Source organism: Streptomyces sp. RK62 (assembly GCF_018070255.1).
In the GTDB taxonomy this organism is placed as follows: domain Bacteria; phylum Actinomycetota; class Actinomycetes; order Streptomycetales; family Streptomycetaceae; genus Streptomyces; species Streptomyces nigra.
Genome location: NZ_JAGPYD010000003.1, coordinates 1 through 54,524 on the forward strand (window position 1 = coordinate 1; position 54,524 = coordinate 54,524).

At 71.6% G+C, this 54,524-nt stretch carries 56 protein-coding genes and 3 pseudogenes (1 of these 59 running past the window's edge); 23 read left to right on the forward strand and 36 right to left on the reverse strand.

All coding sequences use genetic code 11. The annotated features are described in order from the left end of the window. Nucleotides 1-86: 86 nt before the first annotated feature. Together KBY32_RS06355 and KBY32_RS06360 are read right to left on the reverse strand one after the other, a co-directional pair. Nucleotides 87-2,045, reverse strand: a complete 1,959-nt coding sequence (locus KBY32_RS06355; RefSeq protein ID WP_210979172.1) for an FN3 domain-containing metallophosphoesterase family protein — start codon at nt 2,043-2,045, stop codon at nt 87-89. Between the two features lie 140 nt (nt 2,046-2,185). Then, a complete protein-coding gene (locus KBY32_RS06360; protein ID WP_210979173.1) occupies nt 2,186-3,391 on the reverse strand; it encodes a HupE/UreJ family protein in 1,206 nt (401 codons plus the stop codon). Between the two features lie 163 nt (nt 3,392-3,554). On the opposite strand from KBY32_RS06360, the gene KBY32_RS06365 reads away from it, so the two are divergent. Further along, on the forward strand, nt 3,555-4,229 hold the full coding sequence (locus tag KBY32_RS06365) for a hypothetical protein (protein WP_115506649.1): 675 nt from the start codon (nt 3,555-3,557) through the stop codon (nt 4,227-4,229). Nucleotides 4,230-4,361: 132 nt separating this feature from the next. Beyond that, entirely contained in the window at nt 4,362-5,054 is a 693-nt protein-coding gene (locus tag KBY32_RS06370) for an SDR family NAD(P)-dependent oxidoreductase (RefSeq protein ID WP_210979174.1), read from the forward strand. Nucleotides 5,055-5,098: 44 nt separating this feature from the next. On the opposite strand, the pseudogene KBY32_RS06375 reads toward KBY32_RS06370, so the two are convergent. Further along, nucleotides 5,099-5,200, reverse strand: a pseudogene (locus KBY32_RS06375) (oxidoreductase); the annotation flags it as partial. 146 nt (nt 5,201-5,346) lie between these two features. On the opposite strand from KBY32_RS06375, the gene KBY32_RS06380 reads away from it, so the two are divergent. Further along, nucleotides 5,347-8,634: a GH92 family glycosyl hydrolase gene (locus KBY32_RS06380; RefSeq protein ID WP_210979175.1), complete on the forward strand. Its 3,288-nt coding sequence runs from the start codon at nt 5,347-5,349 to the stop codon at nt 8,632-8,634. Between the two features lie 186 nt (nt 8,635-8,820). After that, entirely contained in the window at nt 8,821-9,177 is a 357-nt protein-coding gene (locus KBY32_RS06385) for a VOC family protein (protein ID WP_234350739.1), read from the forward strand. A 68-nt stretch (nt 9,178-9,245) separates the two neighbouring features. On the opposite strand, the gene KBY32_RS06390 is transcribed toward KBY32_RS06385, so the two are convergent. Both KBY32_RS06390 and KBY32_RS06395 read right to left on the reverse strand, forming a co-directional pair. After that, nucleotides 9,246-10,253, reverse strand: a complete 1,008-nt coding sequence (locus tag KBY32_RS06390) for a hypothetical protein (protein WP_055619892.1) — start codon at nt 10,251-10,253, stop codon at nt 9,246-9,248. 16 nt (nt 10,254-10,269) lie between these two features. After that, nucleotides 10,270-10,554 (reverse strand): hypothetical protein, encoded by a 285-nt coding sequence (locus KBY32_RS06395; RefSeq protein ID WP_159039035.1) that lies wholly within the window; start codon nt 10,552-10,554, stop codon nt 10,270-10,272. On the opposite strand from KBY32_RS06395, the pseudogene KBY32_RS35790 reads away from it, so the two are divergent. Next, nucleotides 10,522-10,614 (forward strand): annotated as a pseudogene (locus KBY32_RS35790) (DUF6233 domain-containing protein); the annotation flags it as partial. The gene KBY32_RS06395 and the pseudogene KBY32_RS35790 overlap by 33 nt on opposite strands. 98 nt (nt 10,615-10,712) lie before the next feature. Here the strand turns inward: KBY32_RS35790 and KBY32_RS06400 are convergent. Continuing rightward, nucleotides 10,713-11,522 (reverse strand): helix-turn-helix transcriptional regulator, encoded by an 810-nt coding sequence (locus tag KBY32_RS06400; protein ID WP_210979176.1) that lies wholly within the window; start codon nt 11,520-11,522, stop codon nt 10,713-10,715. An 86-nt stretch (nt 11,523-11,608) separates the two neighbouring features. Here KBY32_RS06400 and KBY32_RS06405 point away from each other — a divergent pair, with 86 nt between their 5' ends. Beyond that, on the forward strand, nt 11,609-12,322 hold the full coding sequence (locus KBY32_RS06405) for an SDR family oxidoreductase (RefSeq protein WP_210979177.1): 714 nt from the start codon (nt 11,609-11,611) through the stop codon (nt 12,320-12,322). A 33-nt stretch (nt 12,323-12,355) separates the two neighbouring features. Here KBY32_RS06405 and KBY32_RS06410 read toward each other — a convergent pair whose 3' ends face one another. After that, nucleotides 12,356-12,724: a VOC family protein gene (locus tag KBY32_RS06410; protein ID WP_210979178.1), complete on the reverse strand. Its 369-nt coding sequence runs from the start codon at nt 12,722-12,724 to the stop codon at nt 12,356-12,358. An 82-nt stretch (nt 12,725-12,806) separates the two neighbouring features. Continuing rightward, complete coding sequence (locus KBY32_RS06415; RefSeq protein WP_210979179.1) at nt 12,807-13,673, reverse strand: MBL fold metallo-hydrolase; 867 nt, start codon at nt 13,671-13,673, stop codon at nt 12,807-12,809. Nucleotides 13,674-13,781: 108 nt separating this feature from the next. Between KBY32_RS06415 and KBY32_RS06420 the strand changes: the two genes are divergently transcribed. The 3 genes from KBY32_RS06420 to KBY32_RS06435 all read left to right on the forward strand — a co-directional run bounded on the left by KBY32_RS06420 (nt 13,782) and on the right by KBY32_RS06435 (nt 17,744). Then, entirely contained in the window at nt 13,782-14,366 is a 585-nt protein-coding gene (locus KBY32_RS06420) for a TetR family transcriptional regulator (RefSeq protein ID WP_210979180.1), read from the forward strand. Between the two features lie 197 nt (nt 14,367-14,563). Continuing rightward, nucleotides 14,564-16,876, forward strand: coding sequence for an alpha/beta fold hydrolase (locus KBY32_RS35795; RefSeq protein ID WP_308293660.1), 2,313 nt, complete (start codon nt 14,564-14,566; stop codon nt 16,874-16,876). Nucleotides 16,877-16,898: 22 nt separating this feature from the next. Continuing rightward, nucleotides 16,899-17,744 carry a GNAT family N-acetyltransferase gene (locus KBY32_RS06435; protein ID WP_210979181.1) on the forward strand — a complete coding sequence of 282 codons (846 nt, stop codon included), beginning with the start codon at nt 16,899-16,901 and terminating at the stop codon, nt 17,742-17,744. A gap of 31 nt (nt 17,745-17,775) precedes the next feature. Here the strand turns inward: KBY32_RS06435 and KBY32_RS06440 are convergent, their stop codons facing one another. The 3 genes and pseudogenes from KBY32_RS06440 to KBY32_RS06450 form a co-directional block, all read right to left on the reverse strand. Further along, nucleotides 17,776-18,498, reverse strand: a complete 723-nt coding sequence (locus KBY32_RS06440; RefSeq protein ID WP_210979182.1) for a bifunctional 2-polyprenyl-6-hydroxyphenol methylase/3-demethylubiquinol 3-O-methyltransferase UbiG — start codon at nt 18,496-18,498, stop codon at nt 17,776-17,778. A gap of 93 nt (nt 18,499-18,591) precedes the next feature. Beyond that, complete coding sequence (locus KBY32_RS06445) at nt 18,592-18,957, reverse strand: DUF1801 domain-containing protein (RefSeq protein WP_210979183.1); 366 nt, start codon at nt 18,955-18,957, stop codon at nt 18,592-18,594. A gap of 45 nt (nt 18,958-19,002) precedes the next feature. Continuing rightward, a pseudogene (locus KBY32_RS06450) lies at nt 19,003-19,167 on the reverse strand (transcriptional regulator); the annotation flags it as partial. A 135-nt stretch (nt 19,168-19,302) separates the two neighbouring features. Here KBY32_RS06450 and arsM point away from each other — a divergent pair. Continuing rightward, the gene (arsM, locus tag KBY32_RS06455; RefSeq protein ID WP_210979184.1) at nt 19,303-20,211 is read left to right on the forward strand and encodes an arsenite methyltransferase; all 909 of its coding nucleotides are present in this window, start codon (nt 19,303-19,305) and stop codon (nt 20,209-20,211) included. Between the two features lie 24 nt (nt 20,212-20,235). On the opposite strand, the gene KBY32_RS06460 is transcribed toward arsM, so the two are convergent. Next, nucleotides 20,236-20,532: a hypothetical protein gene (locus tag KBY32_RS06460; protein WP_055619883.1), complete on the reverse strand. Its 297-nt coding sequence runs from the start codon at nt 20,530-20,532 to the stop codon at nt 20,236-20,238. Between the two features lie 422 nt (nt 20,533-20,954). On the opposite strand from KBY32_RS06460, the gene KBY32_RS06465 reads away from it, so the two are divergent. Next, on the forward strand, nt 20,955-21,542 hold the full coding sequence (locus tag KBY32_RS06465) for a lamin tail domain-containing protein (RefSeq protein ID WP_247689123.1): 588 nt from the start codon (nt 20,955-20,957) through the stop codon (nt 21,540-21,542). 229 nt (nt 21,543-21,771) lie between these two features. On the opposite strand, the gene KBY32_RS06470 is transcribed toward KBY32_RS06465, so the two are convergent. The 4 genes from KBY32_RS06470 to KBY32_RS06485 all read right to left on the reverse strand — a co-directional run bounded on the left by KBY32_RS06470 (nt 21,772) and on the right by KBY32_RS06485 (nt 24,846). Then, entirely contained in the window at nt 21,772-22,563 is a 792-nt protein-coding gene (locus tag KBY32_RS06470) for a hypothetical protein (RefSeq protein ID WP_199835354.1), read from the reverse strand. Between the two features lie 76 nt (nt 22,564-22,639). After that, nucleotides 22,640-23,485: an MBL fold metallo-hydrolase gene (locus KBY32_RS06475; RefSeq protein WP_055619880.1), complete on the reverse strand. Its 846-nt coding sequence runs from the start codon at nt 23,483-23,485 to the stop codon at nt 22,640-22,642. 8 nt (nt 23,486-23,493) lie between these two features. Further along, nucleotides 23,494-24,015: a helix-turn-helix domain-containing protein gene (locus tag KBY32_RS06480; RefSeq protein ID WP_210979185.1), complete on the reverse strand. Its 522-nt coding sequence runs from the start codon at nt 24,013-24,015 to the stop codon at nt 23,494-23,496. Between the two features lie 99 nt (nt 24,016-24,114). Beyond that, nucleotides 24,115-24,846, reverse strand: a complete 732-nt coding sequence (locus KBY32_RS06485; protein WP_308293661.1) for a 2-phosphosulfolactate phosphatase — start codon at nt 24,844-24,846, stop codon at nt 24,115-24,117. Between the two features lie 98 nt (nt 24,847-24,944). Here KBY32_RS06485 and KBY32_RS06490 point away from each other — a divergent pair, with 98 nt between their 5' ends. After that, nucleotides 24,945-25,475, forward strand: a complete 531-nt coding sequence (locus KBY32_RS06490; RefSeq protein WP_210979186.1) for a DUF2785 domain-containing protein — start codon at nt 24,945-24,947, stop codon at nt 25,473-25,475. 201 nt (nt 25,476-25,676) lie between these two features. Then, nucleotides 25,677-26,192 carry a hypothetical protein gene (locus tag KBY32_RS06495; protein WP_210979187.1) on the forward strand — a complete coding sequence of 172 codons (516 nt, stop codon included), beginning with the start codon at nt 25,677-25,679 and terminating at the stop codon, nt 26,190-26,192. A 98-nt stretch (nt 26,193-26,290) separates the two neighbouring features. Here KBY32_RS06495 and KBY32_RS06500 read toward each other — a convergent pair whose 3' ends face one another. From KBY32_RS06500 to KBY32_RS06510, 3 genes are all read right to left on the reverse strand, one after another. Next, nucleotides 26,291-26,842, reverse strand: coding sequence for a DUF1062 domain-containing protein (locus KBY32_RS06500; protein ID WP_210979188.1), 552 nt, complete (start codon nt 26,840-26,842; stop codon nt 26,291-26,293). A gap of 201 nt (nt 26,843-27,043) precedes the next feature. Further along, nucleotides 27,044-28,384: a ferric reductase-like transmembrane domain-containing protein gene (locus KBY32_RS06505; RefSeq protein WP_210979189.1), complete on the reverse strand. Its 1,341-nt coding sequence runs from the start codon at nt 28,382-28,384 to the stop codon at nt 27,044-27,046. Nucleotides 28,385-28,563: 179 nt separating this feature from the next. Next, nucleotides 28,564-29,178, reverse strand: a complete 615-nt coding sequence (locus KBY32_RS06510) for a TetR/AcrR family transcriptional regulator (protein ID WP_210979190.1) — start codon at nt 29,176-29,178, stop codon at nt 28,564-28,566. A gap of 335 nt (nt 29,179-29,513) precedes the next feature. On the opposite strand from KBY32_RS06510, the gene KBY32_RS06515 reads away from it, so the two are divergent. Next, entirely contained in the window at nt 29,514-30,821 is a 1,308-nt protein-coding gene (locus tag KBY32_RS06515; protein ID WP_247689139.1) for an alpha/beta fold hydrolase, read from the forward strand. 82 nt (nt 30,822-30,903) lie between these two features. Here KBY32_RS06515 and KBY32_RS06520 read toward each other — a convergent pair whose 3' ends face one another. Together KBY32_RS06520 and KBY32_RS06525 are read right to left on the reverse strand one after the other, a co-directional pair. Next, entirely contained in the window at nt 30,904-32,448 is a 1,545-nt protein-coding gene (locus tag KBY32_RS06520; protein WP_210979192.1) for a polysaccharide lyase family 1 protein, read from the reverse strand. A 262-nt stretch (nt 32,449-32,710) separates the two neighbouring features. Continuing rightward, complete coding sequence (locus KBY32_RS06525) at nt 32,711-32,926, reverse strand: hypothetical protein (protein ID WP_115506634.1); 216 nt, start codon at nt 32,924-32,926, stop codon at nt 32,711-32,713. 135 nt (nt 32,927-33,061) lie between these two features. Between KBY32_RS06525 and KBY32_RS06530 the strand changes: the two genes are divergently transcribed. Then, nucleotides 33,062-33,604, forward strand: a complete 543-nt coding sequence (locus tag KBY32_RS06530; protein ID WP_115506633.1) for a transcriptional regulator — start codon at nt 33,062-33,064, stop codon at nt 33,602-33,604. A gap of 17 nt (nt 33,605-33,621) precedes the next feature. Then, nucleotides 33,622-34,896: an MFS transporter gene (locus KBY32_RS06535; RefSeq protein ID WP_247689140.1), complete on the forward strand. Its 1,275-nt coding sequence runs from the start codon at nt 33,622-33,624 to the stop codon at nt 34,894-34,896. Between the two features lie 17 nt (nt 34,897-34,913). Here the strand turns inward: KBY32_RS06535 and KBY32_RS06540 are convergent, their stop codons facing one another. The 7 genes from KBY32_RS06540 to KBY32_RS06570 all read right to left on the reverse strand — a co-directional run bounded on the left by KBY32_RS06540 (nt 34,914) and on the right by KBY32_RS06570 (nt 41,101). Beyond that, nucleotides 34,914-35,885, reverse strand: coding sequence for a LysR family transcriptional regulator (locus KBY32_RS06540; RefSeq protein ID WP_210979193.1), 972 nt, complete (start codon nt 35,883-35,885; stop codon nt 34,914-34,916). Between the two features lie 91 nt (nt 35,886-35,976). Further along, nucleotides 35,977-36,834, reverse strand: coding sequence for an NAD-dependent epimerase/dehydratase family protein (locus KBY32_RS06545; protein WP_210979194.1), 858 nt, complete (start codon nt 36,832-36,834; stop codon nt 35,977-35,979). 112 nt (nt 36,835-36,946) lie between these two features. Beyond that, nucleotides 36,947-37,315: a VOC family protein gene (locus KBY32_RS06550; protein ID WP_210979195.1), complete on the reverse strand. Its 369-nt coding sequence runs from the start codon at nt 37,313-37,315 to the stop codon at nt 36,947-36,949. Between the two features lie 32 nt (nt 37,316-37,347). Next, complete coding sequence (locus KBY32_RS06555; protein ID WP_210979196.1) at nt 37,348-38,682, reverse strand: PP2C family protein-serine/threonine phosphatase; 1,335 nt, start codon at nt 38,680-38,682, stop codon at nt 37,348-37,350. Nucleotides 38,683-38,994: 312 nt separating this feature from the next. After that, a complete protein-coding gene (gene lexA, locus KBY32_RS06560; protein WP_055619867.1) occupies nt 38,995-39,666 on the reverse strand; it encodes a transcriptional repressor LexA in 672 nt (223 codons plus the stop codon). Between the two features lie 180 nt (nt 39,667-39,846). After that, a complete protein-coding gene (locus KBY32_RS06565; RefSeq protein WP_247689124.1) occupies nt 39,847-40,302 on the reverse strand; it encodes a DUF2267 domain-containing protein in 456 nt (151 codons plus the stop codon). Nucleotides 40,303-40,669: 367 nt separating this feature from the next. Then, nucleotides 40,670-41,101, reverse strand: coding sequence for an Hsp20/alpha crystallin family protein (locus tag KBY32_RS06570; RefSeq protein WP_055619865.1), 432 nt, complete (start codon nt 41,099-41,101; stop codon nt 40,670-40,672). Between the two features lie 168 nt (nt 41,102-41,269). Here KBY32_RS06570 and KBY32_RS06575 point away from each other — a divergent pair, with 168 nt between their 5' ends. Together KBY32_RS06575 and proP are read left to right on the forward strand one after the other, a co-directional pair. Next, nucleotides 41,270-41,938 (forward strand): type III effector protein, encoded by a 669-nt coding sequence (locus KBY32_RS06575; RefSeq protein ID WP_210979197.1) that lies wholly within the window; start codon nt 41,270-41,272, stop codon nt 41,936-41,938. Nucleotides 41,939-42,168: 230 nt separating this feature from the next. Continuing rightward, the gene (gene proP, locus KBY32_RS06580) at nt 42,169-43,677 is read left to right on the forward strand and encodes a glycine betaine/L-proline transporter ProP (protein ID WP_210979198.1); all 1,509 of its coding nucleotides are present in this window, start codon (nt 42,169-42,171) and stop codon (nt 43,675-43,677) included. A 97-nt stretch (nt 43,678-43,774) separates the two neighbouring features. Here the strand turns inward: proP and ykgO are convergent, their stop codons facing one another. The 4 genes from ykgO to KBY32_RS06600 form a co-directional block, all read right to left on the reverse strand. Beyond that, nucleotides 43,775-43,897, reverse strand: coding sequence for a type B 50S ribosomal protein L36 (gene ykgO / locus KBY32_RS06585; RefSeq protein WP_055619862.1), 123 nt, complete (start codon nt 43,895-43,897; stop codon nt 43,775-43,777). A 62-nt stretch (nt 43,898-43,959) separates the two neighbouring features. Beyond that, on the reverse strand, nt 43,960-44,217 hold the full coding sequence (locus tag KBY32_RS06590; protein ID WP_210979199.1) for a type B 50S ribosomal protein L31: 258 nt from the start codon (nt 44,215-44,217) through the stop codon (nt 43,960-43,962). A 47-nt stretch (nt 44,218-44,264) separates the two neighbouring features. Continuing rightward, nucleotides 44,265-44,429, reverse strand: a complete 165-nt coding sequence (gene rpmG / locus KBY32_RS06595; protein ID WP_055619860.1) for a 50S ribosomal protein L33 — start codon at nt 44,427-44,429, stop codon at nt 44,265-44,267. A 287-nt stretch (nt 44,430-44,716) separates the two neighbouring features. Beyond that, complete coding sequence (locus tag KBY32_RS06600; RefSeq protein WP_055619859.1) at nt 44,717-44,965, reverse strand: DUF5133 domain-containing protein; 249 nt, start codon at nt 44,963-44,965, stop codon at nt 44,717-44,719. Between the two features lie 338 nt (nt 44,966-45,303). Here KBY32_RS06600 and KBY32_RS06605 point away from each other — a divergent pair, with 338 nt between their 5' ends. Further along, a complete protein-coding gene (locus KBY32_RS06605; protein WP_308293663.1) occupies nt 45,304-46,548 on the forward strand; it encodes a PP2C family protein-serine/threonine phosphatase in 1,245 nt (414 codons plus the stop codon). A 235-nt stretch (nt 46,549-46,783) separates the two neighbouring features. Beyond that, nucleotides 46,784-47,824, forward strand: a complete 1,041-nt coding sequence (locus tag KBY32_RS06610; RefSeq protein ID WP_210979508.1) for a CdaR family transcriptional regulator — start codon at nt 46,784-46,786, stop codon at nt 47,822-47,824. Between the two features lie 20 nt (nt 47,825-47,844). Here the strand turns inward: KBY32_RS06610 and KBY32_RS06615 are convergent, their stop codons facing one another. Then, nucleotides 47,845-48,750 (reverse strand): hypothetical protein, encoded by a 906-nt coding sequence (locus KBY32_RS06615; RefSeq protein WP_210979201.1) that lies wholly within the window; start codon nt 48,748-48,750, stop codon nt 47,845-47,847. 123 nt (nt 48,751-48,873) lie between these two features. Beyond that, on the reverse strand, nt 48,874-49,680 hold the full coding sequence (locus tag KBY32_RS06620; RefSeq protein WP_210979202.1) for a hypothetical protein: 807 nt from the start codon (nt 49,678-49,680) through the stop codon (nt 48,874-48,876). Nucleotides 49,681-49,805: 125 nt separating this feature from the next. Here KBY32_RS06620 and KBY32_RS06625 point away from each other — a divergent pair, with 125 nt between their 5' ends. Continuing rightward, the gene (locus KBY32_RS06625; RefSeq protein ID WP_210979203.1) at nt 49,806-50,528 is read left to right on the forward strand and encodes a hypothetical protein; all 723 of its coding nucleotides are present in this window, start codon (nt 49,806-49,808) and stop codon (nt 50,526-50,528) included. A 17-nt stretch (nt 50,529-50,545) separates the two neighbouring features. Here KBY32_RS06625 and KBY32_RS06630 read toward each other — a convergent pair whose 3' ends face one another. Next, nucleotides 50,546-51,439: a YihY/virulence factor BrkB family protein gene (locus tag KBY32_RS06630; protein WP_210979204.1), complete on the reverse strand. Its 894-nt coding sequence runs from the start codon at nt 51,437-51,439 to the stop codon at nt 50,546-50,548. A gap of 153 nt (nt 51,440-51,592) precedes the next feature. Continuing rightward, complete coding sequence (locus tag KBY32_RS06635) at nt 51,593-52,039, reverse strand: hypothetical protein (protein ID WP_210979205.1); 447 nt, start codon at nt 52,037-52,039, stop codon at nt 51,593-51,595. Nucleotides 52,040-52,307: 268 nt separating this feature from the next. Here KBY32_RS06635 and KBY32_RS06640 point away from each other — a divergent pair, with 268 nt between their 5' ends. Next, nucleotides 52,308-53,951 carry a serine/threonine-protein kinase gene (locus tag KBY32_RS06640; RefSeq protein ID WP_210979206.1) on the forward strand — a complete coding sequence of 548 codons (1,644 nt, stop codon included), beginning with the start codon at nt 52,308-52,310 and terminating at the stop codon, nt 53,949-53,951. After that, on the forward strand, nt 53,948-54,524 hold the 5' portion of the coding sequence (locus KBY32_RS06645; RefSeq protein WP_247689125.1) for a hypothetical protein. It continues 89 nt past the right edge of the window; 577 of the gene's 666 nt are visible here — the first part of the coding sequence; the start codon lies at nt 53,948-53,950; the stop codon falls past the right edge of the window. Before KBY32_RS06640 ends, KBY32_RS06645 begins: the two co-directional genes overlap by 4 nt.

Consider the following 54,524-nt stretch of genomic DNA (forward strand, 5'->3'; position numbering starts at 1 on the left):
GCAGGGGTCCCGCAGGCACCCCTGCCACGCCGGTGGAACGGTCCTGCCGCCCCGCTCGGCGCGGCGGCAGGGTGAGGGTGGTCCGGTCAGCTGCTGAGCGCGGTGATCGTGAGGGTCGCGCGGTACGAGCCCTTCGCGACGCTGTCCGGGATCTTCAGATCGAGGTCGGCGCCCAGCCGGGCGTCGCCGCGCGGATGGCCCTGCCCGGCGGAGGCGAGGCCCCGCGAGACGGACAGGCCCGCGCCCTGGTCGTCGTAGCCGGAGACCACCGCCGAGGCGGCCGTGGCGCCCGCTCCGCCGTTGAGGACGTACGGCTTCCAGCCGAGGTAGGAGCCGGAGAACTTCTTTCCGGCGTCCTTGAACTCGCTCACGTCGGCCGAGATCGACCAGGGGGCGAGCGAGCGGCGGCTGTCGGTCACCCGGAGGGGGTTGATCTTGCCGGCGGCCTCGAAGTGGTTGCCGTCGGTCTCCTTGGCGGTGCCGAGGTCCACCAGGCCGTTGTAGCCGTCGATGGTCCAGCCGAACTCGCCGGGGGCGGCGTCCGGGACGTCGACCTGGAGAGACTGGCCGTCGCCGTTGTACGGGTGGACGGTGACCTTGTCGACGACGGAGCCGACCGGCTGACCGGGCGTCGCGCAGGGGACGTTGCCGTTGTCGACGGATGGGTTCGGCGTGGCGCAGGTGCCGGAGCGCAGGTTCTCCAGGACGAGCTTGTCGGACCTGACCTTGACGCGGACGTAGGAGCGGACGTGCTCCTGGTTCTCGACCGAGTTGAACCAGAAGTTGTCCGGGTTCAGCGGGTCGGGGCCGTTGCCCTGGACGCCGGTGCCGGAGTCGTCGGGCTTCTTGAGGTCGTAGTACTTCGACCCCGAGGCCGAGTTGGCCGTCACGTAGATGACGCCGCCGGGGCCCGGGTAGACCTCGGCCTGGCCGGGCTTCTCCTCCGGGTTCGCCTTCTGCCCGTTCTTGATGGCGTAGCTGCGGGAGTAGCTGTGGTCGTGGCCCTGGAGCACCATGTCGATGCCGAGGTCGGAGAAGGCCGTCGTGAAGTCCTTGCGGCGGTCCTTGTTGCCCTGGTCGTAGGAGTGGCTGGCGGGCGAGTAGATGGAGTGGTGGTAGACCAGCACCTTCCACTTGGCTTCCGAGCCGTGCTTCTTGATGACGTCGGTGATGTAGCCGACGTGCTGGGCGTCCTTGGTGTCGCTCTGGGCGTTGCTGTTGATGTCGATGAACAGCACGTCCTTGTGGATGAACCAGTAGTCGCCGCCGGACCGGGTCGCCGCGTCCTTGTCGTAGTACGCCTCGGACTTGTCGGTGTTGGGCGTGAAGTGGTGCTGCTCGTAGGACTTGCCGCCGACGTCGTGGTTGCCGATGGTGGCGGCGAGCGGGACCTGGCGGAGCTGGTCGGGGGCGAGGAACGACTGCCACTGCTTCTCGTCGTTGGCGCTCTCGACGTGGTCGCCGCCCGATACGAGCAGTTCGGCGTCGGGGTTGGCCTCGGTCGCCACCTTCAGGGTGTCGGCCCAGCCGGCGCCGTCCTTCTGCGCGTCGCCGCTGGAGCCGATCTGGGGGTCGCCGAGGAACAGGAAGTCGTAGTCGCCTTCGAAGTCCCGGGTCTTGAAGGTGTACGTCGGGGACCAGTCGCCCTCGCCGCCCACCCGGTAGGAGTAGGCCACGTTCTCCTTGAGGCCCGTGATCGTGGCGTGCCGGTTGTAGCCGCCGCTGGAGGCGATGTTGGCGCCGCCGGTGGCGGCGAACGTGGCCGCGTCGGCCGGGAACTGGCCATTGTTCAGGGTGGCGGTGGGGGCGACCTGGAGCTGCTGCGGGGTGTCGGCCGTGGAGTACCAGGTGACGATGCGCTGGGTCTCGTCGGCGCCGACGCCGAGGATGACGCCGGACACGCCGGGGGAGTCGGCCGCGGCGGCCGGGGCCACACCGCTGCCGCCGAGTGCCATGGTCAGCCCCAGCACGGCCGTGGCGGCACCGCCGGCGACACGGCGTCTGACGGGGCTGTCGCTCTGCGTCGTTCTACTGCTCGATCTCATGGGTTCTTTCGTTCCTTATGCATGCATGAATGCACGGATTGGAGATCTGTACGATCACTGGACGGCATGAATCGGAGGCAAACGATCCGGCCGAGTTGGTTGAACGTCCCACCAAACAGGGGCGTCCCGCCGACAGCCCCTCAGGCACCGGTGATCCGCTGTGCGAACCAGGTCAGCCCCATGACGGCCACACCCGCCGCGACCAGTCCCGTCGCCCGGCGTCCGGCGCGCGGGGCCCTGCGCCGGAGGACGGCCAGCGCGGGGAAGAGCAGCCCGACGATCGCCAACTGCACTGCCTCGATACCGAGGTTGAACACGAGCAGCGACCACAGCAGGGTCCAGGACCACGCCGCCTCGATGCCCAGCGCCCCGGCGAACCCCAGGCCGTGGACGAGCCCGAAGCAGAACACGACGCCCAGCCGGGTCCAGCCCGCCCGGTCCAACTGGAAGTGCCCCACCCGTCCCTCCGGTTCCCCGGCCGGGTCGCGATGCCGGGCGAGCCGCCACAGGTGCCAGCCCGCGACGACGGCGATGGACAGGGCGATGACGGGCTCCACGACGGAGGCCGGGACCTCCACGAGCCCGAGGGCCGCCAGCAGGAAGGTGACCGAGTGGGCCAGCGTGAACGTCGTGGCGGCGAGCACGACTTCGCGGGGCGTGCGCGAGCCGACGATGAGCGCCAGCAGGAAGAGGATGTGGTCGATGCCGGTGAGCAGATGCTCCGCGCCCAGCCGGAAGAACTCCCAGAACCGCTGGTACCAGCTCTGGTCGATCAGGAAGGACGGGTGCGCGGCGTCGAGTGCGGCGCTGCCCACGAGCCCGTCGACCGCGTAGGTGACGATGGTCTTGGTGCCCTTCACATACCGCTCCGCGTCGGGGAACAGCGTGCTGCGTACCTCCAGCGCGGCGTCGCCGTCCGCGCAGGTCCAGTCGAGCCCGAGGACGGCGTAGGGGGCGCCGTCGCGGCGGCTCATCGTGAACCCGCCGTGCCGGCGCGGGGTGCAGGGCCGGCCGCCGGAGGAGAGCGAGAAGCGGTCGGTGACATAGCCGGTCACGGCGTCGGCGTGCGCGTCGAGCACGGCGGCCCGGTCGCGGGCGTCACCGGTCTCGAAGGCAACGGTGCCCTGCCGGAAGAGGGCGTCGTCGTGGGCGGCGTCGGCCGCGGACACGACGAGGAGGTCGTACTCGAGCTCCACGGTGGTGTGCGGCCGGCCCGGGTCGTGGGCGGAGACGTCGGCGTGGACGGTGGAGGCGAAGCCGTGCGCGTGGCCCGGCCCGGCGGTGCCGACGACCGCGACGACGGCCGCGCACAGGGCGATGAGAATGCGGCGAACCCGCTGTGACATGGTGCTCCTTCAGGTTTCCGGAGCACCGTGCGTGCCGTGGATGAACAGCGCGGGTCGCCCCGGCGAAGCCTCGGACAACAAGCCCTCCTCGGCGTCCACGTGGGCGTCGGACAGCGCAGGATGAACGCCGCACCATCCGTCACTGCTCCGAGGGACGATCGTCTTGCGTTCACCGCTTCGGGCCGCCGCCGCGCTGGCGGCGGTCGCCGCACTGGTCACCGGTTGCAGCTCCGCCGACGCCTGGTCGGAGCCGCACGCCTCCCCCACGCCCGTCGGCGCCCTCGGCCCCGGCTTCGTCGACCCGTCCGCCTCCCCCACCCCGGAGGCGACCGTGACTCCGCGGCCGGGCTCCTGGAACGACGTCCACCCCCCGGCGGGCTACCGGGTGGTCCTGGTGACCGCCGGACACGACCGGCCGACGACCGCACTCGTGACCGCCGTACGGGACTGGGCGCGGGAGGAGGACGTCGACCTGCGCACGGTGACCGCGGACGATCCCAGCCGCCATATCGCCGCCCTCACACGGGCCATGGACATGGGCCCGGACCTCGTCGTCACGGCGGGCAACGACCTGGTGGACCCGCTCGCCGCGATCAGCCCCAGCCATCTCGCCCAGCATTTCCTCGTCGTAGGCGCGGAGTTGGCCGAGCCGACGGAGAACGTCACGGCCGCCGACTGGACCGGGGCGTCCTTCCGCGGCGAGGGGCTCGGCATGTCGTCGGCGTACGACGCCCGCTCGTTCACCGCCGCACGCTGCGCCGCCGCCGTCAGGGCGGGCGTGGCGGCCGTGCTCAGCGACCTGACCGGGATCGTGCTCTGGCTGGACGACGTGGCGTAGAGCCTCCGGCGGGCGGCGAGGGTGGTACGCGCTGTACCAGGAAAAGCCGTGGCTTCCTGCGGCGCTCCCGGAACCGCAGGATCGACTCCGTGACCCGGCACCACCGTGCCGGCCCGAAGCGGAGGAACCAGCATGCCCACGACGTTCATCACCGGAGCCAACAAGTCCCTCGGTCTGGAGACCGCCCGCCGTCTCGTCGAGGCGGGACACACGGTCCTCGTCGGCGCCCGCGACCCGGAGCGCGGCCGGGCCGCCGCCGCGTCGGTCGGCGCACGGTTCGTCCGGATCGACGTCACGGACGACACCTCGGTGGACGCCGCCGTCGCCGATGTCGCCGCGCACGAGGGCGGCATCGACATCCTGATCAACAACGCCGGGGTCCTCGGCCGGGTGGGCCCTGTCGAGGAGTTCACGGCGGCGGACATGAGGGAGGTGCTGGAGGTCAACGTCGTCGGGATCGTCCGGGTCACCCACGCGTTCCTGCCGTTGCTGCGCACCTCGCCGAACCCCGTCATCGTCAACGTGTCCAGCGGCATGGGCTCCTTCGGCCTGACGCAGGACCCGGACCGGGTCGAGTCGCGGTACGCCCTGCCGCTCTACAGCGCGTCGAAGGCCGCGGTCACCATGCTCACCACGCAGTACGCCAAGGAGCTCAAGGACATCAGGGTCAACGCGGCCGACCCCGGCCAGACCGCCACCGACTTCACCGGCGGTGTCGGGCACTCGGTGGCCGAGGGCGCCGAGTCCATCGTGGCCCTCGCTACGATCGGCGCGGACGGCCCGACGGGACGGTTCGTCGACCGGTCCGGCGAACTCCCCTGGTGAGCCCCCGGCCGACGTGATCAGGCTGGCGTGATGGGGCCGGGTGATCAGGCCTGCACGGTCGGCCGGACGACGATCTCGCCGACGTCGACGCCGTCGGGCCGCTCGATGGCGTATCCGATGGCCGACGCGACGGCCGACGGCATCATCTCTGCCAGAACCATTGACAACGATGTCAGGGGCGTGATCTAGTCCCCTCCGATCCAGTCGGGTGCCACTGATCGCCTGTCAAGCGCGCGCAACGACAGGTGACTTCGACGTGAAGGACGTGGCCGAGGAACAGGAGACCGCTTCCATGCACAGACCCCTGCACCATCGACTGCGTGAGCGCGCGTCGACCGTGCTCGCCGCGCTGCTCGTCACCGGCGCCGCCCTGAGCCCGGCGCCGGCCGTCGCCCAGGACCGTGCGGACACCGCCCCGTTGACTTCGCTGGTCAACCCGTTCATCGGCACCCAGAACTTCGGCAACACCTTCCCCGGCGCGAGCGCCCCGTTCGGCATGGTCCAGGTCAGCCCGGACACCGGCGGCCAGGGCGGCTACGACTACCAGCAGGACAAGATCTACGGCTTCAGCCAGACGCATCTCTCCGGCGTCGGCTGCTCCGTCATGGGCGAGCTGCCCCTGATGCCGACGACCGGGGCCGTGGACCGGGTCGACGCCGACGCCTACCGCTCGTCGTACTCGCACGACGACGAGGACGCCGAACCCGGCTACTACCGCGTCGGGTTGAAGACGTACGACATCGACGCCGAGCTGACCGCCACGGAGCGCACCGGATGGCAGCGGTACACCTTCCCGTCGACCGGCCGTGCCAACGTCCTGTTCAACACGGGCAAGGCCAACCAGCGGGTGTACGGCTCGGAGGTGCACGTCGTCGGTGACCGCACCGTCGAGGGCCGGGTCGAGGCGGGCAACTTCTGCGCGGGCAAGGACCGGCACACCGTCTACTTCACGGCGACCTTCGACCGGCCGTTCGCGTCGCACGGCACCTGGCGCGGCAGCACTCCGGCGCCCGGTGAGCGCGACGCCGCCGGTGAGGGCGGCAACGGCGCCTGGGTGACCTTCGACGCGGCCACCGACCGGGACGTCGTCGTCAAGGTGGGACTGTCGTACACGGGCCTCGAGGGCGCCCGCAAGAATCTGAAGGCGGAGACGGGCGACTCGTACGACTTCGACGCCACCCGGAAGGCCCTGCACTCCACGTGGGAGCGGCAGTTGGAGGCGGTCCGGGTCACCGGCGGCCCCGAGGAGCGGCAACGGGCCTTCTACAGCGCGCTGTACCACGCGCAGCTGCACCCGAACCTCGCCGGTGACGTCGACGGCCGGTACGCGGGCTTCGACGGCAAGACCCATACGGCGTCGGGCTTCACGCCGTACCAGAATCTGTCGCTGTGGGACACGCACCGTCCGCAGAACCAGCTGTTGCAGATGCTGCAGCCGAAGGTGGCCCGGGACGTGGCGCTGTCGGTCGTCGCGATCGGGCGGGACGGCGGCTGGCTGCCGCGCTGGTCGCTGGCCAACAGCGAGACCAACATCATGACCGGCGACCCGGTCACCCCGTTCCTGGTCGAGGCATGGTCCAAGGGCCTGCTGAAGGGGTACGAGAAGGAGGCGTACGCACTCCTGCGGAAGAACGCCACGAGCACCCCGCCGGACGACTCCCCCTACAACGGCCGCTCCGGCGTGGCCGCCTACCAGGAGCGCGGCTATGTCCCCAGCGGGCTGGAGCTCGGCAAGGACTGCGCGCACAAGGGCGGTGACAACGACTGCGTCCATCCCGCGTCGGCGACCCTGGAGTACGCGGCTGCGGACGCGTCGCTGGCCCTGATGGCCAAGGCCCTCGGACACACCGCGGACGCCCGGATGTTCGCGGCGCGCGGCCAGTGGTACAGCAACCTGTGGGACTCGAACATCGGGCAGTTCCGGCCGCGCACGAAGGACGGCACCTGGCTGACCCCGTACGACCCGGTCGAGGCCGGCCACCAGTTCCACGAGGGCGGCGCCTACCAGTACCAGTGGCTGGTGCCCCAGGACCCGGCCGGACTGGTGTCGCTGATGGGCGGCAGGAAGGCCACCGAGAAGCGGCTCGACTCCTTCTTCGCCTACGACAAGCTGCTCGCGGACCCGGCCAGGACCGCCCGCGAGGACTGGATCTCGGCGCCGTACGACTACTACGGCAAGCCGACGTACAACCCGAACAACGAGCCCGACCTGCACGCCCCGTACATGTATCTGTGGGCGGGTGCGCCCGGGAAGACGGCCACCGTGGTCCGCGCCGCGATGACCCTCTTCACCGACGGCCCGGACGGCATGACCGGCAACGACGACCTGGGCACGATGTCCGCCTGGTACGTCTTCTCCTCGCTGGGCCTCTACCCGGTGACGAACGGCGGCGACTACCTCGCCGTGTCCTCCCCGCAGTTCCCGTCGGCGGAGATCCGCATCGGCGCCTACGGGAAGCGGCAGGGCGGCACCCTGACCGTGAAGGCGCCCGGCGCGAGCGACACCCGGCGGTATGTGCAGCGGGCGCGGTTCGACGGGAAGGACCTGCGCGCCACCTGGCTGGACTGGGACGCGGTCGCCGAGGGCGGGCGGCTCACCTTCGACATGGGCGACAAGCCGTCGGCCTGGGGCACCGGCAAAGGCGCCGAGCCGCCGTCCGTGAACCGCGCGGCGGCCGACTCCCGCAGGCACCTCGACGCTTCGCTGCGCACCAGCGCGGACGTCGTCCCGACGGCGGACAGCACCCAGAGCGTCCGCCTCCAGTTCGACGTGCTGGGCCAGTCCCCCGGCACGCTGCGCGTGGACGTCGACGCGAAGGCCCCGAAGGGCTGGACCGTGAAGACGCCCCCGGCCTTCTCGCTCGCCTCGCACCGGCTTCCGGTCCAGCGCACGGCGACGGTGGAGGTGGGCGTGCCGGCCGGCACCGCGCCGGGTACGTACTCGGTGCGGATCACGGCGGCCGCGAAGGGCGTGAAGGCCGTGGAGCGCACGGCGACCGTCGAGGTCCGCGCGGCGGCGAAGTGTGCCACGGGCGTCGAGGACGTCTGCGCCGTCGACCTGTCGGATGAGGCGAACCACGACGGCACGGCGACCGTCGCCGCGCCCGACGAGGGCGACTTCGACGGCGGGGGCTGGAGCTACGACGCCGCCCTGCTGCCGAAGGCGGGTCCGGTCGTCTGGGACGGCGTCACCTACGACGCGCCCGACCCGTCGGGTACGGCCGCGAACTTCGTGGAGACCCGCGGCCAGGCCATGCTGCTCCCGGCCGGCTCGTACGGCAACCTGCGGCTGGTCGCCGCGTCCCACCACGGCCCGGTGTCCACGGCCCTGACCGTCCGCTACACCGACGGCAGCACCGCCGAGGTACCGGTGACCGTCGGCGACTGGGCCGGATCGACCCCGCAGGGCAGCACCGTCGTTCTGGAGATGCCCCACCGCATCAAGCACGGCCAGGGCGTCGACGGCCCGCCGGTACGCCTGTTCGGGACGTCGGCGAAGCTGGACGGCTCGAAGACGGTGCGTTCCGTGGGGCTGCCGAACGATGCGCGGGTGCAGATCTATGCGCTGACGCTCGGTTAGGCGGCCCGGTCCCTCCCCACGCCCACCCCGGCGGCGCCGTGACGGCCGCCGGGGTGGGCGTACGGCTGTCTCCCGGGCGGCGGACACGGCACACCCGGGCGAGCGGGAAAGGTGTGCGGCGGCGAGACGGTCTGTAGTACCCCTGGACGGTCCGGAGTTTTCGCCGCCGACCCTCAGGAGGCGCCCATGTCCTCGCCGTCCGTCCGCCGTGTCATGCCCATCATCCGGTCGGAGGCCCTGGAGGAGAGCCGGGACTTCTACGGCCTCTTGGGCTTCGAGGAGGTCATGAACCACGGCTGGATCATGACGCTGGCCTCCCCCTCCACTCCGGCGGCCCAGATCAGCGTCATGACGAGCGACAAGACGGCCCCGGTCACGCCCGACGCGAGCATCGAGGTCGACGACGTGGACGCGGCCTACGCCGCGATGCGCGAGAGCGGCGCGGAGATCGTCCACCCGCTGCAGGACGAGGAGTGGGGCGTACGGCGCTTCTTCGTCCGCGACCCGAACGGCCGGGTGATCAACGTACTGAGCCACCGCTGAAGCATTCGGCCGGACCGGTCACGACGGCCTCGCCCGCCTCGTGACCGAGGGGCCTCGTCGCTTCCGATTCAGGAAGCGCGGCGGAAGACCGCGGCCGGGCCTATGACGCCCGGGCCGAACTTGTCCCGGACGCGGTCGACGGCGTCCTCGGCGACCAGCCGTGCCTCGCGGGCCTCGTCCAGGCTGATCTGCTGGGCGACCTGGTCGGCGCCGACGAGATCCGTGCCCTTGAGGGTGAGGCCGGTGAGCCGGCCGCGCTGGAGGCCGGCGGCGTCCATCAGCTGGTAGGCCATCGCCCGCAGATCGTCGTCGTGCGCGGACGCCTCAGGGAGGCGGCGGGTCCGCTCCCAGCCGCCGCCTCCGGCGAACGACAGCTTCAGGGTGAGCGCGCGGGCGGCCTGGTCCCTGCGGCGCAGCAGCAGACCGAGCTGGACGACCAGGTCGAGGAGGGCGGCGCGGACGGTGGCGCCGTCCAGGGCGTGCCGGGGGAAGGTGTGCCGGACGGACGCCGTCGGGGGCAGGGCGCGGGGGACGACGGGGCGCGGGTCGACGCCGCGCGCCCTGTCGGTCGCCGTACGGCCCGCCCGGCCGCCCAGCAGGCGCTGCACCGTGGCGGGCGGCACGGTGGCGAGCAGGCCGACGTTGTGGATGCCGTACGCGCGCAGTGCCTCCGCCTGCCGGGGGCCGATGCCGTGCAGGGCGTCGACCGGCAGTGGGCCGAGCCAGTCGGTGACCTCGTCGGGGCCGACGGCCAGGACTCCGCCGGGTGCGGGGACCTGCGCGGAGGCGGTGGCCGCGACGGTGATCGACGGTCCGATGCCGACCCGGACGTCCACGCCCAGGCGGGAGAGGGTGCGCACCCGCAGGACCTCGCCGAGGCGCCGGGTGTCGGTGCCGTGGTAGCGCAGGGCGCCCTTCAGTTCGACCAGGGCCGCGGAGGGCGGCAGGGCCTGTACGACGGGTGACAGCTCGGACAGTTCCTCCAGTACCCGCCGGTATGTCTCCTCCCCCAGCCGGTCCGGGCACCGCACGTGCATCACCGTCGAGATCCTGCGCGCCGGTCCGTCCGTCGTCATGTCCCACCTCCCGCACTCACCCCTTCACGGTATCGAACAAATAATCGAACACGCGAGGGCGCGCCGGGTGGATCTTGAGCTTAGAATCAAAAATGTGTTCGACGACCTGCCGCCCGACCTGGACCGACTGCGCACGCTGCGCGTCTGGCACGCCCTGTGGGTCCAGCGCATCGATGCCAAGATCGCGGCGCTGCAGCGGCGCCAGGCCGAGGAGGAGAACGGCCGGCGGCGCCGCCCCCGGCCCCCGGAGTGGATCGTCGAGCTCGGCATCGGCGCCGACCGCTCCCCCGTCCAGGTCCATGCCGGCGACTGCCACATGGCGGGCGAACGGCGCCGGGCGGTGAGCCGGGACGAGGCGCGCCGGCTGCTCGCGACCGGCCTGGAGGGCTGCAGCCACTGCCGGCCGGCCGCCCGACTGCACATCATCGACTTAGAGCCACCCCACCGGCCGCGCTCGGATCACTGCCCCGCCAGTTCGCGCAGGGCGCGCGTGGTGGGCGACCCGGGATCGCCGGTGATGAGAACGACCTCCTGGTCGTCCTCGGGCACGAGCAGCACGTCGCAGTTCAGCCGGAGCCGACCGGCCTCGGGGTGTTCGAAGGTCTTCGTGCGGTGGCCGGGCGCGTGCACGGGACGCGTCCGCCAGATCCGCCGGAACTCCTCGCTCCCTGCGTGCAGTTCGGCGAGCAGGGCCGTCAGCGCCGGGTCGTCCGGGTAGCGGTCGGCGGCCCGGCGCAGCCGTGCCACGACGATGTGCCCGAACTCCTCGGCACCGGAGTCCGTGTACACCGCCCCCTCCCCCAGGAAGCGGCGCCGGGCCAGATTGGCCGGCCGGCGTTCGAGGTCGCCGCCGAGCAGCGCCCGGGCCAGCGGGTTCCAGGCGACGACGCCGTACGCCGCGTCGGTGACGACGGCCGCGGTGAGCGGCAGCCGGTCCAGCATCCGGGCCACGTGCGGCCGCACCCGTCGTACGGCGGTACGGGCGAGCGGTACGTCTGCCCCGGCCAGCCGGAACAGATGGCTGCGCTCGGCCGGGGTGAGGCGCAGGGCGTGGGCCAGCCCGTCGAGGATCCGGGGCGAGGGCCGTGGCCCCCGGGCCTGCTCCAGCCGTGTGTAGTAGTCGACGGACATATGGGCGAGCTCGGCCATCTCCTCGCGCCGCAGACCCGGCGTACGGCGGACGCCGCCCGTCGCCGTGAGCCCGACCTCGTGCGGGAGCAGTCCGGCCCGGCGGTCCCGCAGGAAGCGGGCGAGTTCCTGCCGCGCCATGCCACCTCCTGTGCGCTGCCCGGTACGGCGTGCCTGGTACAACCTGTCCCTGGCTGGGCACCCACCGCCAGGGCAGCGTGGCTGTCATGAACGATCGCACAGCTCTGGTCACCGGTGCCAACAAGGGCATCGGCAAGCACATCGCCCTGCTCCTCGCGGCCGAGGGTTTCACCGTGTACGTCGGCTCCCGCGACCCGGAACGCGGACGGCGGGCCGTCGAGGAGATCGGCGCCGCCGCCCGGCCGGTCGTCCTGGACGTGACGGACCCCGGCACCGTCGAACGGGCCGCGTCCCGGATCGACCGCCTGGACGTCCTGGTCAACAACGCTGGCATCTCACCGTCGCTCGCCCCGCCCACCGACACCGGCGCCGAGGAGTTCCGGCGCACCTACGAGACCAACGTCTACGGCGTGGTGACGGTGACCAACGCCTTCCTGCCCGCCCTGCGCCGCTCCCCGCAACCCCGGATCGTCAACGTCTCCAGCGGGACGGGGTCCCTGACGTGGAGCACGCACCCCAACCCGCAGTTCACGCCGGGCAACGGGGCCGGTGCCGCGTACCGCTCCTCGAAGGCCGCGCTCAACGCCCTCACCGTCCTCTACGCGCAGACGCTGGCCGAGGACGGCTTCAAGGTCAACGCGCTCGCCCCCGGCCTGCGGGCCACCGATCTCAACCCCAGAGCGGCGACAGGCGGCGACCCGGCCGAGGCCGCCCGGGGCGCCGTACACCTGGCCCTGCTCCCGCCCGACGGCCCGACGGGCGGCTTCTTCTCCTGGGACGGGACACCCGTGCCCTGGTAGGTGCTTTCCGCCGGCTGCCCCTGCCCCGCCCGATCAGCCGACGCTGATACAGAAGGGGTGCCCGACGGGATCCGTGAGGACCCGGGCCCTGTCCCCGTGCGGCTGATGATCGGGCTTACCCGCCCCGAACTCCCGCAGCCGTGCCTCGACTTCGCCCAGGTCCTCGTCGCCGATGCGGAAGCACAGGTGCAGTTGCTGCGGCTGGTCCTGGCCCGGCCAGCTCGGCGCCTGATAGTCGTCCACCCGCTGGAAGCCGATGACGAGCCCGTGCTCCCCTTCGAGACCCGCGAAGTCGGCGTCGGATCTCGGGTGCAACGCCAGCCCGGTGGCCCGCTGATAGAAGGCGGCCAGCGCCAGTGGGTCGGGGCAGTCGAGCGTGATCGCAACCAACTGCAGGGGCATGAAACCTCCGAGGTCGCCGGTGAACTCCCGTACGGGAGCCCGGGATCAGCCTAATGAGCGGTCCGGGCGACGGACCCGCACGTCACTTCGACAGCTTGAGCGTCTTCGCCGCGCCCCAGAGCGAGCCGGGGTTGGCGCGATGCGGGTGGCGGGCCAGCATCGTGCGGTAGAACTCCACCGCGTCGGCCGTGCTCGCCAGGGTCTTCTCGATGTCGGCGAGGTAGTCGATCGACTGCTGGACGATGACCGGGTCGTCGTCGTGGTCGGGGTGCTTGTGACCGGCGACGACGTGGTCCGCACCGAGGTCCTGGACCCTGCGCAGCGCGGCCACCCACTCGGCGCGCGAGGCGGCGTCGGTCTCGGCGAGGTACATGTGGGTGTTGTTGTAGACGACATCACCGGCGACGACGAGCCCGGCGTCGGGAACCCACAGCACGGTGCTGCCGGCCGTGTCGGTGTGACCGGTCTCGATCACCCTCAGCTCGTGCCCTTCCAGGAGGATGCGGTCGCCCTCCAGCTCGTCCGGGACGACCGCGTCCGGGATCTGCCCGGGGAAGAGCCGGCCCCAGAACCCCTCGATGTACTCGTCCGCGGTCTGGAGACGCGCGCCGGCGACGGTCCCGGCCGTCGCGACGGCCCGCACTCCGGGGAACGCCGCGGTCACCTGCCCGATGCCGAACAGATGGTCGCCGTGGCCGTGGGTGACGTAGATGTGCGTGAGGTTCCGTCCATGACCCCTGATCCACTCGATCAGCTGCTCGTTCTGCTCGATCGTCGTGAACGTGTCGACGAGCACGGCATCGCGTTCACCCTGGATCAAAGTCGCCGAGTTCATCACCCAGCGCAGATCAGAGCCCTCGTCGCCGCTCTCCGGAAGGTCACGGACCACCCCCTCACGGCGCGCCAGCAGTGTGTCGTACGTCAGTTCCGTCATGGGTTCCGTCGTCATGGGCGTCTCTCCGAATCGGTCCATCCAGCACAGGCGATATTAGATTGTATACAACATCTAATCAGTGGATACGATGGATGGCAACCGACATCTACCGGGAGGTACCCGATGGGCCGCGCCTCGAAGGCTCAGGCACAGGAGAACCGACAGCGGGTCGTGGAGACCGCCTCCCGACTGTTCCGCGAACAGGGCACGCAGGTCAGCGTCGCCGACCTGATGAAGGCCGTCGGCCTCACCCACGGCGGCTTCTACAAGCAGTTCGCCTCCAAAGAGACCCTCGTCGACGAGGCCACGGCCCACGCTTTCGAACAGTTCACGCGGCAGTACTTGCCCGCGTCCGGCTCCGACTCTGACCCCCACTCCGGAGACACCGCCACTCAAGAAGGCCTCACCCAGGAGGAGTTGATAGACGTCTACCTCTCCGCCGAGCACCGGGACAACGCGGCGGACGGCTGCCCGCTCGCCGGGTTCGCCCCCGATCGGGCGCGCGCCACCGGCGACTCGGAGGCGCATCGCGTGTACGCGCAGGGCGCGCGCGACTTCGCCGAGGCGCTCGCGACCGAGGATCAGGACGGCCTCGCCCGGCTGTCCACCCTGGTCGGCGCCCTCACCCTCGCCCGGGCCACCAAGGGCACGCCCATCTCCGACGAGATCCTCGACGCCGCCCGCGCGGCACTGACGGAAAGCGACTGATCCCGGAGCCCTGAGCGCCCGCCGCCCCGCCAGGCTGCCGCACCTGTACATGCACTCGTGCACCCAAAATAGATTACTAGTGACATCTATCACGTGGACGTGCCCTCGCTCAGCGACACACAATGAGCCGGCCGCCCCACCGGCGCCCGCCGTACGTAGGGGGCGCCAGGGCGATCCCTAGCCCCCTGGAGATTTCTGTGCGTACAGAGACGACGGCCGGCCTGCTGGCACCCGGCCCTCACGAAGTCGTCGTGGACGGCCTGACCCAGCGCTACCACGTCCACGGCTCGGGCCCTGTCTGCCTGGCCATACCCGGCGGACCGGGTGTCGCCTGGGACTCCCTGCGGGCCCCGGCCCTCGAGGCGTCGCTCACCATGGTGTACGTGGAACCGCTGGGCACCGGCGGCTCCCGGCGTCTCGCGTCACACCCGCACGGCTACACCCGCGAGCGCTACACCCGAAGCCTGCTGGGCCTGCTCGACCGGCTGGCCCTCCCCCAGGTCTTCCTGCTCGGCCACTCGCACGGCGGCTTCGTCTCACAGCACTTCGCCCTGCACCACCCGGACCGGCTCCACGGTCTGGTCCTGTACGACAGCGCTCCGGTGACGGGCCCTGAGCACGGCGCCGAAGCCGCGGCCCGGGTGGGCGAGTTCGTCCAGCGCCATCAGGGACAGGCCGAACTTCCCGCGGCGCTCGCCGCCCTCCAGGATGTCGGCGCCTGCACGGACGACGAGACGATCACAGCGGCCCTTCGCGGCCTCGTGCCGCTCTACTTCGCACGGTACTGGGACCGCGAGGACGAGTTCCGCCACTTCCGCGAGACGCTCACATGCACCTACGTGTCGTCCCTGGACGAGAACGGAGAACCCGACCTCGTCGACGACCGGGCGCATCTCCCGGAGTTGACGGTGCCGACCCTGGTCGTGGTCGGCCGGCACGACATCATCTGCGGCCCACGGTGGGCACGGGAACTGCACGCCCTCATACCCGGGTCCCAGCTCGTCGTCCTGGAGGACAGCGGGCATCTGGGCCACGTCGAGGAGCCCGAGGCGTTCGCGAGCGCGGTGCGCACGTTCGTGGCGTCGGCACAGACGTCGGCACAGGCATCGACGCGGGCTGGAGCGGAGCTCCGTACTGTGGACGCCGTCCCTGAGGACCTGCGCGACGTCGTCGGCCCCGTGCTGCTCCCCGGCATGGACGGCTATGCGGCCGAATGCGCCACCTTCAATCTGAACCATGCGTTCCAGCCCGCCATTGTGGTGGCCGCGGCCTGCGAGGCCGACGTCCGCAAGGCGGTGCGGTTCGCCGCCGGACAGGGCATGCCGATCGCGGTGAAGTCCGCGGGGCATCAGTTCGTCGGGTCGGCGGAAGGCGCCCTGCTCATCACGACGGAGCGGATGAAGCGCATGTCGGTGGATCCCGAGGCGCGCACCGTCCGGGCCGAGGCCGGGCTGCGCTGGAGCGAGGTGCTGCCGCACACCGCGCGTGTGGGTCTCACCCCGATCGCGGGTTCCGCTCCCGAGGTCGGGGTCGTCGGCTACACCCTGGGGGGTGGGCACAGCCCGCTGCTCGGGCGCTCCCACGGATACGCGGCCGACCATGTGCGTCGTATGAACGTAGTGACAGCGGACGGGGAACTGCGCACGGTGACGCCGGACAACGAACCGGACCTGTTCTGGGCCCTGCTCGGCGGCAAGGGCAACTTCGGCGTGGTGACCGAGACCGAGTTCGACGTGTTCCCGGTGGCCCGCTTCTACGGCGGCGGGCTCTACTTCTCCGGCGAGGACCTGGCGCCGGTGCTGGAGACCTGGCGGTCGTGGGTGCCCACGGTTCCGGAGGAGATGACGTCGTCGCTGGCCGTCCAGCGGTTGCCGTACCTGCCGGCGTTGCCGCCGCCTCTGCGGGGAGCTTTCGTGGTGCACGTGCGGATCGGCTACCTGGGTTCGCAGGACGACGCTGAGAGGCTCATCGCCCCGCTGCGCGCGTCGGCTCCCGTCCTGCTGGACGCGGTCGGCGAGAAGCCCATCACCTCGCTCGGGGAGATCCACAGTGATCCGGTGGACCCGATGCCGTACGTCGAACGGAGCGTGAGCCTGCGGGAGTTCCCGCGGAAGGCGGCGGAGGTCTTGGTAGATCTCATCGGCCCCGGATCGGGTAGCGGGCTGGCGCATTTCGAGATCCGCTCGCTCGGCGGCGCCCTGGACCGGGAGCCGCGCGTCGCCAACGCGGTGTCCGTACGAGGTATCCCGTTCGTGGTCGTCGGATTCGCGGTCGGAGGAGCACACCAGGCGGATGAACTGCGGGAGCACCTGGCGGAGGTCGTGGACGGACTGGCGCCATGGACCGCGGACAGGAGCATGGTGAACTTCCTGTCAGCCGACGAGGCCAGGGACGAGGAGGGTGTGCGGGCGGCATTCGGGCCGGAGCGGTACCGCAGGCTGGCCGAGGTGAAGCGGCGCTACGACCCCGCCAACCTCTTCCGCTTCCAGCACAACATCCTCCCCGCCTGACGGCACCGGCACGAGGCGCACGATGACCTGGTCCCTTACAGCAGATCCCGCCGCCTTCCGGTCCGCAGCGGGTGCGTTCCTCACCAGCCGTCCCGATCTGCACACCATGCTGTTGACGGGGCTCGACTCGCTCGCATACCCGCAGAGGTCCGGCGGTGCGGCACCGGCCGGGGTGCTGGGGTGGTGGCGCGCCACGGACCGCGCTCCGACCACCGCCGCGTTCGTATGGACACCACCGGGCCTGATGGCCGTGAGCCCCCTGCCGGGACCGGCGGCCACCGATCTCGCCAGCTTGCTGTCGACGTGGGAGAGGACGCCTGCCGGACTCCTGACCGACGTCAGGTCGGCCAAGAGCTTCGCCGGTGACTGGGAATCGCTCACGGGCGCGGTCCCCGAGACCGGGGTCCACCTGCGGCTCTACCGTCTCGAAGGACCGGCGCCGCTCGAGGCGCCGGGGCCGGGGGCACCCCGCAGGGCAACCGCACACGACAGGGCTCTTCTCCACGACTGGGGCACGCGCTTCGTCTCGGAGGCCGGCTCACTCAGTGTCGACCTGGACCGCTTCATCGACGAGCGCATCGACCGAGACGGCTGGCGGCTGTGGATCGCCGACGCCGAACCGGTGGCCATGGCGGCCATGACCCCCGTCGTGGACGGCATGGCTCGCCTCACGCCCGTCTACGTCCCGCATGAGCACCGGCGTCGGGGCTACGGCGCCGCCGTCACGGCATCCGTCTCCCAGGCGTCGCGGGACGCCGGTGCCCGTCACGTCCTGCTGTTCACCGACCTGTCCAACCCGACGAGCAACAACCTCTACCAGCGCATCGGCTACCGCCCGGTGTCCGACTTCCGCATGCTGACGCCTTGACTACTCGGTCGCGCACTCGCCGACGCGCCCCTCAGCCGCTGTGAGGCAGCGGAGATCCTTCGCCTCCCGCGAGCCTTGAGCGCACCCATGTCCCGTCGTCCGTCAGGTACGTGTCCACCGTCAGGCCCGCCTCCGCCAGAGCGTTCTCGAACTGGCCCTTCGTCAGGGGGCGGGACAGGAACGTCTGGGTCCAGGTGGCGTCCGGGAACTCGTACTCCACGTGGACCGAGTTCGCCCCGTCACCTATCGGCTCCGCCGAGACGACTCGTACCGTGAAGCCGCTCGGGTCGATGCGCTCGCGCGGCAGATTCATGTGCCAGTCCTCGCCCTCGCGTTGGATCAGTACGCAGCCCCCCGGGGCCAGGTGCCGGGCGCATGTGCGGAGCAGCGCCTGCCGTACTTCGACGTCGGCGGCGTGCACGAGGAACGAACCGAGCATCACCACGTCGAAGGACTCGCCGAGGTCCAGGTCCTCGATCGGGCTGCATATCGTGCGCGCACCGCGGATGCGGTCCAGCATCTCCTGGGACTCGTCCACGGCCGTCACCGTGAAGCCCCGTTCCACGAGCGCGTGGGTCACGCGTCCCACCCCGGAGCCCAGCTCCAGGATGCTCGCCCCCGGCGGCACGGCCGCGGCGACGATGTCCGGCTCGGTCCCGACCGGCAGTCGCACGTACAGCTCGACCGCACAGCCGTCCGGCGTGATCGCGCCCGGTCCGGTCCCTTGGTATCCCGCCCGCTTCGTCATCCCCATGTCCGCCATGCCCGTGCAACGGGCCGTGCCGGGGCCGCAGTTCCCCCGCATCGCCTGTTCCACCGTTCGGGGGACAGCGAGGCCCCCCGCGGTTCAGCAGCTCTCGCCCGGGGTAGTCGCCACCGCCCTCAGCAGGTCCCGCACCAGGTCGAAGTCGATGTCGGCCGGCTTGCGGAACCGCAGGCATCCTTTGCCCATGTCCTGCTGGCTCAGCCGGTCCGCGAAGGCTTCCCGGACGTCGCCGCGCATGAGGTAGAAGGACACGTACTGCTTCTGGCTCGCGAAGGCGATCTCCGGGGAGCCCTCCCGCAGATAGGTGGGCATGCCGTACGCCATCACCTCGTCGTAGCCCGTGAGCTCGGCCCGGCACAGCTGCCGCAGCCTGGTCAGGGCGCCCCTGCGCTCCTCCGGCACCTCGGTCAGATACCCGTCGACGTCCGCCGCACTGCTCTGCACCATGGCGTGAGCCTAAGCGACGCCGCCGGCGCGGGCGGCGCTCGGCTCCCGCGAGGCGATCATCGACATCAGGCGCAGCCGGACCGGATCGCCCAGGGCTTTGAAGATCTTCGCCAGGTCGGCGGCCTGTGCCTCGTCAATGGGCGCGGTGGACAGAGGGGCGCAGCAGGCTGCGGAATTCTGGCCGATCACCTCGAGCTCTCGTTTCGCCATGCTTCTTATATTGACGTTTCTCAATGCAGCGCGCAAGCTTGAATCAACGAACATCGATACAGGCCGGTCAGTCGGTGGCAGTGCAGCGCCAGCCCCGACACATCAGCCCATCACCACATCACCTAGGAGCGAGTCATGAACGAGCAGTCCAGCGATCTGCGCGAAACCGTCCGCCAGCGGTATGCCGCGGCCGCCACCACCGTGACCGAGGGAGCCGCCGCCTGTTGCGGGTCCGGACCGACCACGGTCGAGGTCGACGCGAACTTCGGTTCCGGCCTCTACGACGCCGACGAGCGCGCCGGCCTGCCGGCCGAAGCCGTCGCCGCCTCCCTCGGCTGCGGCAACCCCACCGCCGTAGCCGAACTCCGCGACGGCGACCGCGTCCTGGACCTCGGTTCCGGCGGCGGCATCGACGTCCTGCTCTCCGCCCGCCGGGTCGGCCCGACCGGCAAGGCGTACGGGCTGGACATGACCGAGGAGATGCTGGCCCTGGCGCTGGCGAACGCGGAGAAGGCCGGTGCCCGCAACGTCGAGTTCCTCAAGGGCTCCATCGAGGCGATCCCGTTGCCGGCGAACACCATCGACGTGGTGATCTCCAACTGCGTGATCAACCTGTCCGTCGACAAGCCCGCCGTCTTCGCCGAGATGTTCCGGGTGCTCAGGCCCGGCGGCCGTATCGGGATCTCCGACGTCGTCGCCGACGACGCCCTCACCTCCGCCCAGCGCGCCGAGCGCGGCGACTACGTCGGGTGCATCGCCGGGGCCCTGTCCTTCGCGGAGTACCGGGCGGGCCTGGAGGCCGCCGGTTTCACCGATGTCGGGATCACCCCGACGCACGCCGTCGCCGACGGCATGTACTCCGCCATCGTCCGGGCCACGAAGACCGCCACGACGGCCACCGGTCCGGACGCGCCGGCCGCGCACGCGGCAGCTGGCTCCTGCTGCGGAGTCAGCGCCTGCTGCACCCCGGCCGAGGAGGCGGTCGACCCGGCCGTCGGTGTCGACGAGGCCAAGTCGGCCGCCGGGTGCGGCTGCACGAGCTGACCACGCGCAGGGGTCGTCAGCGCCTCACGGCATGTCACCGGAGTGGTGGAGACGGCACGCCACCCCCGGGCCCGTCCCTCGGGTCTCCCCGGCGCGTAGGTCGTAGAGGGCTCGCCCGCCCGGGAACCGGCCCAGTTCCGTGGGCAGCGCGACGCCCCCTTCTATCTCGTCGGCGCGCCACCCGGTGATGTCCAGCAGCAGCCCGTCCAACGGCCCGCCTATCAGCGCCGCGTAGGTCCGGTGCGGCAGTGGGCACGGATGGGGGTCGTCGTGGTCATGGCCGTAGACCCGGCCCCTCAGCAGTTGCTCATCGCCGTTCATGGCACCAGCCTCGCAGCCGCCACCGACAACGGCCGGTCCCAGCGACTGCCGAGCCGGCGAGAACCATGGACTCGCCGACTCCGCCCCCGGCGCCGGACGAATCTGTTACTCACTTTCGGGTGAAGATCACCCCGCGCGGCGACCGCACCATACGTACCGGAATGCACGGCACCTGATCATCCAGGGACTTTCCCGCCAAGAACGCGCTTGCGTCACACAAGCCCTCATAGATGAGCATTGCAGTCGAGAGTCATAGAAATATCCACAAACGGTAACAACGCTCATGCCTTCACCACCACTCCCCCACGGCGTGGACAAATTGCGTTCGCGGCCAACCGGTCGCCATCGCACACCGCACCGCTCCCCCGGGCAGCCACCATGGCGTCCGGAGGGACGGTGTCCGCACCACCAGGGAGAACCCTTTGTCCACCCCCACCCGCACCCCCGCCTACATCACCGTCCGCCGGCTCGCGGCGGCATCGGTCGCCACCGGCGCTCTCGTCTCGGCGATCACGCTGCCGGCCTCCGCCGCCGACCACTCCCGCCACCAGCGGGGGCAGGTGGAGATCACGGCGGTCCAGTACGACTCGCCCGGCCGTGACAACTACTCCAACCGTTCCCTGAACCGCGAGTGGGTGGAGATCACCAACACCACCCGCCGCAGCGTCAACCTCGACGGCTGGACGCTGAAAAACCGGGACGGCCAGACCTACACCTTCGACCACTTCCGCCTCGCGGGCCGCGCCACCGTCCGCATCCACACGGGCATCGGCCGTGACACCCGCACCGACCTGTTCCAGGACCGCCGCTACTACGTCTGGGACAACCGCTCCGACACCGCGACCCTCCGCAACGACTACGGCCGCCGTATCGACACCGAGTCGTGGGGCCACCACCGGGACGGAGGCAAGCACCGCCACGGTGACAAGAACCGGCACGGCGACAAGCGCCACCACGGCCAGTACGACCGCGGCCAGTACGACCACGGCCGGCACCACTACAACCGCTGAACACCGCCGCGGTACGTGAGCTGAAGTCCCCCATCCACGCTGCGACGCGACACATGTGAGTGCACCCGGCCTCCCACGGCCGGGTGCACTCCTCTGTATGCGCCGCCCGCGAAGCTACAGTCACCGGGACGAGTTCGCGGTGGCCGCCGTCGATCCGCGTGGGCGAGGGGCGGCGGCCGTCTCGTCGGCGCCCGCCGCCGAACTGCGGGAGACGCCGACGATCGGGCGGTTACTTCAGGGTGACGGCGTCACCCTTCGAGACGACCCGTGCCGTGGTGGTCGTACCGGGGAAGAAGTAGCGCCAGCTGCCCGCCGCGGTCACGGTGACCTTGGTGCTGAGGTTGCCGGAGCTGTCCGTCTTCACCGTCTTGACCGTGCTGTAGTGCTCGGCGCCCGCCTTCCGGTACTGCAGCTTCACCGTCTGCCCGGTGAAACCGTGGTACTTGAGGTCCTCCCAGTTCGCGCGGGACAGCTTGCCCTTGATCGTGAGGGAGGCTCCCTTGGCCACCGGCTCGGGCGTGGCGTCGGTGGTGAGCTTGGACGCCCGCTTCATCTTGAACTCGGCGATGTCGTCGGAGATCCAGTAGTCACCGTCGTTGGCCTTGACGGTGGCGTTGACCTGCCAGAGCCCGGCGATGGTGTTGATGTCGCCGGGCACACTGTCCGGGAGCCACCCCGGGGCGACCGTCATGGTGGCCGTGCACACCGACGTGGTGGAGCTCTTCTTCTCGCACCGGGTGCCCGTCCAGTCGCTGAACCCCCAGCCCTTGGACTTGCTGAAGACGCTGACGCGCGTCAGGCCCTTCGCCCCCGAGTTGTCCCGGATCGTGATGGCGATCGGGTACGTGACCCGTGCCGTCGTACCGATGATGACGTTGTTGCCGTTGTTCACGACGGTCTTGGTGACCCGTACGTCCCCACGGCCCTCGGCCTGCGCCGCGGTCGCGCACAGCAACGTCAACGCCGCCGCACCCGCCATGACACCGAGCCCTGCGGCCCGTCCGGCCGTTCTGCCTCGCATGATCCCTCCCCTGTGTCGGAGGGGTGAGGCTATACGGCCAACAGGGCCGTCTTCGCAGGAGGGTGGGGCTTTCCCGTTACGCGTACAGGGCGACGGCTCCGCCCCACAGCGCGCCGGGGTTCAGGCGGTCGGGGAAGCGTTCCAGCATGGCGTGGAAGAAGCTCAGCGCGTCGTCGTTGCGGTCGAGGAGTTCGTCGACGGTGTCGAGGTAGAGGCGGGTCTCGGCGAGGGCGCGGGTGGCGTCGTCGTCGAGGGCCTTGTTCTTGTGACCGGTGACGATCCGGCGCGGCCGGAGCCCTTCGACCGTGTCGATGGCCTTGCGCCAGGCGTCACGGCCGCCGTTCTTGGACTCGGCCAGGTACTGGTGCACGCCGTTGTAGACGACGTCGCCCGCCACGACGAGGTCGAGATCGGGGACGTGCAGGACGCTGGTCTCGTCGGTGTCGCTGTGGCCGACCTCGACGATGACCAGTTCGTGGCCCTCGAGGGAGAACCGGTTGTCCGGCACGGTGACGGCGGTGACGGGCGCGTCGGGGATCTGTCCGGGGAACAGCCGGTCCCAGAACTGCGGGCGGATGGAGACGTTGCGCTGCATCTCCTTGATCGTGCCCTCCGAGGCCACGACCTCGGCGCCGAAGCGTTCCGCCAGGATCCCGGCGGTGAACCAGTGATCACCGTGACCATGGGTCGCGAAGATGTGCGTCAGGTTCTTGCCGGTGGATTCGACCCAGTCCCCCACCGCCTCGGCCTGCTCCGAGGTCAGTGGCGGGTCGACCAGGACGGCGTCCCGCTCCCCGTGGACGAGGGTGATGGACAGGGGCGAGAACATCCTCCGGTCCCCGTTGGGGACGAGATCGGTGACGTTCTGCGCGATCGGGTCGGCGACGAAGACGTCGTAGGCGAGGGGGGTGCTGCTGGTCATGGCGGTTCCTAACTGGCGTGGCCGGCACCGCGGTCTCGGCCGGCGGACCGGTCGGCAGCGGCGGCGGCGAGGGCGGCGTGGTACGCCGGGCCCCGGATGATCGTGACGGCGTCCGGGTCGACCAACTCGCCTAGCTCGTCACGGAATTCGAGATGCACGGGGCGTTCGTCGTCGGCGGCGGCGTAGACGACCCCTTGGCCCGTCTCCTGCGGCCGGTGGCGGTCGCCCCAGGCGCTGAGGGCGGCGAGCACCGGCAGTACATCGCGGCCTGCCTCCGTGAGGACGTACTCCTCGCGGCTGCGCTCTCCCTCTTCCTGATAGGTCACGCGCTCCATGAGGCCGGCGTCCACGAGATCGTTCAGACGCTGGCCGAGGGTCGCGTTCGGGATGCCGATGCGCTGGAACTCCGCGAACCGGGTGCGCCCGAGGAAGGCCTCGCGCAGCAGCAGAAGATTCCACTTCTGCCCCAGGACGGCGAGCGTGCGGGCGATCGAGCAGTGCCGGTTCGCGGGGAGTGACATGGCGTCCATGACTCCAGGGTACGCAGACTCTGGAAAATGAACACAGCATCTGGCATCAATTTTTGTATTCAGGGTCACATCCCGCGCGCCCCCGGATCCCGCCGCAGGTCAGAGGTCTGTCGTCGTCACCTGGACCGGGACCTCGTACGGCCGCAAGATCATCCGTCCCGCGTCCGCGTCACCGTCCCAGCTCGCGATCATGGCGAACGGGAAGCGGTCCAGTTCGAGGCACAGGGGGACGTCGTCCGGGTGGACGCCCGCACGGACGCCCGTCGCCAGCTCCTCGGCCGCGCGGGACTCGGCGGCGCGACGGAGATTCGGGGCCGCCTGCTCGGCCGCTCCGGCGCTCTTGCCCTCCGTGGCGCGCAGCGCGATGTACTGGGCGCACGCGAGGTCCTCCTCGGCCTTGCCGTCCTCTCCCGTGACCACGAACGTGACCGTGTCGTGGGCGGCGCGGGCCCTCAGGAACCGGGCCGTGGCCTCCGCCACCACGAAGGAGGCGCAGAGCACCAGGGACGCGTCCTTCACCGCGAGGGCGCCGACCGTGCCGGCCGTGGTCTTCTGTACGACCGTTCTCCCGCTCAGGTCCATCGACCTCAGCATGCCGGGTGAGTTGACCGTGTCGAACCCCGGCGTCGGCGGGCCGTCCTTGATCGCCACCCAGTCCGGATGGCGTTCCTTGAGCGCCCGGGCCTCGTCGAGCGACTCGGCGAGGACGATCCGCTCCGCTCCCCGTGCGAACGCCCACGCGGCCACCGTGAAGGCGCGCATGACGTCCACCACGACTGCCACAGAGGGGACTTCGGTCAGTTCGGCGATGCCGAGGTAACGGGTGTCCATTCCTTCATGGTCACGGATGAGCAGGGTGCGTGGCCTGCCATTTACGGTCGCGGGAGCGGGTGAACGGCAGTCAACGGCCGTGTGCAAGCCTGACGGCCATGACTGCTGCCCTCATCGACTGGCCGTCGCTCGCGGCCGACGGGTTCCCGTATCCCGCTCACCTCCCCGCCTCCCGGCTCGTCGACGAGCTGGCGGTGGCGCTGGTGTCGCGCGATCCCGGGGGCCGTGACGACGGGGCCTATGCCGCGGCCGCCCATTGGATCCGGGAGGGGCCTCTCGACGCCGTTCTGAAGGGGCTGGGTGACTCCGCCGCGGGGCGGTTCAGTCATCGGGAGGTCCAGGCGCGGACCTTCGCGCCACTGATCCTGAGTGCGGTGCTGACGCGTGCGGCGGCCGTCCCCGGGCGCGTGTCGCAGGACGCAGCCGAGCGTTGGTGCGCCGCCTTCTCCGCCTGGTATCCGCAGGAGCGGGACACCCGTGGCTGGGACGACTCCCTGGGCTGGCTGCACGCCGTCGCCCATGGAGCCGACGCCGTCGCGGCGTTCGTGCAGGTCCTCTCCCACCGCCGGAGCGACCTCGGGCCAGCCGCGCATCCTCCAACTGCACGTATCGGTACTCGGTCTGACTAGCCGCCACCCTGCGCACACACAGTTCGAGCAGGCTTGATCCGGAACGTGGGCTGCCTCAGCCCAGTCGGCGCCACGTCTCTCCCACCGGCCCCTTTTGTCCTCTGGCCAACGCGCGTAGACACGGGCACCATCGTCACCGCACCACCTGCACCGCCGCCCCGCCCCACAGGAATTACGGCCCCAGCAGGAAGGCTCTGAGACATGAAGGTCGCCCCCTCGCCGAAGTTCAGGTCGGCGCTCACTGCCCTCGCCCTCGTCGTCGCACCCGGTGCCGCCGTACTCGGCACCGCGGGCGAGGCGTCGGCCGTCAGCAAGATCAGTCATGCCACCGCCACCTCGATGTTCCGGCAGGTCGGCATCACCTGGTCCTCGTCCGGCGGCTGTTCCGACCGCAACACCCCCACGTGTACGTCGTTCGAGCAGCTCAACCTCGCCACCGCCCAGGGCGCCCAGACCCTCAAAGGCGCCACCGGCTGCGCGCTCAACATCACCGGCGGCACCGAGACCGGTCACGCCTCCGGGACGTATTCGCACTGGAACGGCTACAAGCTGGACTTCGGCAAGACCACGTGCGTGACCAACTACGTCAAGAACACCTTCACGTACATCGGTGTGCGCGGCGACGGAGCCCCGCAGTGGCGCTCCGCGTCCGGCAACGTGTACGCCGACGAGGGCAACCACTGGGACGTCACCTACTACAACTGCGGCGGCTGCTGAGCCCGCCATCCCTCTGACCTGACCCCCGGGGCGGGCCGGTCGCATCACAGCGCTCGGCCCGCCCCGGCGCTCAGCGCGCGGCACTCAGCGCGCGGCACTCAGCGCTTCAGCGTGAACGTGAAGTCGTCCGAGACCGTCCCCGTCAGGCGGACGGCGGAGACAAGGCTCCCCTCCTCGATGAGCCGTCCGACCTCGGCTCTGCTCAGGGCGCAGCCCTCGGCGATCAGCCGTGCCGGACGGACGGGGATACGGGCCGCGAAGCGGACCGTCACATCGAGGACGTCGGTGTCGGCATCGGAAGGCGCCGGATCACCCGTGTCGAGGCGCCAGGCGCCGGCCCAGTCGAGGGCGACGCGGTTGCGCCGCCGTACGACCGGGTCCTGGAGCAACTCGGCGATCAGGCCGACGTCGTTGGCGTGCAGGCGGTCCAGCAGGTCCGCCGGGATGGAGCGCACGTTGGCCCGCTCCAGGACGCTGAGTTTCGCGGTGCGGCCGCAGGAGTCGCAGAGCACGAGGAGCCAGGCGTCGAGGAGCTTGTGGTGCGCGTTGACACGGAACGCGCCGCTCGGCCGGGAGCGCGGGGATCCGCAGGGGCAACGGCGGAGGACATGCGGAAGGCAGGTGGGTGCGACCACCCAGGTCTGGAGCACAGAAGTACACCGGTTTCAGTGAGAAGTCCGCAGCAGAAAGGGGCGCGGCGCACAGGCGCGACGCGCGACAGATCAGCACTCGGGAGGTCTCACACGGTGTACAACGGCACGTCCTCGCTCAGACGACTGGGGCGGGAAGCACGCTAGTGATCCGGTGCCGCGTGCTTCCACTCGTTTTTCGTCTGCTGGACGTGCTTGCGGTCAGGCCAGGCCGAACTTCTCGGCGTGGACCTGATGGGCGGGGACCCGCAACTCCCGCAGGCCGGCCAGGACGGCGGCCGTCATGGCCGGCGGTCCGCAGACGTACACGTCGCGCTCGAGGACGTCCGGCACCAGATGGTGCAGGCTCCGCGCGCCGAACGGCGGGGCAGCGGACTCGCCGGTGCGGCCGGTGAGGAGGTGCAGCCGTCCGCCGCGCTGCTCCACCAGCCGGCGCACCTCGGGCAGGAGGACGGCGTCGGCCTCGCTGCGCACTCGGTACAGCACGACGACGTCACCGGTCGCCGACTCCTCCAGCATGGACCGCACCGGCGTGATGCCCACGCCGCCGGCGATCAGCAGGACGCCGGGCCGGGTGCGGTGCAATGAGGTGAAGGCGCCGTAGGGGCCCTCGACGAAGGCGCGGCTGCCGACGGGGATGTTGCGCAGTCCGGCGCTGGTGGTGCCGACCGCCTTGGCGGTCAGGCGCAGTCCGCGTCCGTCGGGGGCTGCGGAGAGGGAGAAGGGGTTGGCGAGCCACCAGTTGTGGTGTCCCGGGAACCGCCAGATGCAGAACTGACCGGCGCGGGCGGGGAGTTTGTCGAGGTGGCGGCCCGCGACGTAGACCGACACCACGTTGTCGGACTCGGGGACGACGGCCGACACGGTGAAGCGGTGGTAGGCGTTGCGCCACAGCGGCAGGACGAGGCGTCCGGTCAGCAGCGCGCCGAAGGCGAACAGCCACATGGTCCACCAGTAGGTGGTGGCGAACGCGGACGAGGTGAAGGTCGTCGTCTCCTGCAGCTGGTGCACGAACGCCAGGCCGAGGGCGACGTACAGCGTGAGGTGCAGTCCGTGCCAGACCTCGTACGGCAGGCGGCGGCGCAGGGGCCGGGTGGAGACGACGGCGATCAGGAGGATGACGGCCGCGGCGAGCATGCCGAGCAGGGAGGCCGGGACACCGCTGAGCGCGACGAACGTCTTGGCCATGGAGGTGTCGTCGAGCGTGGCGAAGCCGAGGACGACGAGGGTGGCGTGGGTGAGGACGGTCCACAGCAGGGCGAAGCCGACCCAGCGGTGCCAGACGGTGAGCCGGTCCATGCCGATCCGGCGGTCCAGCCAGGGGAGGCGGGCCACGAGGAGCAGTTGGCAGAACATCAGCAGGGCCGCGTGCAGTCCGAAGAACTTGGCGACGGTGAGCACGTCGTTCTTGCCGGAGCCGGAGGCGATGAACAGCGACTCGACGATCACCCCATTGACGAGGACGAACGCCCACATCACCCGGCGGGCCACGGCCACCGGTGGAAGGGTGCCTGTCCGGATCTCGTTGGTCGCCGCCGTCATGGTCGTTCCTCGTTCCCCCGTGGCCGCCTTCCGCGCGCGACCTGTGCCCACACCGATGAAGACCGGGGGGTCACGCCGGACCCTCCTCCGATCGGGAAAGAATACGGCCGGGGGGCCGGTTCCGTTCAGGCCGGAACCGTGGGATCTTCCGGCCTTTTTCACACATGGGATGCCGCGTTCTAGTACGGGAGCCCGTCGGTGACTGTGCGGAGGGCCGCGTGCAGGCAGGCGGCGAGCGCTTCGGCCGTGGCCTCACCGCCATGGGCGCACTTCGCTGCGAAGTCCTCCGCCGCGATCCTGAGGGCCCCGTTGACCATGCTGGCGTGCACCTTCACCTGGAGCCGGTCGGCGCTCGTGCCGGCCCGGGCGGCGAGGAGCCCGGCGATGACGGGCAGGGCGTCGTCGTGGGCCTGCAACCAGACGGCCCGCAGCGCCGGTTCGTCGACGGTCATGCGGATGAGGTCCAGGACGGCCGGGTCGACGGAGGGGAGGGTCCCCCGCCGGCAGGAGTCGGTGAGGTAGTCCAGCAGCGGTACCTGGGGCGGCCAGTGGCGTAGCTGGTCCGTGGCGGCGTCGAGGCCTGCGGTCAGCAGCGGGCGTACACAGCTCTCCTTGGAGGGGAAGTGACGCCACAGGGTGCGGGCCGAGATGCCCACGCACTGGGCTATCTGCTCGCCGGTCGTGCCGGTCACCCCCTGGGTGGCGAAGAGCCGCACGGCGGCCCGGGCTATCTCCAGCCGGAGGGCGGTCCTGCGGCGTTCGGCAAGCGGTGGCGCGACCGCCGTATCGCTCATCGCGGTCACGGTTCCGGATGCCTCGCCCACTGTCGCCGCCCCATCTCACTGCGTCACCGATCACCGCAGCATAGTGGCGCCCCGGGAACTGACACATGCAGACGTCTTGTCACTGAGTGACAGGCGCTCCTACTCTCCAGTAGCTGACTCGCGAGTAAGTCCCTTGCTCCGCGAGCCGGTTCCCTCGTCGTACTCCCCACGCGCCTTACGAGGCCGAGGCCACACGCCTTTCGACGAAGCAAGGAGTGAGCCGCATGACGCACGCCGGACCCGCCCACGCCCTCGAGGCCCCGGCCAGACACGCCCCCGCACGTCACACGCCCGGAGCCCGAAGCATGCTGTGCGCGCTGGCCGTCGCCGCCTGCCTCGCCGCCCAGGCCGTACCCGCCGCGGCCACGGAATCGGGCCCCGTGGTCTCGCGGGGCGTGACCATCCCGGCCTTCTACCAGCCACCCGCCACCCTGCCCGCCGCCGACGGGGCGATCGTCCGCAGCGAGCCGCTGCGGCTGGCCCTCAGCCTGCCCGGGATCGGTGGCCGCCAACTCCCCGGCACCGCGACCCGCCTGATGTACAAGTCGACCGACGCCAACGGCCGGCCCGTCGCGGTCACCGGCGCCTACATCGAGCCCTCGGCCCGCTGGAAGGGCGGCGGCCCGCGGCCCGTGGTCGCCCTGGCACCCGGCACGATGGGCCAGGGCGACCAGTGCGCCGCGTCCCTCGGCCTGGAGAAGCCGCTCACCTTCAACGGGCAGACCGTGTCGGTGGGTTACGAGGACATCGCGGTCTACCGGCTGCTCGCCACCGGTGTCGCCGTCGTCGTCACCGACTACGTCGGACTCGGCGCCACCGACCGGCTGCACACCTACGTCAACCGCGTCGAGGGCGGCCACGCCCTGCTCGACGCCGTCCGCGCCGCCCGCGCCCTCCCCCAGTCCTCCGTCACCGAGGACTCCCCCGTCGGTCTGTACGGCTACAGCCAGGGAGGCGGAGCCAGCGCCTCGGCCGCCGAACTCCAGCCCGGCTACGCCCCCGACGTCGTCCTGGCCGGCGCCTACGCGGGAGCGCCGCCCGCCGACCTCGTCGAGGTCACCAAGGGCATCGACGGCAGCGCGCTGGCCGGCGCCCTCGGCTGGTCGATCAACGGCTTCCTGCAGAACACGCCAGAACTGCGGGCCATCGCCGACGCCCACCTCAACGCCGCCGGCCGGAAGGCGCTGACCGACCTGTCCACGGCCTGCGTCGGGGACGCCATCCTCGGCTACGGCTTCCGCAAGAGCACCTCGTGGACCACCAGCGGCAAGTCCCTCAACGACATCGTGAAGGCCGAGCCCCTGCTCCAGCAGGTCCTGGACGACCAGCGCATCGGCCGCCACACCCCCACCGCCCCCGTGCGCCTCGCGACCGGCGTGAAGGACGACATCGTCCCGCACGCCCAGGCACGCCAACTCGCCGCCGACTGGTGCGCGAAGGGCGCCGACGTCACCTACAAGCCGATCCGGCTGCCCAACCTCGGCGACGGACTGCTCACCAACCACGTGACCCCACTGCTCCTCGACCAGGGCGACGCCATCGACTGGCTGGAGGACCGCCTCTCCGGCACCCCGGCCACCTCCAACTGCCGGTCCCTGCCCCTCCAGCCCTGACCGGCACGACCTCCAGCAGCCGAGCCGCACGCCACCCCACTTCGCGTGCGGCTCGGCGCCATGCCCGCGCCTACGCCTACGCCTACGAGGCGTAGGTCTCGAACTCGGCCACCCTCGGGGTGCCGGAGGCGCTCGTGATCTCGAAGGTGATCTTCTTGAGGGAGGTCTGCGGGAAGGTCGCGGTTCCGGCGGTGGTGCCCGTCGCGAGTACGGCCCCCGTGTCCGCGTTCAGCAGCCGCCAGGCACGGACGACCCCCGTGGCACCCGACGCCTCGCGGACGACGACCCGGGACACCGAGGTGGCCGAGCCCCACTTGACGGACACCGATCCGGTCGAGCCGGACGGCGACCAGTAGGTGCTCAGGTTTCCGTCGCGCACATTGCCGTAACTCGTCCCGTCCGCCTTGCTGGAGCCGTCGGCCCCGGCGCCGAGGCTGAGGTTGGCCCCGCCCGGCTCCGTCGGTCCCGGCGTCGTGGGCGGCGGAGTCGTGGGCGTCGACGGGTCGGGCGCCGGCGTCTGGGGCGTGCAGTTGCCGTCGGAGACCTGCAGCCCGGTCCCGGCCCCCGCGGTCCGCCGTACGACGTCGGGTACGCAGCCGGCGGCGTCCGGCGTGTAGGCGTACGGGATGTTCACCGTGGTCGTGGACTGCGGATTCGGTCCCGCCGGGTAGTTCTCGGAGCCGGGCGAGGACCAGGTCACGTTGTCGAAGACGTTCCCGGCGACCTGCCACGAGCCGCGCTGGTCCGTGTAGAAGGTGCCGAGGACGTCCTTGGAATCCTCGAAGTAGTTGTTGTCCACCTTTACCTTGGCGCCCGCCCGGGAGTTGATGCCGGACTCGTTCAAGCTCACGTAGTGGTTGTTGTACGCGTGCGCGGTGCCGCCGCGCAGCAGCGGGGCCCGGGAGTCGATGTTCTCGTAGCGGTTGTGGTGGAAGGTGACGTACCCGTTGGACAGGTCGCTCTCGCTGGACCCGATCAGCCCGCCGCGGCCGGAGTTGCGCAGCACGCTGTAGGACAGCGTCACGTACTGGGTGTTGTCCTTCATGTCGAACAGACCGTCGTAGCCCTCCGACTCGCCGCCCGACGCCTCCAGGGTGGCGTGGTCGACCCAGACGTTGCGGACGTCGCTCTCCATGCCGATGGCGTCGCCGCCGTTGGAGGTGGGCGAGCCCGACTTCTTCACGTTCCGGACGGTCACGTTCTGGATGATGATGTTGCTGGACTGTCTTATGTGGATGCCCAGTTGGTCGAAGACGGCCCCGGCGCCGACGCCGACGAGGGTGACGTTGCTGATCTGCTTGAGCTCGATGACACCGGCGGCCGTGTTGCAACTGCCGCCGGACACCTTGCCGGTGTTGCCGTGGTTGATGGTGCCCTCGACCTCGATGATGATCGGCGTGCTGCTGCTCGCCCGGCCGCAGAGCGCCGCGTGGATCTCCGTGCCGGTGGTCGCGCGCACCCGCTGTCCTCCGGCGCCGCCGGTGGTGCCGCCGTTCTGGGTGGCGTAGCCGGTGACGCCGCCGGTCGCGGCCGTGGCCTCGGGACTGGTGAGGGCGATGCCGGCCGCAGCCGCCAAAGCGGTGGCGGCGGACAGCGCCGAGAGTCGCAGCGCGAGGGGTCTCTTCATGTCGTCGTCTCCCTGAGTTCGTCGAGGACGTGCACCCGGAAAGCGCTTTCTGACGGGAGAACATAGGGCTCGTTCGAGGGGTCGACAAGACTCTCGACGGGAGTTCTGTTCACATTCTCGAATGACTTGCGGGAGTGGACGGATTGGGCAGGGAAAAGCGTCCCTGTTTATGAACAAAGCCCATAGACATGAACAACGCTCACGCACGCAAACGCCGGACCCCGCCTGAGAGCGAGAGCCCGGCGTTCGCGACCGAAGTCGCCTACTGCCCCTCGCGCTGCAGCACGCGCTGGGCCGCCTCCGCCTCCGCCGCGGGCGGGGAGAGCTCGTCCAGGGTGTCGAGCTCGTCGTCGAACTCCAGCTCCCTCTCCCATGCCGCCGCGAGGCGCTCCTGTTCCTGGCGCGACCTGTCGCCGACCGCTTGGCGGTGCTCCGGGTCCAAGGCCGCGAGGAATCGTCCGACCGTGTCCGTGGACATGTCCGCTCCTTGTCGCCTGGGAGGTGCCGACCTACCCAGCATGACGGACCACCCGTCCGTCGTCGCCCTGGCCGGAATTCGACGGACGCGAAATCACCCTTGCTCAATGGTCAAGAAGTGTTGACCATTACTCGCATGCCTGATGCCGACGACCTTCCCGAGACGTTCCACGTCACCACGGACGAGCAACTGCGCGCCGTCTCCAACCTCACGCGCCACCGGATCATGGCCGTGCTCCGCTTCGAGCCCGCGACGATCACGCAGATCGCCGAGCGGGTCGGCCTCGCCAAGGGGAGCTCCAGCTACCACGTGCGGCTGCTGGAGCGGGCCGGGCTGGTCAAGGTGGTGCGGACGCGCAAGGTGCGGGGCGTCACCGAGCGGTACTACGCGATGGCGGCACGCGGGATCGTGCTGCCGGACCCCGGTGAGGGGGCGCCGGATGTGCTGATGCGGCACGCCGTGGCGGATCTGGAGGCCTCCACCCCGGACGCCGAGCGGCACGTGCGGATGGCCCATCTGCGGCTGACCGAGGAGCAGTTCGCCGAGCTGGGGGCGCGCTTGAACGCGCTGGCGGACGAGTACCGGGCGCTGTCCGATCCGTCCCTGCCGGACGTGACGCTGGCATTCGCCCTGTTCCGGCCGGCGCGGCGCGACGAGGCGAAGGGGGACGCCAAGTGAGCCGTGACATACGGAAGCTGCCGGGCGGGTTCGGGCGGCTGTGGACCGCGCAGACCGCCTCGTCGCTCGGCGACGGTGTCACGCACGCCGCGCTGCCGCTGCTCGCCCTGACGCTGACGCGGGATCCGATGGCGTTAGCCGTGGTCACCGCCGCCGGGACAGTGCCGTGGCTGCTCTTCGGGGTGCTCGGCGGTGCGCTGGTGGACCGCTGGGACCGCCGGCGCACAATGTGGGTCGTGGACACGGCCCGTGCGGTGCTGCTCGGCCTGGCCGCGGCGGCGGCCGTGCTCGACATGCTGAGCATTCCGCTGCTCGCGGCGGTCGCCTTCCTGCTCGGCCTCGGCGGACTCTTCTTCGACACGGCCGCCACGGCCTATCTGCCGGACCTCCTGCACCGCGATCCCGCACTCCTCGAGCGCGCCAACTCCCGTCTGCGCGGCGCCCAGACCGCCATGTCGGGTTTCGCGGGCCCGCCGGTCGGCAGCGCCCTGCTCGCGTTCGGGCGGGCGTTGCCGCTGCTCGCCGACGCGGTGTCGTTCCTGGTCTCCGCTGTGCTGGTGCGGTCGCTGCCCGCCGTGCCCCGGCCGGCGCCGGACGCCCGCGAGTCGCTGCTGCGGCAGGCGCGGGCCGGGGCCTCGTACGTCTTCCGGGACCGGCTGCTGCTCGGGCTCGCGCTGCGCCCGGCGGTGGGGAACATCGCCTTCCTCGCGGTGGAGACCGTCCTCGCCCTCTTCGCACACGAGCGTCTCGGCATCGACACCTACGGCTTCGGCCTGCTCCTCACGGCGGAGGCCACCGGCGGCCTGCTGGGCGCCGGCATCGCCTCCTTCCTCGGCCGACGGCTCGGCACCGGCACGGCGCTGACCTGCACGGCCGCCGTCGAGGGGATCGCCATCCTCGGCCTGGCGTCCGCCCCGAACCCGTACGTCGCCGGGCTGGCCCTCGCCGTCTGCGGAGCCGGCATGGGCGCCACCATGGTGCTCGGGCCGTCCCTCCGGCAGGCGATCGTCCCCGCCCACCTCATGGGCCGGGTCGCCTCCACCTCCCGCATGCTCGCCATGTGCGCCGCCCCCTTCGGCGCCTTCCTCGGCGGCTGGCTGGCCGACGCCCACGGCGTCCGCACCCCGCTCTACGCCGCCGGTGCGCTGCTTCTGACGATGACCGCCGTCACGGCCTCGACGACCGGCAACCGCAGGGTCGAGGCGGCACTGCGGGCGGCCGCACCGGACCCGGTGCCCGGGGACCGCGACCAGGACGACCGCGAGCAGGAGCCGGCCTCAGGCCGGTCGTGAGGCCCGCCCGCCCGCGCTCAGCGGGACGCACCGGGTCCGTCACGATCGCCGGGCGCGCTCATCGCCTCCGTCGCACCCATCGTCTCCGTCCCACCCTTCGTCTCCGTCCCACCCATCGTCTCCGTGGCGGCCATCGTCTCCGTCACGGCCTCGGCGAAGTCGTGGACGAGGCGGGAGCGGCGGGTGGCCGGCCAGGCGAGCGCCACCTCGCTGGGCCCGATGTCCCGCACCGGTACGGGGACGACGTCGGGCCTGGTGTAAAAGCCGGCGGTGGACAGCGGCAGGACGCAGATGCCCGCGCCGGACGCCACCAACTCCAGCTTCTCCTCCACCTGGTGGATGACCGGCACCTCCGGGCGGGGACCGGCGCGCAGCTCCAGCGCCACGTCCCGCCACTCGGGTACGGCGTCCGGGTCCTGGAGCAGGTGTTCGGCGGCCAGGTCGGCGACGGTGACCGAGGCGCGGCCGGACAGGGGGTGGCCCTGCGGCAGCATGACGACGCGGGGCTCCTGGAAGAGCGGCCGTACCTCGAGGCCCTGCCGGTCGACGGGCAGCCGGACCACGCCGATGTCCGCGCGGCCGTCGCGCAGCACCTCCACCTGGCTGGCCCAACTGGTGCGCAGCAGGCGGACGTTCACCCCGGGGTGCCGTTCGGCGAAGGCCGTCGTGGCCGGGGTGAGGGTGATGCCGGGCATGAACCCGACGGTGAGGGACGGGGTGTCGCGGGCCGCCGTGGTGACACGCCGGAGCAGGGCCTCGGCGGAGGCGAGCAGGGGGACGGCGTCCTCCAGGAGCTGACGGCCCGCGGGGGTGAGCCGCGTGCCGCGCCGGCTCCGGTCGAAGACCTCGGCGCCCAGGTCGTCCTCCAGGCTGCGGATCTGCCGGGACAGCACGGGCTGGGCGATGTGCAGCCGCTCGGCGGCCCGCCCGTAGTGCAGTTCCTCGGCCACGGCCACGAAGTACCGCAGCTTGCGCAGGTCGAGATCCATGCGGCTCACCCTCCCTTCGGGCGGTCGGTGACGAATCTACCGTTTCGCCCGGTCGTACCGGGTCCTGGGCGTCGCTCCCCGGCCGCCCCGGTCACCGTCCGGCGAGGACGGACAGCGGGTCGGTGTGGGCGGGGACCCAGCCGAGCTCCGCCTCGGCCCGGGCGGGGGTGAACTGCTGGTCCAGGGCGAAGGCGTCCGCGATGGGGCCCATCTGGGCGCGGGCCTCGTCGAGGGTGAGCGAGACGGTCTTGCCGTCGAGGCCGACGGCGTGTGCGACGGCCAGGGCGCAGTCCTTCGCTGTGGGGTTGGTGCCGCCGACCCCCAGGTACTCGGCGCCCGGTTCGGCCCGCAGCGCGGCGACGTACAGCTCGGCGACGTCGTCGATGTGGACGAGCGGCCAGTGGTTGCCGCCGTCGCCGATGCAGGGGACGGCTCCGGCCTCCTTGCCGGGGGTGCCGTAGAACAGGTCGATCAGGCGGTTCTCGCCGCCGTACAGGAGTCCGGGCCTGATGACGACGGGGCGGCCGCCCTGCCGGGCGCGGGCGAGGACGGCCTCCTCGACGGGCTTGCGCCAGGCGACGATCGACGGCGGGTTCCAGGGGGCGGTCTCGTCGGCGACGCCGGCGGTGTCGCCGTACACCCAGGTGCCGCCGGTGTGGAGGTACGGTCCGCCGCCGATGCCGTCCTGCAGGGCGGTGGCGGCGGCGAGGTCCTCGGCGCCGGTCGTGGCCTGGGCGAGGTGGATGACGGCCTCGGCGCGGGCTGCGGCGCGGTTCAGCACGTCGAGGTCGCCCAGTCCGCCATGGACGGGGGTGGCGCCGAGGGCGTGGACGGTGTCGGCGGAGCGGTCGGTGCGGGCCAGCGCCTCGACGGTGTGCCCGTGGCGGACGAGCGCGCTGATCGTGGCCTTGCCGATGTATCCGGATCCGCCGGTGACGAAGGTCTTCATGGTTCTGGCTCCTGTCGTGGTCGCCGTGCCGGGTGGCTACGACGACCAGCCTCCGTCCGGAGGCGGAGCCGCGTCCAAGACCTGTTTCGGCGTCTGTGATACCCGTCGGGTATCAGGCGTTCGGGGACTGGGCCGGCTGCCAGAGTTCGATGCGGTTGCCCTCGGGGTCGGTGACCCAGCCGAAGCGGCCGACGCCGTCCATGTCCTGGGTCTCCTCGGCCACGTCGGCGCCCTTGGCGCGCAGTTGGTCCAGCATGGCGTCGAGGTCGCGGACGCGGAAGTTGAGCATGGTGCCCTGGGAGCGGGAGCCGAAGTAGTCGGTCCCGGAGTCGAACGTGGCGAACACCGTCGGGCCGGGCTCCTGCTGCCAGAGGCCGTTGTCGTCGGCGTTCAGGCCCAGGCAGTCGCGGTACCAGGCGGTCAGGGCGGCCGGGTCGTCGGCGCGCAGGAAGTAGCCGCCGATGCCGAGTACGCGTTCCATGCCGCCATCCTGCCAGGACGGGCGGCCGTCGGTCAGGACGGCAGACGCAGGACGAGCAGGGCGACGTCGTCGTCGTTGTCGTGGGGCCGGACCCGGTGCAGCAGCTGGTCGGCGAAGTCGTCCACGTCGCGGTGGACCAGTGAGGCGGCGTGCCGGCGCAGGGATTCCAGGCCGTCGTCCAGCGGCCGGCGGCGGGACTCGACGAGGCCGTCGGTGTAGAGCACGAGGGTGGACTGTGCGGGGAGGGTCAGCCGGGCCTCGGTTCTCGGCCGCGGTGACGGGGCCGGCAGACCGAGGAACATGCCGTTGGCCTCGGTGAGGAAGCGGGTCAGGCCGTCGCGGCCGATGAGGAGGGGCGGCGGGTGGCCGGCGCTGCTCCAGCGCAGCGTCCAGGTGCCGGCGGCGTCGAGGCCCAGCCGGGCGAGGATCATCGTCGTCATCCGGACGTCGGTGATCCGCGTCATGGCCTCGTTGAGGTGCTGGATCGTGTGATGGGTGGGCCGGTCCTGGGACCAGGTGAACGCGCGGAGCATGTTGCGCAGTTGGGCCATGCCGGCGGCCGCCTCCAGGTCGTGGCCGACGACGTCGCCGATGACCAGGGCCGTGTCCCCGAAGGGCAGCGGGAAGGCGTCGTACCAGTCGCCGCCGACATAGGAGGCGTCGGGGGCCGAGAGATAGCGGGCGGTCATCTCCACGCCCGGCAGACGCGGCAGTTGGGGCAGCAGATAGCGCTGCATGGTCTCGGCGACCTGGCGCTGGCGCTGGAAGTGGCGGGCGTTCTCCAGGGCGAGTCCGATGCGCCGTCCCATGTCCTGGAGCAGAGCGAGGTCGGCGGTGGTGAAGCCCTGGGGCCGGTCGGAGCGGCCGAGGGTGATGGCGCCCAGGACCTCGTGCGGGCCGCGGATGGGCGCTATGGCGGCGGTCTTGATGCCGGCCACCTGGAACAGCCGGCGCTGCTCGACGGCGATGCCGCTGTCGGGCACGCCCTGGTAGGTATCGGGTCCGGCGAGGTTGGAGGCCACGCCGCGCAGGGCCCGGGAGAGCGGCATGGGTGAGGCCACGGAGACGGGGGGCATGGGGCCCTGCAGGTCCTCACGCAAGGAGAGGCCGTCCGGTCCGGCCTGGACGACCAGGTGCCGGGCCACGTCGCCCTTGTCGGTGATCAGGTCGATGACGGCCCAGTCGGCGAGCCGCGGCAGGACCAGTTGGACCACCCGGCGCAGGGACACGTCGACGTCGTGGTTGGAGATGAGCTGGGCCGTGGTGTCGGCCAGGAGGGCCAGCCGCTCCAGTTCGGAAAGCGAGCGGGGGGGCGGGAGGGGTGCGGGCGCGGGGCCGGCCAGGACTTCTCCGCCGGTGTCGTTCATGGTCGCTCCTCTTCCCCCCGTGCAGCGTGGCACAGGATGATGCGACCTGGACCCTGGGGCGCTCGTCGTACACGGAGAGCGGCGGAGGGTTCGCGGGATCGTCCGGGGTGCGGAGCACCGGGCATCGGACGAGTGCTGCGGTCGGGTAGATGGCGGATGGGGGGACGTGCCTGGCAAGGCTGCTGTTTCCCCAACAACCGACCGATGGCCAAGAAAGGGCGAACTTTTTTTATACCACAAATACGGGGTCGGCCGCTTTTCCGCAGGTCGGCGGGGTGCCAGAACAGACCCGGAGCAGGCCCCGCACCGGGGTCAGAGCAGGCGCAGGACGCCCACCACCTTGCCGAGGATGCGGGCGTCGTCGCCCGGGATCGGGTCGTAGGCGGGGTTGCGCGGCATGAGCCACACCCGGCCGTCCTGTCGCCGCAGCACCTTGACGGTGGCCTCGTCGTCGAGGAGGGCGACGACGATGTCGCCGTGGTCGGCGCTGTCCTGCCGTTTCACGGTGACGATGTCGCCGTCGCAGATCGCGGCCTCGATCATGCTGTCGCCGGACACCGTGAGGGCGAACAGGTCGCCGTCGCCCACCACTTGGCGGGGCAGTGTGTAGACGTCCTCGATCATCTCCGCGGCGAGCAGGGGCGCACCGGCGGCGATACGGCCCACCAGGGGCACCTCGACCGGGGCGGTGCCGGTGGTGCCGAGGTCGGGGGCCCAGGAGGGCCGGACCTGGTAGGCGCGCGGCCGATGTGGGTCGCGGTAGAGGACGCCCTTGCGTTCGAGCGCCATCAGCTGGTGGGCGACGGAGGAGGTGCTGGCGAGGGAGACGGCCTGGCCGATCTCCCGCATGGACGGCGGGTACCCCTGCCGCTCGACCGTCTCGGTGATGAAGCGGACGATGGCCGCCTGGCGGTTCGTCAACTCCCCCGCGGGGGTGCGGGGACCCGGGGGGCGGCCCCGGCGGGCGGGCGCAGTGTCGTCCATCCCGACACACCTCCGTACAAGATCGTTCGGAATGACCCTATCCTGCCGCCCTCCATAAATGGAACACCCTGACGATTTCACCGAACCCGGAGCCCCCCTGCGGGCCGTGCGCCGTCTGTCGGGCCGCCGCGTCGGGGCCCTCCTCCCGTTCGGGCCGTTCGGACATCCGACCGGCGCGGGTCAGGCGGCCTGCGGTTCGGGGCGGCGCCGGCGCGGCCGGAGCTCGGGGCGTCCGAACAGCAGGGCGTAGCCCTCGGGGAGCTGGTCGAGGATGCGGTCCACCAGGTCGGGACCGGCCAGGTGGCCGATGACGTGGAAGACGGTGCCGGTGTTCCAGCGGGCGACCGCGGGGCTGGTGCCGGTCCGGCGCGCCAGGTCCTTCACGAAGCCCCAACCGGTCGACTGCTGAGTGGCGGGCACCTGTCCGGTGAACTCCAGGGCGGCCGGCAGCGGCAGCCGGGCGGCCAGTTCGACGCGTTCGTCGCCGGTGAGCTGGCGGCCGAGCGCGGCGAGGACCTGGAGCGTCACCTCCTGGGCCCGTTCCCGCGTGGGGTAGGCGCCTTCGTAGCGCACCTTCTCCAGCAGGGCGTCGTAGGTCATCGCGGCGTCACGGCGGTCGTGGAGCTGCGCGGTCATGACAGGTGGCGTGCCTTTCGTGTCGGGGGAGCCTTCGGGCCCGCGGGGCCGGGGTCACGTCGTCCGTGCGGCCGGCGCCGGGTGCGGGCGGGCTCCGCTGGTGCGTGGAGATCCCCGCGTGGACGTCGCGGGGCGGGGCTGGGACGCGGAGTCGTAGTCGTGCGGAGTCGCACGGACGTTGCTGCGTCGTACGGACGGTGCTGAGCCGTACGGACGGTGGGCGCAGGCGCGTCCGGGCCGCGGAGGGGGCCGCCGGACGCGCCTGCCGCGCCCGGATACAGGTGTGCGCCGAGGTGGGGCCTGCCACGCCGCGGCCCCGCGTGGTGCGTGCCGGGACCGCGGGGCCGGCGGTGTCGGCAGGCCGGGATCAGGCGGAGAGCTCCTTGCGCCGCGACGACTCGCCGACGACGATCTTGCGCGGCTTGGCGCGCTCCGCGATCGGGATGCGCAGGGTCAGCACCCCGGCGTCGTACTCGGCCTCGATGTTCTCGGTGTCGAGCGTGTCGGCCAGCATCACTCGGCGCGAGAAGACGCCCAGCGGCCGCTCGGACAGCTCCATCCGGACGTCGTCCGAGGTGCTCGGCCGGCGCTCGGCCTGGACCGTCAGCATGTTCTTCTCGACGTCGATGTCGATCGCGTCCGGGCTCACACCGGGGATGTCCAGCTCGATCACATAGACATCGCCTTCACGGTGGGCGTCCATCGGCATCGCCGTCGGGCGCGACCAGGTGCCGGACGTCCCGAGGAACTGCTCGGCGATCCGGTCCAGCTCACGGAAGGGGTCGGTGCGCATCAACATCGGCAAAACACCTCCTGTGCGTCGGGCAGTACTGCTGCCAATGCGCTTCACCTGACGCTGTTGTACCATGTCATCGGAACGATGACAAGTGCGGTGTCATCAGAACGATGACAAACTCATCGAAGGACCCGCTCGAAGTTCGAAGGACCCGATCGAAGGAGGAGAGCCGTGTCGACGCCCGACGAGCGGTCCGCCGATGGCGCCCCGGCGTCCTTCCTGGCGGCGGAGACTGCCCTGCGCGCCATGACGGAAGCGGTGAGCGCGGCGCGGACCGCCCCGACGGGCGACGCGGACGACGCCCCGCCCGCCCCGGAGCAGGCGCTGGCCGTCCTGGTGCTGCTGCGGGACGTGCGCCACCAACTGGCCCAGTGGGAGCCGGGCCTGATCGAGGCGGCCCGCGCGGCCGGCGCCAGCTGGGCGGATCTCGCCAGTCCGCTGGGGGTCGCCAGCCGCCAGGCCGCCGAGCGGCGCTATCTGCGTGGACGTCCCGGGGGCGAGGGCAGCACCCGGGAGGAGCGCGTCAAGGCCACGCGCGACCGGCGCGCCGCCGATCGCAAGGTGACCGCGTGGGCCCGGAGCAACGCCGGCGAGCTGCGCAGCCTCGCCGGTCAGATCGCCGCCCTGCCCGATCTGCCGGAGGCCGCTCTGGCCCCGTTGCGGCGGCTCGCCCACGCCCTGGCCGACGACGACGCCGCGCTGCTGCTGGCGCCCCTCACGGACACCGAGCCGCATCTGCGCGACCACCACCCCCAGCTCGCCACCCGGATCGACGACCTCACCAGCCACGCGGACCGGCTCCGCCACGACAGCGACGCGGACCGCGGCGCACGGACCTGACCGCGCACCGCGTCCGTTTCCGCTTCCTCCTCTTCCGTCGGTTTCCGCCCGCTTCCGTTCGGGTGACCGGCGGGGCGGATGTGGTGGCGGAAGGAGAGGGGCAGAGCCGACGGGGTACCCGGTCGGGTGCGGACGTGACGGCGACGACATCGCACGGTCGCGGCGTTTGCGAGCGGCGGGGCTGAGCAGGCGATGGTCTGCACATCAGCGCTCGGCAGAAAGGACCCCTCATGGCGGTCAGCGACTCGGACCTGGTCGAGGCCGATACCGATCCGGGGGCCGTCCGGCGTCACCGCACGCTCTTCAGGGCGGTGAAGCGGCGCCGGAACCCTCCGCTTCGGCGTACGGACATCACGGTCACGGACGAGGCGGCGGTGAAGCGGGCGGTCAAGGCCGCGTCCCTCGGCAACGCCATGGAGTGGTTCGACTTCGGGATCTACAGCTATCTCGCGGTCACCCTCGGCCATGTCTTCTTCCCGTCCGGCAACGACACCGTGCAGCTGCTGTCGTCGTTCGCGACCTTCGCGGTGTCGTTCCTGGTCCGTCCCATCGGCGGCATGGTCTTCGGACCGATGGGCGACAAGATCGGGCGCAAGAAGGTCCTGGCCTTCACGATGATCCTCATGGCGATCGGCACCTTCGCCATCGGCCTGATCCCGTCGTACGCCACGATCGGCTTCTGGGCGCCGGTCCTGCTGATCTTCTTCCGGCTGGTGCAGGGCTTCTCCACCGGCGGCGAGTACGGCGGCGCGTCCACGTTCATCGCCGAGTACGCGCCGGACAAGCGGCGTGGTTTCTTCGGCAGCTTCCTGGAACTGGGGACGCTGGCCGGCTACGTCGCCGCCGCCGGGCTGGTCACGATCCTGACGTCCGCGCTCGGCACGTCCGGGATGGAGTCCTGGGGGTGGCGGGTGCCGTTCCTGGTGGCCGGGCCCATCGGCCTTGTCGGTCTCTATCTGCGGCTGAAGCTGGACGAGACGCCCGCGTTCCAGAAGCTCGAGGACGAGTCGATGCACCGCGCATCCGAGGCCGCCTCCTCGGTGGAGACCACGGCCACCGGGGACCTGAAGAAGATCTTCCGCGATTACTGGCCGACGCTGATCCTCTGCATCTGCCTGGTCGGTGCCTACAACATCACCGACTACATGCTGCTGTCGTACATGCCGACGTATCTGTCGGACGAGATGGGCTACTCCGAGACACACGGTCTGCTCATCCTGATCGCGACCATGGTGGTCCTGATGCTGGTCATCAACCAGGTGGGCAAGCTCAGCGACCGGGTCGGCCGCAAGCCGCTGCTGATGGCGGGGATGCTCGGCTTCCTGGTGCTGTCCCTGCCGTCGTTCCTGCTGGTCCGGCAGGGCAGCCTGGTCGCCGTGGCGGCGGGCATGCTGATGCTGGGCCTGTCGCTCGTGTGCCTGCTGGGCACCATGTCGGCGACGCTGCCCGCGCTGTTCCCGACGCAGGTCCGCTACGGCTCCCTGTCCGTCGGCTACAACCTCTCCGCGTCCCTGTTCGGTGGCACCACCCCGCTGGTCATCACGGCGCTGATCTCCGCGACGGGCAGCGATCTGATGCCCGCCTACTACGCGATGGGCGCGGCGCTGGTCGGTGTGATCGCCGTGGCGTTCACCAAGGAGACGGCGCGCCAGCCGCTGGCGGGCTCCCCTCCGTCGGTCGCGACGGCCCGTGAGGCCGCCGAGATGGTGGAGAGCCAGGCGCCGGCACCCAAGTTCTGATGGGCGGGTGCGAGGACCCCGCCCATCAGTGACACGGCCCGGCATCCGCGTGCGCGCGGATGCCGGGCCGATGTCGTATGCCAGGAGGGTGCTTCGGTCAGCCCTGGCGGGCCTTGAAGCGCGGCTCCTTCTTGTTGATCACGAACGTCACGCCGCGTCGGCGCACCACCTGGGCGCCGGGCCTGGCCTTCAGCGAGCGCAGTGACTTGCGCACCTTCATCGCGGTCTCCTCTCGGGTCGGCGGACCGGTGTGTCCCTCGTCAGCGGGTCACCCGCGGGTCGTCAGCGGGCGGCGGCGGTACGGCCGTAGCGCCGCTCGAACCGCTCGACGCGTCCGGCCGTGTCCAGGACGCGCGAGGTGCCGGTGTGGAACGGGTGGCTGGCCGACGAGATCTCGACGTCCACCAGCGGGTAGGTGTGGCCGTCCTCCCACTCGATCATCCGTGCGGAGTCGAGGGTGGAACGGATGAGGAAGGACTGCCCCGACGCGCGGTCACGGAAGACGACGGGACGGGAGTCGGGATGGATGCCGGGCCTCATGGGATGTCCTTTCGCCGGGGCCTGTCGGGGTGCGGTGGGACGCGGGGTCAGCGCTCCTCGCGGAACGGGACGTGCGCGCCGGCGACCGGGTCGTACTTGCGCAGGACCAGCCGGTCGGGGTCGTTGAGACGGTTCTTGCGGGTCACGTACGTGACGCCGGTGCCGGCCGTCGACCTCAGCTTCACGACGGGACGTGCGGTGCTGCGTGCCATGGGGTGCTTCCTTTCCGTCTGCACATGAGCCGATCGCGACCGATCACTGGCCGATCACCCAGCCGATTGACTCGAACATGTCAGACATGCGGTTCAACCATCGGGTCCGGGGTTTCATTCCCGCCCCCCGAGGGGGCGATGGCGCGCGGACCCTCGGCCGTGCGATGGAACGCGGGGCGGTGCCCGGTCATTCCCCGGCCGGCCACGGAGCCTCGAACGACCCCGGGCACGGCGCGCGCGGCGCCGTGCCCGGGGTCGTGGTCGTGACGGTGCGGGAAACCCGCCCGTCAGGCGGCCAGGGTCTTGTCCTCCTGGATCGCCGCGGCCTTCCGGTCGGCGCCGTACCGCTGGAGGAGCACGTCCGCCGCCGCCAGCGCCTCGGCGACCGTGCGGGTCCCGACCATGACGCAGAGCGTGTACGTGGCGTCCTCGAGGGCGCCGGCGCTGTGAGCTGTGGGGTGCACGTCGTGCGCGAAGCGCACTTCGGCGAAGCGCGCCAGTGCGGCGCGCAGGTCCTTCTCGGACGGCAGGATCATGGCAAGTCCCCTCTGTGGGCACGCAGCCCGCACCCGTCGGGGTCACCGCGACGAACAGGCTGGATGCCGGCACCACACACCGGAGCCCGGCGCCGATCGCGCCGAGCTGAACCCCAAGTGCCCCACACTGAACGATTTACACCTGTAACACCATCGAAGTCCCCCGTTCGGAGCAAGGCGCGGGCGCCCGGACCGACCGCCGGAACCCGTCGCAGTCCGGGCTGCATGGACTGCCCCCGCCGAGGAACATGAGTAGGCACGGACGCACGTGGGCGGCCCGGCGAACCCGGCGGCGCGGACGCCCCACGGGACGCGTGCCGGGCGGAGACGGAGGGGCTGTGCCGAATGAGGATGCCGTCCTGTCCGCCCTTCTGGCGAGCTCGAACCGGGTCACCGCCGCGGACATCCCGGCGCTCATCGACGAGGCCGGGCGGAAGCTGGGCCTGTCGGGCGCCCAGGTGTACCTGGCCGACCTCCAGCAGGCCCGGCTGACCCCCCTGGTGCACCCGGCCCCCGAGACGCCCTCCCCCATCGAGCCCAACGAGCCCAACGAGCCCAAGGAAACCAGCAAGCCCACCGAACCCAGCAAGCCCATGGGACCCAGCGAGCCCATCCAGATCGAAGGCTCGATGGCAGGGCTCGCCTACCGGACCCAGCGGACCCAGCGCTCCCGCGACGACTGCACCGCCTGGGTGCCGATGATCGACGGGGTCGAGCGGGTGGGTGTCCTGCGCGTGACCGCGCCCTGCTTCGAGGACGCGCTGCTGGAGTCCTGCGCGGCCCTTTCGGGGCTGGCGACGCTGCTCGTGACGGCCAAGTCGTCGCACGACGAACTGGTGGTGGACCGTACCCGCTCACGCACCATGACGACCCAGGCGGAGCTCCTGTGGGCCTTCGTGCCGCCGCGCACCATCGGCACGGACGACGTCACGTCCACCGCGATCCTCGAACCGGCCTACGAAGCAGGCGGCGACGCCTTCGACCACAGCCTCGGCGACGGCGTGCTGCACCTCGCCCTGCTGGACGCCATGGGGCACGACCTGGCGTCCGGCGGCGCCAGCGCGGTCGCCCTGGGCGCGTCCCGTGCCACCCGTCGCGCCGGGGGCACACTGGCCGACATCGCCACCACCATCGACACGACGCTGAGCGAGTGGATCCCCGACCGTCTGCTGACCGCCGTCATCGCCCGACTGGACATCGCCACGGGCCAGTTCACCTGGATCAACTGCGGGCACCCGCCGCCGCTGCTGATCCGCGAGGGCCATGTCGTGCCGCAGGCCATGGAGTTCCCCGCGCATCTCCCCCTCGGTCTGGGCCTCGGCCAGGCGGCGGCACCGGACGAGCACCACATACGGCTCCAGCCCGGTGACCGGGTCCTGCTCTACAGCGACGGCGTCACCGAGGCCCGCACGAGCGACGGCTCCCTCTTCGGCGAACAACGGCTCGCGGACAGCGTGATCCGGTCCATGGCGTCCGGCAACGCCCCTCCCGAGACCCTGCGCCGACTCGTCCGCAACCTGCACGAGCACCACCGGCTGCACGACGACGCCACGATCATGCTGGTGCGCTGGCACCCACACTGACCCGGCCTGTCGCAGCGTCGGTTGCGGCGCCGGGGTCCTGCCGCAACCCGGCAGAACCTTGGCGCCGCAACCATCCGTGGTGCTCCCCACGGGGCATGATGCCGCGGGGCCGATCCCTTCCGCATTGCCGGTTCCCGGCAGAGTTCACTAGGGTCTGCGTGCCGACGGCCGTCACCGTGCCGACGGTGGCACACCGGGGACGAGGGGCGGGGGGCGCGTGAGCGAGCGGGAGACGATGAGGCCGTACCTGACGGGGTACGCCGAGATTCTCGCCGACGTCTCCGGCACCGGCCGCCGGCTGACCCGGGACGAGATCGAGGCCCGGCGCGCCCTCGGCGAACAGGCGGCCGATCACGGGCATACCCTGCGCACCCTGGTACGGGCGCACCTCAGGGCGACCCAGGAGGACTGGCCCGCCTCCCCGCGTCACCCGGACAGTGTCCTCGCGGCCGTCGAGCAGGCGGTCGACGCCTTCGCCGAAGGCTATGAGCGCGCGCAGCGGCTGGCCGTACGGCAGGAGGAGGCCGCGCGCCGGGAGTTCATCGACGACCTGCTGTACGGCCGCAGCGACCTGGGGCGGCTCGCCGAACGGGCCGAGCGGTTCGGCCTGGTGCTGTCCCGGGCGCACGCCGTGGCCGTGGCAGAGGGGCCGGAGGCGTACGACGACACCGACCCGGTGACCCGGCACGTGGAGAGCGCGCTCATCGCGCGCTTCGGCGACCGGCACATCCTCCTCGCCACCAAGAATGGGCAGTTGGTGTGCATCGCCCCCGGCGACGACCGTGACGTCCTGCTGCACTTCGCCAAGCAGGCGCACGCCGCCACCGACGGCAGCCGGGTGGCCATCGGCCGGCCCCGCTCCGGCGCGGGCGGCGTGGTGCACTCCTACGAGGAGGCGCTCAACAGCCTCCAGCTCGCCGCACGGCTGGGCCTCGACGACCCGGTGGTGCACGCCGCCGACCTGCTGGTCTACCCGGTCCTGGCCCGTGACCGGCAGGCCATGGCCGATCTGGTGCTCGGTGCGCTGGGCCCGCTGCGCGACGCCCGCGGCGGCGCCGAGCCGCTGCTGCGCACCCTCCAGGTGTACTTCGACTCCGGCTGCACCGCCGCCGAGGCGGCCCGCCGGCTGTCACTGAGCGTGCGCGCCCTCACCTACCGCCTGGAACGCATCCACCAGCTCACCGGCGCCAACCCGGCCGACCCCCTGCACCGGTACACCCTGCAGACGGCCGTGATCGGCGCACGCCTGCTGGGCTGGCCCGAACAGGACATCTGACCCGGGCCGGCTGCTCGCCCTCACGGTCTGGGGTACGGGCGCCGGAACGGTGTGCGCGGCCAGCGCAGGCGTACCCCGGTCGCACGGGCGACGGCGTTCAGGTGGGGGCCGGTGTTGCCGACGAACCACACCGCCCGGTCCGCGCGGGGCCACGCGTACGCCGGGACACCCTCGTCGAGCAACGACGGCAGCCTCGGCTCGTCGAGGGCCCTGGCGGCGAAGGCGTAGAGCGCCGCGAGCCGCGGGGCGATCACACCGTAGTCGAGCATGCGGGCCAGGGGGTGCTCGTCGAGAACGACGGCCTCGACGGTCCCGGGCACCGGGTAGACCTTCGGGAACGACCGCCCGAGGTCCAGGAACAGCTGGACGCTGCGATGGCGCGGGTCCACCAGCCGGGGGCCGAGAAAGGCCAGCGGTCCCAGCGCGAGCCGTGGGTCCGCGAGCATGGCGTGCGTCTGCAGTACACGGATCAGCGCGACGTTCATCATGAAGCGCTCGACGTCGCCCTCCCGCGCCGCCAGATCCTCGTGATCCAGGTATCCGGCGACGATGCTGGCGTTGTGCGCGCGGTACCAGCGGACCGGCGACGGACGCCGGATGAACCCCGTCCAGTACCCGACCCGCCGGCTGCCGGCGGCAGGCGCGGTCCCTGGTGCCTCCGCGGTCAGCAGGGCGGCCTCGACCTTGTCCCGCAGCAGCACCTCGTTCACGGCACGCCACCAGGGGCTGCCGGGCGGATCGGCGGACTCCGGCTCCAGCACGCCACGCGCGGCGGACCAGCGCATGAAGCTGGACTCGGCGTACACGTACCGGGACAGGTCGCCGCGCGCGCCTTCGTAGAACTCCCGCGCCAGGGCGAGACGCGCCCCGGTGTCGTTGCGGACACGCTCCACCCGGCGCCGCGCCCGGTCGGCCGCGCTCGTCAAGGTGATCCGCGCCGATCGGCATCGCTGAACATCCCGCCATGGTGAGGACTGGCCACAGGCAGCATTGTGCACAGGGAGGCGCCGGGCGCGCCGCCGGAAAGGTTTGCGTACGTGGGCGCGGCGTCAGCGCCGGTCGGCGAACGACGCTTCGAGGGCGGCGATGTGCCGGGCCTCCGCCTCCTTGCGGACGGCGGTGAAACGGCGGTCGACGATCAGGAGGGGGACGGCCCACAGAGCGCCCCACAGGCTGAAGGAGTCGACGACTCCGGTCTGCCGCAGCACGGTGTTCGTCAGGACGCAGAGGATGCCGCAGATCGTCCAGGCGGCCGTGCGGTGCCGGCCGAGGAAGCGTACGGGGGCGTTCCAGGGGCCGGACAGCGCCTCCAGGGTCGCGGCGCGCACGATGGCGTCGCGGTCCACGGTGTCCTCCTCCGGCACCGCGGCGCCCTGCCGGAGGTCCGCTTCGAGGGTGCGGGCCTGGATCTCGGTGGCGTGGCCGACCGCGGCGGTCGCCGCCGCCATCCTGACCTCGTCCAAGTAGCTGCGGCGCTCCCAGCGTTCGGTGGCGGCGACCTGGGCGGCCTCCGGGGAGTCCGGCGCCAGCTCGTCGAGGCGGCGGGCCAGGACACGGGCGCGGGCGGCGCGGCCCGGGTGGTCGAAGGCGTCGGCGCGCAGGCACAGTTCGGCGTACCCGGCCAGGAGTCCGAGGTGGTCGGCGTCCAGCGCGAGTCCTGCCCGGAACGCCTCCTCCGCGCGGTCGTCGTGGTCGTCCTCGTCCTCGGCGGCGTGCCCGAGCGCCAGCCAGCAGTACAGGTCGGGGTGGGGGCCGTGCTCGTCCAGGCCCTCCTGCGCGGCGCGCCGCACGGCCGCGTTGCCGCCCGCCCTGAACAGCTGCTCGCAGCGCTCCTGGTACGCGTCAATCGTCGTCATGCGGGCTTCCCCCCTGCCTGCCACCCGCGCGGGGTGGACCTGTGTGTCCGGGATCTTCGCAGTTCCGCGGCGATTTGACGATCAAGGAATGGTGACGGTCGGACGCGTGTGGTGAAGTGGGGATCATGACGACGAGTGACGCGTTCGTGGTGCCGGAGCTGTACTCGGGCTACCCCGGGGTGGCCTTCGGCGGATATGTCGCCGGGGTGCTCGCGCGGGCGTCCGGGGCGGGGACGGTCCGGGTCGACTTCCGGGGCCCGGTGCCGGTCGAGGTGCCGGTGCGGCTGGCCGGGGACGGGGACGGCGGCGCGGAGTTGGGCGAGCCGGAGAGGCCGCTGGCGACGGCGCGTCCGGCCGAGTTGACGCTCGACGCGCCGAAGGCGCCCTCCTGGGAGGAGGCGTCGGCGGCGTCGGACCGTTTCCGGGCCGCCCCGCCCTCCAGTGTGGTCGACTGCTTCGGCTGCGGACTGCGCAGCGCCGACCGGGGCCTGCGCGTGTACTGCTCCCCCGTGCCGGGCCGGGATCTGGTGGCCACGGCCTGGACGCCGTCCGCCACGTTCGCCGGTCCCGACGGGCTGCTGCCCGAGGCGCTGGTCTGGGGTGCCCTGGACTGCCCGGGCCACTGGGCGGGCCGGTTCCTCGGCACGCAGCGGCCGGGCGCGGTCACGGCCGCGCTGACGGGGACGATCCTGCGGCCGGTCGTCGCGGGCGAGCCCCATGTGTCGTACGCCTGGCTGCTGTCGGAGAGCGGCCGCAAGCACACGATGGGCGTGGCGCTGGCGACGGCCGAGGGCGAGGTGTGCGCCCTGTCGGAGGCCCTGTGGATCGACCCGAGGCCGACGGAGTGAAGGAGGTGTGGGCTCGGTCAGGCCGGCTCGTCCCGGTTCTCCGCCCTGCTCAGTTCCGCCGTGAACTGGGCGCCCGCGAGCAGGGCCAGGTTGGACAGCCACAGCCAGATCAGGGAGACCACGACACCCGCGAGTGAGCCGTACAGCCTGCTGTAGGTGCTCAACGCCGAGGTGTAGAGGGCGAACAGGGCGGACACGGCCAGCCAGAGCGTGGCGGCGAGGGCGCCACCGGGCAGGCTGAGGTGCCGGGCGCGGGCCTGGACGGGGCCGGTGCGGAACACGGTGACCACCAGCAGGGCCACCAGGCACAGGAGCAGCGGCCAGCGCAGCAGGGTCCAGGCCCACGCCGCCATGACGTCGAGGCCGAGGGCCCGGCCGGCGGCCTCGGCGACCGGGCCGGACAGCATCAGCACCAGCGAGCTGAGCAGGAGCAGCCCCAGCAGGGCGAGGGCGGTGAGCAGGATGCGGGGGGCCGTGCGCCAGGGTGAGCGGTGGTCGTCGACGCCGTGCATCCGGTGCAGGGCGCGCCGGAAGACGGCGAGGTAACTGCTCGCGGACCACAGCGCGCTGACGGCGCCCGCGACCAGCAGGGTCCAGGCGGCGGAGCCGCTGCGCAGGGTGCGGGCCAGCGCGTCGTGGAGCTGGCCGCCCGCCTGGCCGGGGGCGTAGTCGGTGACGTGCCCGATGAAGTCCTCGGCGGTGTCGGGGCCGATGAGGCTGAACGCGACGACGGTGACCATGAGCGCGGGCAGCAGGGCCAGGATGGCGTAGTAGGTGAGGGCGGCCGCGTAGTCGGAGATGTCGTCGCGCCACATGGACGCCGGGGTGCGGCGCAGGGCGGGCGCCCAGGCTCGGGGGACGCGGTTCGCCAGGGGCGGGGGCAGGGGTGCGGGCTGCGGTTCGGCGGACATGGCCTTCGGGGGGGCGCGGGAGGGGGAACGGTACGGCGGCTATGGGCCGTTAAGACACGGCAGGGCGGCGGCGCCTCGCTGTGGGAGCGAAGTCGCCACCGCCCTGCCGTGTCGGCGGGCCGGCCCGTGTTCCGGACCGGCGTGGCTCAGCGATCAGATCCGGCCACCGGTGAGCCGGGTGATCGGGCCGAGCGTGCGCCGTCCCGCGCGTCGTCCGGCCGCGTACGTGGACGCGCCGAGCACCGCGATACCCGTGCCGACGCCGGCGGCGAGGGCCTTGCGGTGGGCGAGGGCCGTCCACGCCGTCGTCGCGAGGGTCACGGCCTGCCCGGACGCGGAGACCACGGCCTTGCGTCCGGCCTCGACGCCCCGGGCCGCCGACTGGGCGACGGCGGAGGTGGCCTTGGCGGCCCGCTCGGCCGTGCCCGTGACGGCTGACGCCGCGGCACCGGCCTTTTCCGCGGTCTTGTCTGCGGCCTTGTCCGCCGCCTGGGAGGCCGGTGCGGTCGCCCGCGACGCGCTTCGACGGGCCTTCGCGGCCGTCTTCTTGGCGGTTGCGGAATCCTGGTTGGTGTCGTTGTTGGATGGGCTCATGGACATCGCGTTGCCCCCTTCCGCGGCAGCAAACCCGTTCGACCTTGACCATCCGCGGAGCCGCCCGCGCCATCGTCCACCGAGACCGTGTGTCGTCGGTCCGCGACGGCTTTGTCACGGTCGGGGCACGCCTCGCCGTTCGCTCTGGCCACGCAACCGCGGCGGCCGAAAATGTGTCTCTGAGCCCAGGACACGGCCACCGCCGGACGGCCGGGGCTCCGGTGCGACGGCGACACGGCCGGCCGGCGCCGCCAGGCGGCCTGGGGGGACGGACATGAGTACACGGACATGGGAAGTACCCGGATACACCGGGTCGCTGGAGCTCGGCTCGGGGGCGAGCGGACGGGTCGTACTGGCCGTCCACGAGGAGACCGGCGTGCCGGTCGCGGTGAAGTACCTCAGCGAGTCCCTGCGCACCCGGCCGGGCTTCGTGCACGACTTCCGCGCCGAGGCACGGCTGCTGGGCGGGCTGGAGAGCCCGTATGTCACCGGGCTGTACGAGTACGTGGAGAGTCCGCAGGGCGCCGCAATCGTGATGGAGCTGGTGGACGGCGTCTCGCTGCGGACCCTGCTGACCCGGCAGGGCCCGCTCACGCCCGAGGCCTCCCTGGTCGTCCTCAAGGGCTCGCTGCTCGGGCTGGCCGACGCCCACCAGGTGGGGGTCGTCCACCGCGACTACAAGCCCGATAACGTCCTGGTGCTGCCGGACGGGACGTCCAAGCTGGTCGACTTCGGCATCGCCGTGGACGCCGGGACGGACGGCGGGGTGGCGGGCACCCCGCCGTACATGGCGCCGGAGCAGTGGACCGGCGCGCCCGCCTCCCCCGCCGCCGACGTGTACGCGGCCACGGCCACCTTCTTCGAGTGCCTCACCGGCCACAAGCCGTTCGCGGGCGACAACATCGCCGAGCTGGCGCTGCGGCACGTCGAGGCTCCCGTGCCGGCCGAGGAGGCGCCCGAGCCCGTACGCGACCTGGTGCGGCGCGGTCTGGCCAAGGACCCGGAGCAACGCCCGGCGCGGGCCGCCGAGTTCGTACGGGAGCTGGAGGCGGCCGCCGGTGCCGGGTACGGACCGGACTGGGAGGAACGCGGCCGGGACCGGCTCGCGGCGCTGGTGGCCCTGCTGCCACTGCTGCTGCCCTCGGCCCGGGACGGCGCCCGCACCACGACCGACAGCGCGCACACGGTGCTCGGCCCCGCGCCCGGTCCGGGCCCCGTACGGGCGTGGCTGCCCGGCCGGGCCGGAATGCTGGCGTCGGCCGCCGCCGTGCTCCTCGGCGTCCTGCTGACGTACGGGGTGCCGTTCGCCCCGGACGAGGCCGCGCGCGACACGGCCCAGGCGGTCGCCACGAGCAGCTCGGGGCCCGGCGTGTCGGCGCCGGAGTCCGCCACGCCGAGCACCTCCGCCTCGCCGTCCGGCTCCCCCAGCTCATCGTCGTCGCCGGACGCCTCGCCCACGACGGCGACACCCACCGACGGCACGAGTGCCACCGCCTCCGCATCCCCGGCCGGCGCGGGCACGACGGCACCCGCCGGCACGGGCGGCACCACGGCGCCCCCGACCGGCACTCCACCCACGGAACCCACCGCGCCGGCCGTGAAGGACGTGGCGCTGTCGGGGTTCACCCAGACCGGGCCCATGACGGCCACCGCGACCGTCGTCGTCACCACGGACGGCACCGGCCCCGTCTCCGTCACCGTCTCCTGGTCCACGGGCAACCTCCCCGGAGTGCCCGGGGCCGCCGACGGCGCCGCCCAGACCTTCACCCGCAGCGGCGCCACGCAGTACACGATCCCCGTGGACCACACCTTCCAGAACCGGGGCTGCTACTGGACGGTGCAGGCGACGACCGATCCCGCGGCCGCCGGTGGAACGGCCTCCCAGCAACTCCTGACCCGGCAGTGTGATCTGCGATGAGCGCACCCGACGACATGACGGCCGACCTCGGCGCACGCCCGACGCCACCGGCCCCCGCCGACACCGGCCACGGCACCGGCTACAGCGCCACCGTGCTCGGCAGCCACTGGATCCAACGGCCCGAAGAGGACGGCGAGGAGACGCTGGTCGCCCCGCCGCCCGACCGCGTCGAGGGCACCGTGCTGCGCTTCGGCCCCGGAGTCACCGCCGCCGTCGCCCACCGCACGCACCGCACACTCCCCGCTCTGCCGTCGGCCCCTGCGCCGGCCCGCCGGCGACTGCGCCGGCACACCCTGCCCGTACTGGTGCTGCTGTGCGTCCTCGCCTTCCTGGCCTGGCAGCGCCTGGGGCCGTCCGTCCAGGTGCGGTCGGTCGCGGTGGCCGTGCGGCCCGCGGTGCTCCCCTGCGACGGCACCGCGAACGTGGTCGCCGTGGTCGGGACGAACGGCCGCCCGGGGACCCTCACGTACCGCTGGACCCGCAACGACGGTACGCAGTCGGGGGTGTTGCGCGAGGTGGTCGCCCGGGACCAGCGGCAGGCCCGCCTCACGCTCCGCTGGACCTTCGAGGGCG

Coding starts and splice junctions, on each gene's coding strand:
- KBY32_RS06400 (WP_210979176.1), bottom strand. CDS start 11,522: ATGGCGCGGCAGGAACTCGCCCGCTTCCTGCGGGACCGCCGGGCCGGA.
- KBY32_RS06640 (WP_210979206.1), top strand. CDS start 52,308: ATGAGTACACGGACATGGGAAGTACCCGGATACACCGGGTCGCTGGAG.
- KBY32_RS06555 (WP_210979196.1), bottom strand. CDS start 38,682: ATGAACGACACCGGCGGAGAAGTCCTGGCCGGCCCCGCGCCCGCACCC.
- KBY32_RS06475 (WP_055619880.1), bottom strand. CDS start 23,485: ATGACCAGCAGCACCCCCCTCGCCTACGACGTCTTCGTCGCCGACCCG.
- KBY32_RS06445 (WP_210979183.1), bottom strand. CDS start 18,957: ATGGTGCAGAGCAGTGCGGCGGACGTCGACGGGTATCTGACCGAGGTG.
- proP (WP_210979198.1), top strand. CDS start 42,169: ATGGCGGTCAGCGACTCGGACCTGGTCGAGGCCGATACCGATCCGGGG.
- KBY32_RS06355 (WP_210979172.1), bottom strand. CDS start 2,045: ATGAGATCGAGCAGTAGAACGACGCAGAGCGACAGCCCCGTCAGACGC.
- KBY32_RS06530 (WP_115506633.1), top strand. CDS start 33,062: ATGCCTGATGCCGACGACCTTCCCGAGACGTTCCACGTCACCACGGAC.
- KBY32_RS06545 (WP_210979194.1), bottom strand. CDS start 36,834: ATGAAGACCTTCGTCACCGGCGGATCCGGATACATCGGCAAGGCCACG.
- arsM (WP_210979184.1), top strand. CDS start 19,303: ATGAACGAGCAGTCCAGCGATCTGCGCGAAACCGTCCGCCAGCGGTAT.
- KBY32_RS06630 (WP_210979204.1), bottom strand. CDS start 51,439: ATGTCCGCCGAACCGCAGCCCGCACCCCTGCCCCCGCCCCTGGCGAAC.
- KBY32_RS06385 (WP_234350739.1), top strand. CDS start 8,821: ATGTCCTCGCCGTCCGTCCGCCGTGTCATGCCCATCATCCGGTCGGAG.
- KBY32_RS06470 (WP_199835354.1), bottom strand. CDS start 22,563: ATGCGAGGCAGAACGGCCGGACGGGCCGCAGGGCTCGGTGTCATGGCG.
- KBY32_RS06570 (WP_055619865.1), bottom strand. CDS start 41,101: ATGTTGATGCGCACCGACCCCTTCCGTGAGCTGGACCGGATCGCCGAG.
- ykgO (WP_055619862.1), bottom strand. CDS start 43,897: ATGAAGGTGCGCAAGTCACTGCGCTCGCTGAAGGCCAGGCCCGGCGCC.
- KBY32_RS06495 (WP_210979187.1), top strand. CDS start 25,677: ATGAAGGTCGCCCCCTCGCCGAAGTTCAGGTCGGCGCTCACTGCCCTC.
- KBY32_RS06420 (WP_210979180.1), top strand. CDS start 13,782: ATGGGCCGCGCCTCGAAGGCTCAGGCACAGGAGAACCGACAGCGGGTC.
- KBY32_RS06440 (WP_210979182.1), bottom strand. CDS start 18,498: ATGGGGATGACGAAGCGGGCGGGATACCAAGGGACCGGACCGGGCGCG.
- KBY32_RS06380 (WP_210979175.1), top strand. CDS start 5,347: ATGCACAGACCCCTGCACCATCGACTGCGTGAGCGCGCGTCGACCGTG.
- KBY32_RS06520 (WP_210979192.1), bottom strand. CDS start 32,448: ATGAAGAGACCCCTCGCGCTGCGACTCTCGGCGCTGTCCGCCGCCACC.
- KBY32_RS06510 (WP_210979190.1), bottom strand. CDS start 29,178: ATGAGCGATACGGCGGTCGCGCCACCGCTTGCCGAACGCCGCAGGACC.
- KBY32_RS06410 (WP_210979178.1), bottom strand. CDS start 12,724: ATGCCCCTGCAGTTGGTTGCGATCACGCTCGACTGCCCCGACCCACTG.
- KBY32_RS06460 (WP_055619883.1), bottom strand. CDS start 20,532: ATGAACGGCGATGAGCAACTGCTGAGGGGCCGGGTCTACGGCCATGAC.
- KBY32_RS06620 (WP_210979202.1), bottom strand. CDS start 49,680: ATGACGACGATTGACGCGTACCAGGAGCGCTGCGAGCAGCTGTTCAGG.
- KBY32_RS06480 (WP_210979185.1), bottom strand. CDS start 24,015: ATGGACGCCATGTCACTCCCCGCGAACCGGCACTGCTCGATCGCCCGC.
- KBY32_RS06610 (WP_210979508.1), top strand. CDS start 46,784: ATGAGGCCGTACCTGACGGGGTACGCCGAGATTCTCGCCGACGTCTCC.
- KBY32_RS06590 (WP_210979199.1), bottom strand. CDS start 44,217: ATGAGGCCCGGCATCCATCCCGACTCCCGTCCCGTCGTCTTCCGTGAC.
- KBY32_RS06405 (WP_210979177.1), top strand. CDS start 11,609: ATGAACGATCGCACAGCTCTGGTCACCGGTGCCAACAAGGGCATCGGC.
- KBY32_RS06415 (WP_210979179.1), bottom strand. CDS start 13,673: ATGACGACGGAACCCATGACGGAACTGACGTACGACACACTGCTGGCG.
- KBY32_RS06360 (WP_210979173.1), bottom strand. CDS start 3,391: ATGTCACAGCGGGTTCGCCGCATTCTCATCGCCCTGTGCGCGGCCGTC.
- KBY32_RS06550 (WP_210979195.1), bottom strand. CDS start 37,315: ATGGAACGCGTACTCGGCATCGGCGGCTACTTCCTGCGCGCCGACGAC.
- KBY32_RS06565 (WP_247689124.1), bottom strand. CDS start 40,302: ATGACCGCGCAGCTCCACGACCGCCGTGACGCCGCGATGACCTACGAC.
- KBY32_RS06490 (WP_210979186.1), top strand. CDS start 24,945: ATGACTGCTGCCCTCATCGACTGGCCGTCGCTCGCGGCCGACGGGTTC.
- KBY32_RS06505 (WP_210979189.1), bottom strand. CDS start 28,384: ATGACGGCGGCGACCAACGAGATCCGGACAGGCACCCTTCCACCGGTG.
- KBY32_RS06435 (WP_210979181.1), top strand. CDS start 16,899: ATGACCTGGTCCCTTACAGCAGATCCCGCCGCCTTCCGGTCCGCAGCG.
- KBY32_RS06625 (WP_210979203.1), top strand. CDS start 49,806: ATGACGACGAGTGACGCGTTCGTGGTGCCGGAGCTGTACTCGGGCTAC.
- KBY32_RS06485 (WP_308293661.1), bottom strand. CDS start 24,846: ATGGACACCCGTTACCTCGGCATCGCCGAACTGACCGAAGTCCCCTCT.
- KBY32_RS06540 (WP_210979193.1), bottom strand. CDS start 35,885: ATGGATCTCGACCTGCGCAAGCTGCGGTACTTCGTGGCCGTGGCCGAG.
- KBY32_RS06370 (WP_210979174.1), top strand. CDS start 4,362: ATGCCCACGACGTTCATCACCGGAGCCAACAAGTCCCTCGGTCTGGAG.
- rpmG (WP_055619860.1), bottom strand. CDS start 44,429: ATGGCACGCAGCACCGCACGTCCCGTCGTGAAGCTGAGGTCGACGGCC.
- KBY32_RS06525 (WP_115506634.1), bottom strand. CDS start 32,926: ATGTCCACGGACACGGTCGGACGATTCCTCGCGGCCTTGGACCCGGAG.
- KBY32_RS06395 (WP_159039035.1), bottom strand. CDS start 10,554: ATGGACCTGGACGGGGGAGCGGTCGGCGCCGATGCCGAGCTCGACGAT.
- KBY32_RS06600 (WP_055619859.1), bottom strand. CDS start 44,965: ATGATCCTGCCGTCCGAGAAGGACCTGCGCGCCGCACTGGCGCGCTTC.
- KBY32_RS06515 (WP_247689139.1), top strand. CDS start 29,514: ATGCTGTGCGCGCTGGCCGTCGCCGCCTGCCTCGCCGCCCAGGCCGTA.
- lexA (WP_055619867.1), bottom strand. CDS start 39,666: ATGGACGACACTGCGCCCGCCCGCCGGGGCCGCCCCCCGGGTCCCCGC.
- KBY32_RS06635 (WP_210979205.1), bottom strand. CDS start 52,039: ATGTCCATGAGCCCATCCAACAACGACACCAACCAGGATTCCGCAACC.
- KBY32_RS06390 (WP_055619892.1), bottom strand. CDS start 10,253: ATGACGACGGACGGACCGGCGCGCAGGATCTCGACGGTGATGCACGTG.